This window comes from Viscerimonas tarda (assembly GCF_054601255.1).
In genome coordinates this window covers 1-55,215 of the sequence record NZ_BAAHWV010000025.1, presented here as the reverse complement: position 1 = coordinate 55,215, position 55,215 = coordinate 1, and the positions used below count along the sequence as shown (strand labels likewise).

The following is a 55,215-nucleotide window of genomic DNA, read 5'->3' as shown; positions in this document are numbered from 1 at the left end:
TTCCGGTAAATACATAATGCAACCTATTTAGGTAGCACAAAACTACAACAAAAAAGTGGAATATCCAAATGTTTATGCCACTTTTTTGCTAAAACTACCTAAATTTTTGCGGAGTTAGGGTTTAATGAAATAAAGTCAATGATAACAGAAATAGCTATAAATAAGAAGAATGAAATCATTCTTTATCAACCAGATAGCTCGGTTCAACTGGAAGTGCGTATGGAAGATGAAACGGTATGGCTTAATCGTAATCAACTTGCATTACTTTTCGACCGCGATGTAAAAACAATAGGCAAACACATAAACAATGCTTTGAAAGAAGAATTGGCTGAATTTCCAACTGTCGCAAATTTTGCGACAGTTCAGATAGAAGGGAATAGAGAGGTTTTGCGAAACATTGAATACTACAATCTTGATATGATTTTGTCGGTTGGTTACAGAGTAAAGTCCAATCGCGGTATTCAGTTTCGTGCATGGGCAAATCGTATTTTGAAAGAATATATTCTAAAAGGATATGCTCTTAATCAGCGGTTTGAGCATATTGACAATAAATTGTTATGGAAATATCAGCAGCAGAATTATTGAAAAATATTTGATAAATCAAAGTTCAGACGCTGTCTTGAAAGTCAATAATCATTCTACAAAGGCAACGGATTTCGTCTGTTCCCAATCCAATATTTAAAAAATGGGTCATCGAACTTGAACGCGTTGTCTTTAATCAAGTAACCATTGGCTATCAAGCGTTTTATTCCACTATAAATGGTACTTGTGGGCAATTGTAACCTGTCGAAATTTTCGTTGACAGCCAATGCAATCAGCACTTTTTTGTCAGTTTTGCTAATGGTGTTCCAAAGTCGCTCATAGTCGGTGTCGTGTACATTCAGAATATTGATAATCACTTTATTAAATAGTTCACTTTCGTACTCGTTCTTTTCAAGAAAAGCCCAGCAATAATAGGCAAGTTGCTGTGTGTAATATGGATGGCAATCGGTAAATTGCAGTATTTCGGACGATAAGGATTCGCTTTGAGAAGTAACAGTCGCCAGTCGTTTTGTCAGATATTCGTGAAAATCATTGTACGGAATTTTTTGAAGTTGCATAAGGTAGCCAAAATGATAAAACGGCGATTTTTTTGTTTCAAAAATGGCTTTCATCATTGACTCTAAACTGCCCAAAAATACGTAATTCACATTTTTATGATGCTGAATAACAGAGCGTAACTGCTTTGGTAGATTTTTATTCAGCGAAACAATTTCTTGAAATTCGTCCAAAACCACAATCGGGCGTTTGCCTTTCTCGCCTGTTTTTTCAATCAGATTAAAGACGTCCTCAAGTGTTGTAAAACTTTCTTTTACAGATGGATGAAACGAAATTTCGAGGTTGTTAGTTAAGGGATTAAGTTCTATGGTTGGCACAATGCGGAAAGCGGCGATGAGTCGCTTCACTTTTTCCAAGGTATTGATGTTAAGCGCTCGTTTCAGCAACTGCGCCGCAAAGTCGGTAATACCGGTAACCAGTTGCAAATCGAGCGAAATCACAGGGCGTTCCATCTCGGCGGTAACTTTTTCAATCAAACTCGTTTTGCCAAAACGGCGAGGGCTAATCAGTATCAGATGGTTGCTGCTGTTCAGCGCCTGCCGGACTTCCTGTTGCTCATTTATTCTGTCGGTAAAATGTTTATTATCAACGATAGATCCAAATTTAAAGGGATTTTCCATCACGTTCCTATTCTAAGATTTACGCAACAAAGTTACAAAAAAAAAAATCATTACGAAAAACTTCGTTACGAAATTTTTCGTAATGAGAAAATGGCGATTCATTTTTTGATAGAATAAATATCAAAAAAGGAGGATTTCCATTACGTTTCCATAATAAACATTTTTGTAACCAAAATGCAGGTACAGTGTAATACTGTTGCAGTATTTTTGCATCGTCAATAATTTCAAAGTAGTAATTTTAAAAAATGATGTATGAAAAAATGTATTGCAACGCTATTTTGCTGCCTGTCGGTAATGACAACAGCTTTTGCACAACTCGAAGAGCCGGAACTGACGCCGGTGGAAAAACTGGAACAAAAGACCCAAACACTCGAAGATGCCGTTAAGAAACTCCAAAAATTCAAGGTATCGGGCTATGTTCAAGCACAGTATCTGTGGGGAGAACAGGATGCCTCGTTGAAATCGGGCACAGCCAACGAAAATCCGGAGGAATCGTTTAACCGGTTCGGCGTTCGTCGCGGACGCATCAAGTTTGTGTATGAAGAAGGCCTTGTTTCTGCAACCTTTCAACCCGATTTTACCGAAAAAGGGATTGCGTTCAAAGATGTTTTCCTGGCCGTAAAAGACCCTTGGTTGGGCACAAGCGTGCTGAAAGCTGGTATTTTCGACCGTCCGTTTGGCGACGAAATCAGCTTTTCGTCTTCCCGGCGCGAATCGCCCGAACGTTCGACCATCTTCCAAACGCTGTTTCCCGAAGAGCGGGACTTGGGCGCTTCTCTTACCTTGCAGGCCGACAAAACTTCGCCCTGGAATATCCTCAAACTCGAAGCCGGACTGTTTGCCGGTAACGGTATCAAGCAGGAAACCGACAGTCGCCTGGACTTTATCGGGCACCTGTCTGCTGCTAAAATTGTTGGTAGCGATTTGAAAATCGGTGGCGGTGTGTCGTACTATAATGGCGGCCTCTTTCAGGGAACGGACAAGGTTTATTCGATTGACGGCAAGGAGTTTGTGCTGAACGACGATGCCGCTAACAAAGGCAGATTTGCCAAACGGGAATACATGGGCTTGGATGCGCAGTTGAGCTTTGCCGGCGCTTTTGGTATGACACAATTGCGAGGAGAATACCTCTTTGGTGAGCAACCTGCCGCGAAAGGCAACAGCAAAAGCCCTAACGCCTCCGCTTTGCCGGCTATTGATACCTATAACCGCAGTTTTTCCGGTGGCTACGTTGTTTTTGTGCAAGATATTGCACAACTACCTTTTTCTGCCGTACTGAAATACGACTGGTATGACCCAAACACGAAACTTTCGGGCGATGAGGCTAAAACTGAAGGCGACATTGCCGTCAATACCTTTGGCCTCGGGCTTTTATGGAGAGCAAGCGCCAACGTGAAATTGACGGCTTTCTACGAGCTGAACAAAAACGAAACAAGCCAGGCGATTGATAAATACAAGAACGACCGCAAAGACAATGTGCTCACCTTGCGCCTGCAATATAAATTCTAACGGAAAATTGTAACAGAAATGTAGCAGGATTGTGCCTGCTATGTATCATTATAAGCCCAATTTTGTAGTGTAAAAACAGAACAAATAATCAATTTAAAATAAATGGAAATGAAACAGTTAATTTTAACAAGCATCCTATTGTTGAGTATATCATTCGGCATACAGGCTCAAAAAATCAAAGGTTCGGACACCATGTTGCCTTTGTCGCAAAAAGAAGCCGAAAGTTTTATGAAAAAGAATCCTTCGCAAACGCTTACTGTAACCGGCGGCGGAAGTGGCGTAGGCATCTCGGCCTTGCTTGAGGGCACTACCGACATTGCCCAATCTTCGCGAAAAATAAAATTTGACGAAAAGCAGAAGATGCAAGAAGGCGGAAAAACAGTGAAAGAGGTAATTGCCTCCTACGATGCCTTGGCCATTGTGGTGAACCCCGGCAACAAGGTAAGTAACCTCACCCGCGAACAATTGGAGGGTATTTTCACCGGAAAAATAAAGAACTGGAAAGAGTTGGGTGGAGCCGATTTGAAAATCATCCCCTATTCGCGCGAAACCTCATCGGGTACCTACGAGTTTTTTAAGGAGAGCGTACTCAAAAACAAGAACTACCTGAACGGCATCATGAGCTTACCTGCTACGGGCGCTATTATTCAGTCGGTTAGTCAGACGAATGGAGCTATTGGTTATGTGGGACTGGCGTATCTGAACAAGGCGGTGAAAGCCATTCATGTTTCCTACGACCAGGGAAAAACCTTTGTAGAGCCGTCGATAGCCAATGCCAAAAACAAAACCTACCCGATTGTCCGCCCATTGTTTTACTACTATGAGCTGAAATCGGAAAAGAAAGTGAAACCCTTTATCGACTATGTATTATCGGACGAAGGACAAAAAATCAATACAGAAGTTGGCTTTATTACCATAAGATGAGAAAATTAAGACGAATCGCAGAACGCGTTGTGGAGGTGATGCTTACCCTGAGTGGAGGCATCACCACCCTTGCTATTTTACTGATTATCATTTTTCTATTCAAAGAAGGATTGGGTTTATTCAACAATCCGGCAGTAGAGAAAGGCTATGCGCTTTGCGTTCATCCAACAAACACCGTAGAGAAACTTAACCCGCAGCAAATCAAACGCATCTTCGATTCCGAAATAACAAATTGGAAAGAGGTCGGCGGTCGGGACGAGGAAATCATGATTTTCCGCTTCGAGGAAATCTTCAATAGCTATTCCGATGAGGAATTGGGTGAAGATTATGCTTTGCTTCCGCAAAAATTAGGCGAGGTCATTAACGAAAATCCCACTATAATAGCGTTTCTTCCCGAAAAATACCTGCCCAAAGAAAATTCTCCATTCTCAACTCTCCATTCTCCATTAATAAAGGTCTTGCTTTCGGAAACGATTCAGGTCGCCGATTTTTTCGGTGGACAAGAGTGGCAACCCACCGCCACGCCTGCTCCTCAATACGGGGCGCTTCCCTTGGTTTTGGGAACGTTGTGGGTCAGCCTTTTTGCCATATTGATAGCTTTACCCCTGGGATTAGGGGTAGCTGTTTACCTTTCGGAGTTGGCAGACGAGCATACACGCAAAATACTGAAACCCACCATTGAACTACTGGCAGGTATTCCATCGGTGGTATATGGCTTTTTCGGATTGGTGGTGCTGGTTCCATTTATTCAAAAAACGCTTCAGCTGCCTGTTGGCGAAACGGCTTTCGCGGGCAGTGTAATATTGGCCATCATGGCGTTGCCAACCATTATTACCGTAGCCGAAGATGCCATGCGCAATACGCCGCGAACCATGCGGGAAGCAAGCCTGGCTTTGGGCGCCACGCCCTGGCAAACCATTTACAGGGTTGTACTCCCCTGCTCTTCTTCGGGCATTGTAGCTGCTGTGGTGCTGGGCATTGGCCGGGCTATCGGCGAAACGATGGCGGTGCTCATGGTTACGGGCAATGCAGCTGTTATGCCTCACACTCTCTTCGAGTCGGTACGGACTATTCCGGCGACTATTGCGGCAGAACTGGGCGAAACGCCTTCGGGAGGGACACATTATCAGGCATTATTTCTGTTGGGCATTATCCTTTTCGCCATGACTATGATAATCAGCCTGTCAGCAGAATTTATTTCAAAACGGCAACAAGGGAAAGGAATGTAATTATGAACAAAAGAACATCACAAAAAATAGCCTTCATCACCTTTCGGGCGCTGGGATTATTGGTAGTAGCCATTCTCCTGGGAATATTGGGATTCATTATTTACAACGGCATCGGCGTTATCAGTTGGGAATTTCTGACCACTGCTCCTACCGAGGGGATGACCTCCGGCGGCATCTTTCCGGCTATTGTCGGTACGCTTTGTCTGGTTATCGGCAGCATGGCGCTTGCATTCCCGTTTGGGGTGATGTCGGCGATTTACATGAACGAATATGCGGGCAATGGCTGGATAGTGAAATTCATCCGTGTGATGACCAACAACTTGGGGGGCATTCCGTCTATTGTGTTCGGGTTGTTCGGCATGGCGTTATTTGTCAATACCTTGGGCTTTGGCGATTCTATTCTCGCCGGCTCGTTAACCTTGGGCCTGCTCATCTTGCCCCTGATTATCCGCACGACCGAAGAAGCCCTCAAAGCCGTTCCCGATTCCTATCGCACAGGCAGCTTGGCGCTGGGAGCAAGCAAATTACAAACCATCTGGCGGGTGGTGCTGCCAATGGCATACCCCAATATCATCACCGGACTGATACTTTCTATCGGCAGGGTTTCGGGCGAAACAGCCCCCATTCTGTTTACCGTTGCCGCCTATTTTTTACCCAAACTACCCACCGGCATTTTCGACCAGGTGATGGCGCTTCCCTACCATTTGTACGTTATTGTAACAAGCGGAACCGACATCGAATCCTCGCGTCCAATCGCATACGGAACGGCTTTGGCGCTGGTTGCCATAGTGCTTGTGCTGAATATTTTAGCATCATTATTACGCAAGAAGTTTACGAGGAAAGTAGCTTGATACAGAAACATTGTTTTTCGGGATTTATGGCATTAACCATTTTCTATAAATCTACTTATGACACAGCCTCCTGACGGATATGCTAAATATGCCTGGGCAAATGCATGAAAAATTTTACGGCTTATGCCTTTCGGTAAAGTTGCTGATATGAGCAGGAGATTCCTCCCTTTGGTCGGAATGACTGTCTCCTTTTTGGAGAGATGAGATGAGGAAGCGGCGGCAAAGCCGCCGCTTCCTCATCTCTTAAACCGCCAATAGGTGAGTCATTCCGACCAAAGGGAGGAATCTCATCCGTAATAGTAGTACTAAAAATTTTCAAGGTTTGTCCTGTAAATATGCCTTTGCCTTGAGAGGTATATAGAATTTCTTCCTATTCTACACAATAAATATGCGCCTTCGACCGTTTTCTACCAGTTATATAAAACAGCTGAAAATTAGCAAAAATAATCAATACAACCGGAATATTTTCCGCTAAGCTTCGCCATTTTAACACATTTAACGCAAAAAAGATAAATATAGAGCGAACAAACACCGTATTCTGTTTGTTTTATTTCTATCAGGAAAATTAGAAAGTTATATATCAGATAAATCTATCTGTACGATTTTAATAAATGTTATGTTTAGTAGTAAGATTAAAAAATATTTAATGAACCCTTGCTTGGGGTTATTCCCTTTTGCACTATACCTCCTGTTGTGCACCTCGACAACTATACAAATTTCGTTAATATATTCACTGCTATTTGCTGCTGTTGCCGAAATAATCGTAAAGCTATTCCTCAAGACATCAACAACCAGCATTATGTTTATTGTCTCTTTCATTGCGCTCACATTATCGCTCATTGTGTGGATGTTGTCGAATGAGTGGTTTCTTTCTGATAACATATACATGATTGTACCCGAAATATTTGCTGTTTGCATACTGATGATAATAAAGATATACAAGCCGCATATCAGGCATTACATGTACAAGAATAGTACCGGCGGAAAAATCTTTTTCAACGATTTTCTCGAACTGGCCACCTTTACACAATACTTCTTTACGTTGCACATATTCGTCGCCTCGGTTTATGAATTTCTGAACGACAGGCTGCTTCCCCAATCGGATGATGTTTACATTTTTATTGGGGTTCCTGTAACAGGGATAGTGGCTATTATGCTGTACGAACATATAAAAATTAAGGCCATTGCCACCAAACTCAAGAAGGAAGACTGGATACCAATTGTAAATGAGCGGGGGGAAGTTACCGGAAAAATTGCCAAATCGGTAACTGTTCAGATGAAAAACAAATTTCTTCATCCAATTGTCAGGGTAGCGCTTGTTTGCAATGGCAAAATATATTTGCAAGACAGGGAAGCAAACGATATACTCGACCCGGGTGCGCTTGACCATCCCTTTGAAAAGTATATGCTGTTTAAGCACGAAATTAATCTGGCCGTAAAAAACAGCATCGTCCGCTCTTTGGGCAAGGAATTACCATTCAGGTTCTTGTTGAAATATACGTTTGAGAATGAGAACACTAAACGCTTGATATTTTTATTCGCTTCAATTATCGAAGACGAAAGTGAAATAGAAAAGCTGGATTCGTTGCATGGCCGGTTATGGACGACAAAACAAATAGAAAACGACTTGGGAGACGATTCAAAATTCGCCGAATGTTTTCAACTGGAATATGAGTACCTGAAAAATACGGTTTTAGCCGCCAGCGCGATTAGAAAAGAAGCCGTTTCGACTCAACCTGTTTCCATTCCTTCGGCATGTTTAAGCCCCGTTTGATAAGTTGGTTGGAACTAGTTCAAGGTTCAAAGTTCAAAGTTTCGAGTTATAGGGTCGTGGCGTGCCACGACCATTGGCAAAAAAAAGTCCGAAAGACTTTTTTCATGCGTTTGCCACCTGCAATTTTGTAAATTTATTTGGCTATTTTCCAAACATTTCTTACCTTTGCGGCATAGGTTAACAATTAGTAATATGACAGTTTATCCTGAAAATATACCCGCTGTTATGCACTCTTATAATGCTCTGATTCAGAGTGTTATAATCCTTGCGGGGGGGGGTAAACGCCTATATTTCAATGAGTTAGAGGGTGGTAAAACTTATATGCACAAGCCGTGCCGGATTCGTTCCGGCACGGCTTTCGTGTTGTTATACGCCGAAGAAACACAAAAACTCAATGTTTAAATTTCTTGTTTCATAGCGATAAAATTAAACGAACATTTTATTTCATCTTCCTGTAAAATTTGACGAATAAATTTTAAACAGTTTCTAAATTTAAACAATGTAAACATGAATTGGATGAACAAAAAATCAACAACACGGCTACAGAGCGGTTATAACCCGTACAAATTGTCGTACAGATGCGCAAATTGCGGGGCGGTTACTGTCTTCGCCTTTCTTTTCTTTCTCTTTCTGCCTGCAACGGCGCACGCGCAAGGCGGTCTTGGCCCTAACGACAACTTCGCCATCAGCAACAGCCCGACTATATACGCAACGCTGGAAGAAGCAGTTGAAAACCTGGAAGACACCGGCGGCACAATAACGATGCTGCAGGACGTAAACCTACTAGGGCAAAGCGCTTCCCTACTCTATAGTAAAACCTATACGATAGATTTCGGCGGTAAGACCCTCGACAATGGCGAAATTACAATATACGCCGGAAAGGTTACGTTTAAAAACGGCGCCACCACTGGTGTCAACATTAACGTGTATTTCAGCGAGCTAATCGTCGAAAGCGGCTCCTACACCGGCCAAGACAACGCAATAACGTCTTCGAGCGGCGGCAAGGTAACGATTATCGTCGGCGCCTTCTCCTGCACCAATGATGTATCCGGCGACGGCTGTCTGGTTACAGACAGCGACGGGGAAATCGTTATGGCGGACGGCTCGACGGCAAATCCTGCGAATTGGGCAACAGTGAAAGCAACGACGGTAACGGTAACCCGGACAAGCACCGGTATAGGCAACATTGCCGGCGCCAAAGCCATCGTTTCCGAAAGCTATTACGACCTGACCGGAAAACCGGCTTCGGCAACGGCAAAAGGCTTTGTCATCAGGCGCACGGTTTATGATGACGGCAGCGTTATAAACAGCAAGGCGCTGGTTAAGTAGCAAGTAGCTAAACAATTATAAGGCAAGCCGCCGCATGGTGTAGAAACTGTGCGGCGGCTTTTAAAATATTTCCAAAATCCCATCATTGAGCCTCGTTTGGTCTCCCAAAAGTCAAAGCCCTTGCAAGTTGTTTACTTACAAGGGCTTTAGATACATAAGTTGTGGTCCCACTTGGGCTTGAACCAAGGACCCCCTGATTATGAGTCAGATGCTCTGACCAACTGAGCTATAGGACCTAATTTGAGAGTCAATCTCAAAACCGGATGCAATATTACTGCTTTTTATTCAATTACACAAGTCCGAAAAAGAAAATATTACTATTTATTGGCATGGAGCTGCTATTTCCTGAATCGGGCATAAACACTCAAAGGCAGGCATTTTCCCGATTTTTCGGGGATTAGCAGTTCGCCATATTCGGGATTTTTTACTTCGGGGAAGTAATTTTTTAGCAGGTTTTCGGCTATGATGGACGAAAATCCCATCGAATAGAGGTTGATTATCAGAAAACTGTCTTTGTTGTGCAGTAAATCGCGACAGAGGCGCATCAGATCGGCAATGTTTTCTTCCAGTATCCATCTTTCGCCACCGGGGCCGCGCCCGTAAGCCGGAGGATCGAGGATTATGCCGTTGTATTTTTTCTGGCGTTTTACTTCGCGGCGGCAGAATTTTAATGCGTCTTCTACAATCCAGCGGATATTATCCAGGCCCGATGCTTCCATGTTTTCCCTCGACCAGGTAATCACTTGCCGGACAGAATCGACGTGGGTAACGTCTGCTCCGGCGCTCTTGGCTGCCAACGAAGCGCCTCCCGTATAGGCAAACAGGTTCAGGACCTTTGGCTCATCAACGGTGTTGAACGATTTTATGGTGTCGTATATATAGTTCCAGTTTTCCGATTGTTCGGGGAAAAGGCCAACATGCTTGAAAGCCGTGAGCCCAAGTCGGAACTTGAGTTTCATCTCTTTGTAGCGGTAGTTGATGAACCACTGGTCGGGCATTTTCTCTTTTTGTGTCCAATTACCCCGTTCACTTTCATCCTGAGCCGATTTGCCTTTTTCCCGTTTAAAAGCGGCATCTGCCAGCTTCGTCCATTCGCTATCGGGTTTTGTCTTTTCCCAAACAGCCTGAGGTTCGGGGCGGCATACAATGTATTTTCCAAACCGTTCGAGTTTTTCGAAATCTCCCGAGTCAATTAATTCATAATCTTCCCAATTTTGGGGTTCAAGCAATTGCATTTCAAAACAAGTTTAAAAATATTTTCGTAAAGATACGATTTTGTTTGATTTGATTTCCCTGTTATATAAATAACCGCTATATTTGTCACTATTACAGATAGGGAAATTGAAAAATATTTAATTGCAACAAAAAATAAACAACAAATGAAACAGATCACTTTTCTCAGCCTGATAGCAGGCATTATTTTCGCAACAGCAAGTTGTGATTCGAAAAAGAACGCCGGCGAAGCTTCCGGCCAGGATTCAACAAGAACGGTATCTGCCGGTAAATACTGTAACGAAATCAACGGATTTTGCATTAGCTATCCGAGCGAATCGCTCTTCCCCGATGAAGTATTGGATAACGGAAACGGACAAGTATTCAAATCGGAAAACGGAATGGCCGACTTGCGCGTATATCTGGATACACGTGTTACTCCGGTTGAAGGTGAAGCGCTCAATTTGCAGCCGCTATTTGACGAAGATACAGCCTACAAAAGCGGTTACGAAATATCGTATAAAACGTTCGGAACCACCAACTACACCCTCGCCGGAATAAGATCAGGACAAATTATTTTCTACCAAAAGACTATCATCTCCAACGGGAAAGTGGTTACCGCCGTGCTGAGATACAGCGCAGACGAAAAACCAACTTACGATGCAATGATAGAACCAATATTCAAGTCATTCAAATAAACCTGAGATAATAAACAGAAAAGCTGCCCCAAATAATTTCGGGCAGCTTTTTTGGTTTATTCGGCTCACGGCTCACCAGCAAAACCCTGTGTTTAACCCTCGAAATCTAGTCCGTAGGGCTTACATATCAATAGAAAACAGTTTAATCCTCCACAATATTGTCCGTAGGACATTCATCGTTTCCGTGTATCCCCTACGGGGAAAATGGCGAATTGGAATGCTATTTTCCTATTGATATGGATGTCCTGCGGACAATTGTCGTAAAAATAACTGTCGCCACCTGCGTGGCTTGGCAGGGAAAATTGACCGTCAATCCCTAAGTCATGTTTCCCTTGTTCCGTTAGGAACATAATGTTGGTAGAAAAGCTATTCCCCGCCGTAGTAGCGTGCCGTTAGGCACGCCATGTTGCATCTCGTACCTACGGCACGAAAATTTAGTGTAAAATAAATGGGGTAATGAGGTCGGGTTATTTATTATAACATACTGATGCTGAGGTTGTTTTGTGTCTATAATTAGGTGAAAATGAGGTTTTATTGTCCATTTTACCCGTAGGGGCGTATGGCATACGCTCGCTGCCGCGAATGGGCATTTAGCGCCGTCCTCTGCGAGACTAAAACACAGAACCAACCTACTCCGTCATCCGTTTAATGATATTATAAGCGTTCAGTATTCCAAGCTCTCCGGCTTTCCGCAGGTCGGACAGGCCTTTGTCTTTTTCGCCCAGTTGCAGGCGGTCCAGGCCTCTGTTGAAATAGACATCGGGGAAGTTGGGTTCTCTTCTTATTACTTCGTTATAGTCGAGTACTGCGGCGCGGAAGTCTCTTTGCATGGAGCGTATCTCGGCCCGGTTGTAGTAGGCATATACAAAGTCGGGATTCAACTCCAGCGCTTTGTTGTAGTTATTGACAATCAGTTCGTATTCGTACAATTTCTTATCGGGATTCAGTTTGGAAGATAAGGCCGTGGAGGGTTGCGCCGGGTTGCCGCCATTTTTTTGTTTATCCAGTTTCAGTACCGGATTTATGGTTTCGTATTCGGGCATGTACTCTTTCATTTCCAGTTGTTTGGTATATACAATCGCCAGATTGAAATACGCTAAAATAAACCGGGGGTCAATTCTAATGGCCTCATTCAGGTCTTCGATGGCATTGCTGAAGTTCTGAACCAGCATATAATCGAGCGCCCTGCCAAAATGGAAATCCGCATTATCGGGATGCTCATCTATCAGTTTAGAAAATTCGTTGATTGATGCAAAATGAACCTCTATTTGCTCTTCGGTCAACGGTATTTCGCTGTTTGTCAGAACCAGCTTCCGGCTCAGGATGTTCTTCCTGTTCATATTTTCGAGGGCGGGACTAAAATGGACAAAGCCTTTTATATTGTCGGGTTTCTCGTAGTAAGAAACAACAAACTTAGGCTCCAGTTCCACCTTCACCTGACGGTCTTGTATTCGTCCCCTCGCCTCGCTTTTATACTTATTCTTCTGTTGTTCGTCGGTATCGGCAACCACCAGTAAATTAAACTTCTCGATGGCCTTATCCGATTTTTCCCTTGTCTTGACGTCCTCATCCTTATCGGCGTCCTCCTTGCTGTTGGGTTTAGCATCCCCTTTCAGGGTTTGCTTTTTTATTTTGTTCTCCTCGTTCAGTGCATATAAATAATCCCGTTCAGCGCCCTTCAAATCGTTCTGGCGGCGTTTCATCTCCGACCTCATATAAAATCCCTGATAAAAATCGGGGTATTCGGCCAGTACAATGTTCAGGTCTGACAAGGCGCCCTTGTGGTCGGCAATATTTTGTTTCAGCAAGGCGCGGTTAAGGTAGGCAATGTAGTTGTCGGGTTCGTGCTGAATGACCAAATCAAAGTCTTCTATGGCGCGGTTATCGTCTCCCACCTGCGACCTCAACAGGGCCCGGTTGAAGCGTGCAATAATATTGTTGGGCTCTTTGTCTATCACATTGTCATAGTCCTCCATTGCGCCCCTGAAATCTTTTTTGGCATACTTAATCAATCCGCGGTTTATGTAATTGCCCACGGGAACCGGATCGAGCCGGATGGCCTCGTTCAAATCGGCCAGCGCTTCGGCGTATTTCTTTTGTCCATAATACAGCAGCCCGCGCATCGAATAAGACGGATAGAAATATTTATTGGTTTCTATGGCCCTGTTGTAGTCCTCTAGGGCTTTAATTGTGTCTCCTTTTTCGGCAAACATGGATGCCCGCACCAAAATTCCTTCGGTATAATTGGGGTATGCCCGCACGAGTTCGTTCAGTTCTTTTTCGGCCAGCTCATATTCTTTTTTGTGGATGTTGGCCACACCGGTATTGATGAGGGCAAATTTATTATCGGGCGAGTATTCCAGGGCTTTTTGGTAGTCCTGGATGGCGCCGTCATAATCTTCCAGATTCAGGCGCGCGTCTCCGCGTAATTGATAGGCGTTCGTAAAAAACGGATTACGGTCGAGCGATAGCGTACAGTCTTCTTCCGCTCCTTTTATGTCTTCGAGATAAAACTTGGCAATTGCCCTGTAAAAGTAAGGTTCGGACAAGTAGGGCTTCGCCTTGATTACTTGGTTGAAGTATTGTATCGACAGAACGTAATCTTCATAATACAAGGCATTTCGCCCAATAATCATCACCCTGTCGGTATTGATCTGGCTAAACAAAGAGAGACTGATAACCAGCAAAATATATAGCGAGAATAACTGTTTCTTCATCATGGATTTATCGAATAATGGGCAAATATATGAATTCCCGGCATAGAACAAAAAAGAGAGGCTATTCAAGTCTCTCTTTTTATGTTTTTTTATTTTTCGAAATAATCGTCGTGATAATAAGAATTTCGCTTCAGGTAATAAGATTTGTCTCCGTAATAACGCGATGTTCCGTAATAGCCCTCTCGTCCTTTAACATCGTTGAAGACAAGGGCAAAACGGTCGAGCCCGTCATCTTTTACCTGCGAAACAACACTCTTCAGGAAGGATTTATTTGTTTTTCCTCTACGAACAACGAATAATACCGTATCAACAAAGCGCGATAAAATGTAGGCATCCGAAACCAAGCCAATCGGGCTACAGTCGATAATCACAAAATCGTAATTTGACTTGAGGTACGTTATCAATTCTTTCGTCCTTTTTGTCTTTATCAACTCGCTGGGATTAGGAGGCAGCGTTCCGGCTGCGATTATATCAAAACCAAACTCGGGATGTGTAATAACAATATCGTCCAGCGATACCTGTCCTATCAGGTAATTAGAGACCCCTTTCTTGGAGTGTACGCCAAGGTTTTTAGCAACCGAAGGGCGTCGAAGGTCGAAGTCGATAAGTATCACTTTCTTTCCTGTCAACTGATAAACCGATGCCATATTTGCAGCGACAAAAGTTTTTCCGTCAGCAGGCTCAGCCGATGTAACCAGCAGCGAAATAGATTGTTCTTTTTGTGCCAGGTATTCTATCCTGATTCGCATATTCCGGAACGACTCGGCAAAACTCGATTTGGGAAAATTCTTAACCAAAACAGCCGTGTTCGACATCTTCTTCGAGATATTTTCTATCGTACCAATTACCGGCAGTCCCGATATTTTTTCGCATTCTTCTTTGGTTGATATAGAAAAGTTGAACAATTCTTCCTTACAAATGATAAAGCCTAAAGGAAGCGCTAAGCCTACCAGAAAATATAGCAGAAAGGTGTTCTCCTTTTCTTTTTCGTTTGTGGGAGCATTATTCGGGCGGGGAGCTTCCAAAACATAATTGTCGGGAACATTCGATGCCTTCTGAAGCGATGCTTCATACTTTTTATTAATCAGATAGGTACTATACGCATCATTCACCGTATAATCCCGCTGGTACTGCAAAAATTCCCTTTCCTGTGCCGGTAATACGGCCAGGTAAGTCCCCAATTGTGCCGAGTCGGCTCTCAATGTTTCTTTTTCGGCTTGCATTTTACCTTGAAGGGTTTTTAATCCTTCGAGAATTTTTATCCTCATACCATTCAATTTATCTGCATAACTGTAGTATGATGGATGCACTTCGGGCATACCCCGCATTTTCGCAAGTTGAATATTGTACTCCGTTACAAGTGTCGATAAATTGGTTTTCCCCACTTCCTGGTCTAAACCAAGCGAAGCCGGATCAACAAGTTCTTCATCCTTGCGTATTGTATTATTTATGATTTCTGTTAACAGGAGAATTGAATTCTCCCTGGCTTTCATTTCGCCCAAACGCGTCAGGGTCTCATTCATTTTTTGCCTGTCTTCCCCCGATTCAACTTTATAGATTCCGGTTCTTTCCTGAAAATCGTGGAGAGTAGTTTCTGCTACTTGCAACGAATCGTTTATGATCTTTAATTGCCTGTCGATAAACCTTATCGTATTGTCTGCCGCCTCATTTTTCAAAGACAAGTTATATTCTTGAAACTCTTTGAACAATGTGCTCAAAAATTCGGCATCCTGATTCGAGTTATCTCCTACAACCTTAACCGACAGCGCCGAAGACCCTTCCGCCATTTCGTAGGTATATACCCTTCCCTGATACCTGTTCATCAATTCTCCTTCGGGTACAAACCGGAAATAGAAAGGCTGAAAATTGGAAGTGAATCTGTTCGTTTTCTTTATTTTAATAAAAAACCTCGATTCCTGAACAAACTGCCCGTACGGGATGTCCATCGAAAATGGCGGGACAGTTTCGGTTGCTTCATACGATATTCTACATTTCTCGGAATCAATAGGTTCTATTTTGTAATCACTTATATCGTATGCGCTGGGAGCGACAAAATTGTATTCTATTTCGACAGGTGTATAGCCATACAAATTCTCCGTCCTGAACTTTGTCTTTGTAAAATAATTTATCCGCAATTGCGGCAATTTTGCAACAGTCCGGGCAATCATGTCGTGCGAGGTAAGCATCATCTTCTGGTTAACAGAGTTACGAACAATACTTCCAAAGTTAACCGCATTATTATTCAGACCAATATTGCTCCCTCTCGACTCAATCATCAATACGGCTGAAGTAATATACGAGGGCTTCCACGATTTATTCTTTATATAGGCATATCCCAAAAATACGATTAACGAGATGACGAACAGATACCAATATTTGAGGATACGGTAAAACCACAATATAAAATCGAATGAGAACCTCGTGTTTGCCTGAACCTCTTCCAAATAAGGGTCGTTAAGTTCATTTGTCCTTGTATTTTGTTCCATATATTTTACTCTTTCTTCTTTTTATTTAAAATCAAATGCAAGCATCGTTATTAAAAATGTTACCGGTGTAAGAATTGTAGCGAACAATGCGGTAAAAGATCTTACTTTAAAGAATGAACTGCCGCTTGTTGTATAATAGATTAAATCATTGGGCTTGATATAATAAAATTCGGATTCGATAACCGATTCGGTTCTTAAATTAAATGTTTTGACAGTGCTGGATGCACCATCCTCATTTAACCTGATAATCTTAATTTTACTCAAATCTATTTCATCGGAAATGTTTCCCGATATGGCCAAGGCCTGATAAATGGTCATATTATCTTTATATATCGGATACATACCATTTTTGCCCCCCGAAACAACGTAGAAAGAATTGTTTCTTAACCTGACTCTCACCTCTGCATCGGGGTAAGATTTTTTCATTTCTTTTTGGATGGCAGTTTCTGCTTCGGAAACGGTGAGTCCTTCTACTTTTATACTGCCAAAAAGTGGGATGGAAATGTATCCGCTGCTCGACACAATGTACGATGTTTGCTGAGAACCCCCTCCGCTGGTAGTGGTTATAATGCTCGAATATGCTTGTTGATATTCTTCCATAAAGTCGGTATTGTCGGTCAGAATAGTACAATATATTTCGTCATAGACCTGTATCTTGTAATCTTCATAAGGTTTTACCGAGTAATATGGCTTTTCATCCGGCTGTAAAAGATTTGTTTCTTTCGGAGAGATACACGATGAAATCAGTCCAACTATTCCTGCCAGTAAAAATAGTTTATTCAGGTATTTTTTATACATTAATGTTGTCATTTTGTCAATTTTACAATCAAAGTTATCATTCCTGCCAGCCCTGTAATAAATCCAAAAATGGAAGTGAAAGAGGTTATACTTCCCCAAAATCTGCGTTGCATTTGTTGAACATAGATTACATCATTCGGTTGTATGTAATAATACTCCGAATCAACAATATCTTTCGACCTCAAATCAAAGGTTTTAACTTCTGTTCCCGAGGCCGTTTGCCTTATTATTTTAACATTTGCTCTGTTCCCATAAGGAGTAATCGTTCCCGATAGAGCCAAGGCCTGATAAATGGTCATTCGCATACTTGTCATTTGTATCGAGCTTGATCCGGCTTCTCCCAAAACAAAGAAAGACCGGTTTCGCAACGCTATATCTACCGATACATCGGGATAAAAGACTCTAAATTGATCTTCTATTGCCTTTTTTGCTTCAAACACAGTCATATTTTGCACTTCAATACGCCCGATGTAGGGAATATTAATTGTTCCGTTCGAATATACATTCAAAACGTTGTTGGGCAAGTCAGCTACTCCGCCCCCGCTCCCTACTGCAGTTACTCCTATATTTCCGCTATTCAATGAACTGATATTTGCCGAGTATATGGCGAACAAGCTTCGTGTACTTTCTTTCAGTGTGTAAACGGACAGTAATAATTGATCACCCGGTATTATTTTATAATCGGCAGGGGCAACATCCTCTTTCGGATAACCCTTTTTTATATCTTGCAAATAATTCGTATCTTTTGGGGTTACGCAAGATCCGAAAAAAGTAGCAAATAATACCAAAAATAAGCATATTCTATTCTTCATAGTTTTTTAATAAATATTATTTCGATAATGCTTTTACTCTATATGAACATTTTACTTTGCCTTTGATAAAATTATTCAGTTTCGATTTAATTAATTGTTTTCTGATACCCGATACTTTATCTGTAAAAACAGTTCCTTCTATGTGGTCGTATTCGTGTTGAATACAACGGGCGAAGAAATCGGCGTAAACTTCGGTATGCTCAACAAAATTTTCGTCAAAATAATTTATCTTAATTTTTTTTGGTCTTATAACCAATTCGTTTATGCCCGGAAGGCTCAAACACCCTTCTTCCAGCGATTCTGTTTCGTCCGAAAATTCGAGTATGCGGGCATTAATAAATACCTTTTTAAAATTGGCAAACCGGTTATCATCTTCAGCTAAAGGTTCCAGGTCAATGACAAACAACCGGATGTCCAAGCCTACCTGAGGGGCGGCAAGTCCTATACCATTTGCGTTGTACATCGTCTCGAACATATTGTCTATAAGCTCTTTCAGTTTGGGGTAATCCGGTGTTATCTTGTGTGCAGGATTCCGCAAAACAGGCTGTCCATATATATATACAGGTAAAATCATGTTACAGTTTTGAGTTTGAGCTATTCATATACAATGAACTCTCCATATAGCCTTGTAATATTATAACGGCGCTTATTTCGTCAACCAGAGCCTTGTTTTGCCGGTCTGTTTTCTTAAGTCCTCCTTCCAGCATCACCCGGTGGGCCATGACCGATGTAAATCGTTCATCATAATAGGCCACAGGCACAGAAGGAATTTCTTTTTTCAGTTTTCGCACAAAAGCTTCAACATGTTTCATATTGTCCGAAGGCTCGTTATTCATTTGCTTGGGGGCCCCAACAATAATAAGTTCGACCTGTTCTTTGTTCAAATACTGTTTCAAGAACGCAAGTAACTCATTCGACGGTAGGGTTGTTAAGCCTGTTGCTATAATTTTTAGCGTGTCGGATACCGCTATACCCGTACGTTTTGTGCCATAATCAATTGCTAACAAGCGCGCCATAAAGTTGCAAAGATAATTATTTTTTTTATACTATTGCTTTATGTGGCTAAAAGTTCTCTTCTTCAGCTCAAAATCCTTACCCAAGTATTTCTCGCGGACTATCTCATTTTCAGCCAATTGCTCTGCTGTTCCCTGAAAAAGCACTCGTCCTTCAAACAATAAGTAGGCTCTGTCGGTAATGCTTAATGTTTCGTCCACATTGTGGTCGGTAATCAGGATACCTATATTTTTATACTTGAGTTGAGCAACAATCTCCTGTATATCCTGAACGGCAATCGGATCTACTCCGGCAAAGGGCTCGTCCAGCATGATAAATTTGGGATTTATGGCCAGGCAGCGGGCAATTTCGGCCCTGCGCCGTTCTCCTCCCGACAGCCTGTCTCCCAGATTTTTACGAACTTTACTCAAGCCAAATTCGGCGATAAGGTTTTCGAGTTTTTCTTTTTGATATTCTTTTGAGGTGTTTGTCATTTCGAGCACAGCACGAATATTGTCCTCAACCGATAGCTTCCTGAAAATGGAGGCTTCCTGGGCAAGATAGCCGATGCCGTTTTGTGCGCGCTTGTAAACAGGATACTTGGTTATCTCCTTGTCATCCAGAAAGATTTTCCCCTCGTTGGGCATTACCAAACCTACGGTCATGTAAAACGTGGTTGTTTTTCCGGCTCCGTTAGGGCCTAGCAAACCGACTATTTCGCCCTGCTTAACTTCTATCGAAACATGATCGACAACCGTCCTCGACTTGTATTTTTTCACCAGGTCTTCGGTTCGGAGAATCATTTGATTTTGTTCTGAACTCATCAAAAAGATATAATAAGTAAATAGGTCAAAAAAAACACTTAGTCCAATACTGTTACCCATCCGTACGGATCCGGTTCGTCTCCATACTGTATAGCGCGCAACTTGTTGTACAGTTTTGTGCATACAGGACCTGCGTTGCCGTCTTTCGCGAATACAAAGCTTTTGTTTTCTTCCAGGTCATCCACCCGTTCGATGGGTGTGATAACGGCTGCTGTTCCACATTCTCCCGCTTCTTCAAAGCTGGAGAGTTCTTCTTCCAGAATCTGACGGCGTTCTACTTTCATTCCCATGTCTTCGGCCAATTGCATCAAGCTTTTGTTGGTGATGGAGGGCAATATGGAGGAGGATTGTGGCGTGATGTAGGTATTATTCTTTATTCCGAAGAAATTGGCCGGGCCGCATTCGTCGATGTATTTCTTTTCTTTTGCATCCAGATACAATACGGCCGAGTAACCGAGTTCGTGCGCTTTTTCGCCCGGTACAAGGCTGGCGGCATAGTTCCCGCCTACTTTGTAGATGCCTGTCCCCAGCGGAGCGGCTCTGTCGTAGCTTCTCAAAATAACAATGGGCGTGGGCTTGAAACCTTCTTTAAAGTAAGGGCCAACAGGTGTTACAAATATCAGGAACAGGTATTCGGTGGCCGGTTTCACACCCACCTGAGCGCTGGTGCCGATGAGTAATGGGCGGATATACAACGAGGAGCCGCTTTCGTAAGGCGGAACAAAGCGTTCGTTCAGTTTAATGGCTTTTATAACAGCCTCTTCAAACTTTTCAACAGGAAATTCCTGCATCAAAATGCCCCTGCTGGACGATTGCATACGCAAAGCGTTGTCCTTCATTCTGAAAACACGGATTTTTCCGTCTTTCCCTCTAAATGCTTTTAATCCTTCAAAAATTTCCTGTCCGTAATGAAGGCAGGTTGCAGCCATGTGAAGGCTGATTTGGTCGGAATCGGTTGCTTCCAGAGGCCCCCATTTTCCGCCTTTAAAATATGACCTGACATTATAGTCGGTTTTCATGTAACCGAATGACAAATTCTTCCAATCTATCGCATCCATACTCATTTGCTTATATCTTATTTTTCCGTTAACTGATTTGACGCCACAAAAATACAATTTTACTACGATAATCCAATCTCGAATCAGCAGATTGTCAAATAAAAAAAAGCAGCTTACTCATTTTTTTTGAGCAACCTGCTTTAAACAGCTCTTCTTTGTGTCAGATACTTCCCGAAAATGGGAGCGATTTGATATAATTTTCCATAAATAACCAATCGGGCTGACCTGCGACGGTGGTTGGGAGTTTGATTAAATGTTGTTTAAAGTTTTTTTGACGATATTGCCTTCCATACGCATATTTGTAATTGTCTCTGTGTAGAATTGCAGCAATAAAAATTCCAATATATTTTGTAATGATTGGCTGTTTTTGTTTTAATACTAATATATTATCATCGCAACAAAAGGCGTAATCTCTAAAAAAACTATTCCCAAACATATCTATTGTGATATGATTTTGATATTGTGTCATTTCATCATTTCCTATGAATTGGTTAACTCCTTCATTCTCCAATCCAGCGGTAATCAAAGGAATCTCCCCATCTTCTCGGTATTCTTTCGTCAGCCTTGTTCCTCGCTCTACATCAAATAAATCGGTCAGCCTAAACCATTGCCATTTACTTGTATTGAGGGCTATTTTTTCATCCAAAAGAGGTTTCTCAGAAAAAGGGCTTTGAATATCAATCGCATTAACGTACTCGGGCAATTCATCAAGAGAAGGTACTCTTATATTTTTTAGCGTTTTATTTGCTTGTCTTCCATAATTATAACGGTACCTGTTTTGCTCAATCGCATAAGCATAAAACAACATTTGCGATTTTGTTAGTGGTTGCTTCGGCTTGGCGATATAAACATCCCTACCACTATAATATTCGTAATCGTGGAAGAATGTAGCCAAAACACTTCCACTGCCTGCAATGCTTAACGAATTGGCAGGATTCGGTATAATATCAATGGGTTCTACATAACCGACAATACCATTGTTTACTGACTGCCGCGAAACAAAAGGCGCTCCATTTTCTTTTTGTACGCAATTAATCAATTCCAAATTAACCCCATACCAAATGTCGAATATTTCGTCCAGTCGTTTCATTATTCCATCCCATTTAAAAACTTAAACGCAGCAAATTCTTTCACTTTTTTCTCAAAGTCCATTTGGTTTAGTGTCGAATAATCCGTTTCCAAATAGGCCTCGGCACACCATTCGTCCAAATGAGTAACCTCTTGTTTTACAGATAACCCTGATATTTCGTCGAAATTATGATAGGCTGTTATCCATCTCTTTTTTATAGCTTTCCATTTCCCTCGGGCATCAATACGTCCTCTGTGCTTGCGCTTCTCAAAACCATCTTCTTTAAAATACCCGAACCATGTTTTGCGACCTTCATTTTTTTCGCTTGCCTTAAAAACCATTATACAGGTTACTACGCTAGCATTCGGATTAAATAGTTCATCAGGCATAGACAGTACGGCTTTCAACTGATGTTTGTCTAATATCCGTTTTTTTATGGACATCAACTCTTTTTCGTTTTTTATGGCACAACTCATTTGCACAATCGCAACTACTGTTCCATTTTGTGGCGCTACCATATTTAGTGCATGTTCAATAAAAAGCATCTGTCCGGCTGTTCCTACATCGTAAGGTGGATTCAAAAAAGCGACAGTTGGTTTATGGTTATCTTTTATCATACCTGCCAAAGCAAAGCAATCTCCACAAAAGATATTCGATTTTCCATCGCCACGCATCATCATATTGGAACAAGCATAAGTAAACATGGAAGGGCGTAATTCCACTCCCACTAATTGATATTTTTTTATCTGCTGTTTCTTTGTGTCATCATTGCCTGCCAATTCAAGCATGCGTTTCATCCCCGCAATCAAAAACCCGCCTGTTCCACAACACGGGTCATAGATAATGTCATTGGATGTTAAATTAGCTAAATCACAAAAGAGGTCGGTAATATGCGCAGGCGTAAGTACCAACCCTTGGCTTTGTTCGCTCCCCGCATAACGTATAAATTCCGTATAGAATCGACCCAATACATCAAACCCGCTTTGTTCCATATCAATGAGGGGATATACATTGTTGTGCAAGTATTCCACCATTTGTTTAGCAACTTCTACTGATGACTCATGGTTCTTTTTATTTTTATGTTTGATAACGTCTTGCTTAAAAATCGGCTCATTCAAGATTTTACTGTACTCTCCAATCATGGACGTTTGATTGAGCGTATTATTCTGAGTCAATACATTATCAATGGCCGACAACATGGCTTTACCCAAACTTTCGGAGGTGGAATAAGTTTTATAGCTTATGCGAAATGGTTCGTGAAGAAGTGATAAAAGAATAGCGCTAACCATTGTACAGCGGGTCATTTCTGTAATAGAATAGGCTTGGTAATCTTCATTCAGCGTTATCGCTTTCTGTATAATATCAACATTACGCAGATTATCCGCAAATTGTTCGTTATTAAATAATTTAAGATAACTGTTGATCGGAAGAAGCCTTTTGTCTTCCTTGTTTTCTGTCGCGGTCTGTTCTCCCTTTTTCCATATAAAGTGCGAAACCATTAATTCTTGCTTCGTCTGTCCACTCACGGCAATAGCTATCACATCAAACTCGGGAGACAAGGCTTTTGCATAATGCAATACACCATCCACGGCATAGTCTTTTGGCACATCCCGCTTTATACTTTGGTGATTAGCACATGATGCTTTACATTCAATAACAATCAGATAATCCATATTTCCCGCAGGAAAAGACAGGATAAATTCGGGCTTACCAACTCCTTTTCCACTTTTTGAAGCAGACTGTAACAAATCAACAACCCGTTTATTATACGACTTCTGTTCTTCAAATTTTATGCTTTTGAATAAAGGGTCATTTTTAAAATGGTCGCGTACTATGTCTTCTGTTATCCGTTCGTTTGCCATATTAGTGTAAAATTACATTTTCCCTGTAAAAATACAATTTTACTACGATAATCCAATCCCGAATCAGCAGATTGTCAAATAAAAAAAGCAGCTTACTCATTTTTTTTGAGCAACCTGCTTTTTTTATTCGGATTTTGTAAGCCTCCGGTTAGTTATTTTCGGGACGCAATTTTCTTACAACTGCTCCGGCACGCCACATTTCACTTTCGCGAAGGGCTTTCAGTTCTTCTTCCAGTTTTTCGCGGTAGTCGGGTTTTGAGTTGGTGTCGATTGAGCGTTGTGCTTCGTTGCCTATGGCTACTTCGTTATACAGTTTCTGGAACACCGGTTTTGTAGCATCGTGGAAAGGTCCCATCCAGTCCAAAGCGCCTCTTTGCGCTGTTGTCGAACAGTTGGCATACATCCAGTCCATACCGTTTTCGGCAAACAAAGGCATCAGCGATTGAGTCAATTCTTCTACTGTTTCATTGAATGCTTCCGATGGTGAGTGTCCGTTTTCGCGTAGAACTTCGTATTGTGCTAAAAGTAATCCCTGGATGGCGCCCATCAATGTACCGCGTTCGCCTGTCAGGTCGGAATATACTTCGCGTTTGAAGTCTGTTTCAAACAGATAACCCGAACCAACGCCAATACCCAAGGCAATGACACGTTCTTTGGCGCGACCTGTTGCATCCTGAAAAATAGCGTAGCTTGAATTCAAACCGCGACCTTCGAGGAACATCCGGCGAAGGCTGGTGCCCGAACCTTTAGGAGCCACAAGAATAACGTCAACATCTGCCGGAGGAATAATTCCTGTCCGTTCTTTGTAGGTGATGCCAAAGCCGTGAGAAAAATACAAGGCTTTGCCTGCTGTTAAATAGGGTTTGATTCGTGGCCACACTTCAATTTGAGCGGCATCCGACAAAAGGTACTGAATAATTGTGCCTTTTTTTACGGCTTCTTCTATGTCGAAAAGAGTTTCGCCCGGTACCCATCCGTCTGCAACTGCCTTTTCCCATGTTTTACCACCCTTGCGTTGTCCAACGATAACGTTGAATCCATTGTCGCGAAGATTTAATGCCTGACCGGGGCCTTGTACGCCATAGCCAATTACTGCGATTGTTTCGTTTTTCAAAACTTCTCTTGCTTTTTCCAAAGGAAACTCATCACGGGTTGCTACTTTTTCTACAACCCCTCCAAAATTCATTTCTGCCATTTGTTTTTAAATTTTATTATAGTGTATAAATTAAATTTGATTTATATCCCATGTTATGTCCGACTTAACCACTTTTGCCGGATTTCCGGCTGCTATTGAGTTTGCAGGCACATCTTTTGTTACAAGAGATTGGGCTCCAATAACGCTATCATCGCCTATTTTTACCCCTTTAAGCAGCATGGTTTTTACGCCTACCCACACATGGTTGCCAATTTCGATGCTTTCGCCCCGGTTGATTCGCTCCTTAGAGGCTAAGTCTATTATACTGTGCGAATCGCTTGTCCTGACTTCAATTCCGTAAGAAAACAGACAGCTATCGCCGACAGTTATCGCCAGGTTATCTTCCGTAACGGTAAAGGAGGCATTGATAACGGTTACGCGATTGCCAATGGTGATATGGCAATTACTCCCTTCAATCCACAACGTTCCGTTTATGTTGGTCGATTTGCCTATTGTTATCCGGTTGTTATTCCCTCTAATCATGATGTTTACATCCGACAGGGCCGATAATTCATCTACCTCCACATAGTTGTTATCGCCAAAGATTTTTTTATTTACCTTATAGAAACGACCCCGGTTCACAATTTTGTTATTGCTACCCTTTATGGCATTTTTCCTTGTTCTTTTTTTACTTTTAAAGTAAAATGCCAGATTGCGGACAAATTCGCTTCTACTGAGTATTTCCCTTAATCCCATTGGCTTCTTAATTCTGTTCAATTTCGTCCCAGGTTACTCTTGCAGCGCTCACTATTGATTCTCCGTCTTTCATTTCGAGAGTGAAAATAGCTTCCTGTTCTTCTTTTTTCAGCAAACAGATGGTCGAACCATAATGCGCTTCGGCAATATAATTAATTTCAAATCGCCTGATTTCTTTTGTCCTGAACATCTCCAAATCGAACAGGTCGATGAAATGCTCAATGTATTTCATGCTGTTGAGATGCTTATTTATGTCCACATCGCTGTATTTCACCACAAAATTGCCAACCGGATCAACATCCTTAATCGGCGGAATTTTCCTCATCCCTTCGATAGGGCAAGGCTCATCTTTATTGACGTAGTCAATCAGGCCGTAATGTTCCAGCACGTTTGTTGGGCGACGGGTTTCCAAATCTATTGATGCCCATACGGAGCGGGCATAGCCGATGTTTTTCCCCTCAGCGTTTCGGAATGCAAAGCAACGTTCGGTGAAGAGTTTGTTTACATCTTTCACCCAGGTATAAATCGTTATTTCGGTATCGTTTTTAGGATATTCAAAAATTTCGATAGCCATCCGCGATAGCACCCAGGCACGTTTTTGCTCCGTCATGGACGAGAAGCCAAACCCACGCTCCTCGGCATGTTTTGTTGCTGCCTGAAGCATGAATCCGCCAAGCATCGACAAGGTTGCTTGGCCTCCAAAATCGGTTAGATAGGCATCTATCGAGAATATATATTTTCCTACAATTGACTTCATTTATTCTTGCGCTTTTTTCTTTTCTTCCAGTCCGGCAAGCATATCGCTCAACCGTTCGATTTTCGATTTGTTGATGGCTACCCGTCCCGAACGGATAAATTGCAATACCTTTATCGTTTCACTCAGTTCTTGAAACAGAGACTGGGTTTCCTCGTGATGCCCTGTTTTTTCGATGACCACGCAAACTTCGTTGATTTCGAGAATGCGGGCATTGTATTTACGGATAAGCGCCTCAACCGAACCAATTTTCAGAAAATCGGGGGTGGATAGCTTATAAAGTGCAATTTCTTGATAAACAAGCTCTTCGTCGGTATTGAAGTAGGCTTTCAGCACATCAACACGTTTGTCTATTTGCTTGACTACCTTCACAATGTCCTCAGGATTGCTCCATACGGTGATGGTAAATTTATGTATCCCTTCCAATGCCGAAGGCGAAACCGACAGGGTCTCAATATTCAACTGACGACGGGTGAACACTGCCGTTACCTGACTGAGTAAACCAACCGTATTTTCCGAAAATATAGTTACAGTGTATAATATTTTATCGTCTATCATGCTCTCTTTATTTATTAATTTTTTGTTCTTTCAGTTCATACAATTCCAACGGTAAACCATCAGGATCGCCAAAAAAAGTAAACCGGCAACCGGTAAGTTCATCCTTTCGGATGGGTTCAACGGCTATTCCCCTGGCTTTTAGTCCGGCTACCTCCTGTTCTAAATCATCAGTAGCAAAAGCCAGGTGCCTCAAGCCCCGCGCTTCGGGATAACTGGGCCTTTCGGGCGGATTATCGAATGAAAACAATTCCACCTGCCCATTACCCCCGACCGACAAATCCAGCTTGTACGAATTCCTTTCGGCGCGAAAAGTTTCGCAAATTACTGAAAATCCCAGTTTATTTACATAAAAATCTTTCGATTTTTTATAATCGGAACAAATAATAGCGATATGGTGTATGCCTTTCAACATCCAAATTGATTCAAATTTTCTATACACATCCTATTTTTCATCTCCCAGAAGAATGTTGGTGATACATGCTCCCGCCGGAACCATCGGATAAACCATGCCTTTTGCTTCTACTTGCACATCAAGCAGATAAGAGCCTTTGTGGTTTATCATCTCGCTGATGGCTGCATCCAGTTCTTCCCGTTTTTCTACTTTCCGACCGGCAATGTTGTATGCTTTGGCAATCATCACAAAATCGGGATTCTTCATCACGGTCTCGGAGTATCTCTCATCCCAGAACAGTTCTTGCCACTGGCGCACCATGCCCAAAAAGTGATTGTTCAGCACAATAATTTTTATATCAATATTGGTTTGAAGAATCGTCCCCAACTCCTGAATGGTCATCTGAAGACCTCCATCGCCCACAAACAGGCATACCGTCCGGTCGGGCGCGCCATATTTTGCGCCGATGGCTGCCGGTAGCCCGAAGCCCATCGTTCCCAATCCACCCGATGTAACCACGCTGCGGGTGTGTTTGTATTTGAAATACCGGACGCCCATCATCTGATTTTGTCCTACATCGGTTACAAGCACGCCATCGTGGCCGGTAGCTTCGGAAACTTTGTTAACCACCTCTCCCATTTTCAAATGGCCGGATGCCGGATAGATTTCTTTTTTGATAACGGCATCAAATTCCTTTTCCTCGTAAGGTTTAAACCCGGCTTTCCATGCCGAGCGGTCGGTTTTATTCAATAGTTTGGTTACTTGGGGCAATGTTTCTTTGGCATCGCCCAAAACTTTCACAGTTGTTTTTACATTCTTGTCTATTTCGGAACGGTCTATATCGAAATGGATGACCTTCGCTTGTTTGGCATAAGTCTCCAAATCGCCCGTAACGCGGTCGTCGAAACGCATACCTATGGCAATCAGCACATCGCATTCGTTTGTCTTCATGTTGGGGCCTATATTTCCGTGCATCCCCAGCATCCCCATATTCAACGGAAAATCGGAGGGCATGGCCGAAAGGCCCAGCACGGTGGAAGCAGCCGGAATATCCGCTTTCAGGAGAAAGTCGGCCAATTCCTTTTCGGCGCTCCCAAGAATCACCCCTTGTCCGATTAGGGCAAACGGTTTCTTGGCATTATTTATCAGCTCGGCCGCCGCCCGAATATCCTCTTTTCTCATATCGGGAACCGGTTGGTAGCTTCGGATAAAGTTTATTTTTTCGTAGCTGAAGTTCAATTTACCAACCTGAGCGTTTTTCGCGAGGTCGAGCACAACAGGCCCCGGACGACCGGTAGAAGCAATGTAAAAAGCCCGGGCAACCGCCCAGGGAATGTCCTCGGTACGTCTTATCTGGTACGACCATTTGGTTATTGGTTGTGTAATACCTATCACATCCGCCTCCTGAAAAGCATCGCTACCCAGCAAGGAAGAAGGAACCTGACCGGTGATAACAACAATGGGCGTACTATCGAGCATGGCATCGGCAATTCCGGTTACGGCATTGGTTGCTCCCGGGCCGGATGTAACGAGGGCTACCCCCACTTTTCCCGATGTTCTGGCAAATCCTTGCGCCGCATGAACCGCCCCCTGTTCGTGGCGAACCAATATATGATTCAATTTGCCTTTGTAATCATACAAACAGTCGAACACAGGCATGATTTGACCACCCGGATAGCCAAAGATGGTATCAACCCCCTCTTGTAATAATGATTGGATCAATGCCTCGCTTCCTGTTATTTGTTTGTTATTTGTCATTATGTTATTTATTCTTTATTATTATTCGAGCAATCAATCAAATTATTTATCCTTTGTACAATTTGTCAACCTCCCAACGTGCAGGATTATTTTCAATGTAATCAACAATTCTTGCATAGTCATTACTACTGTGGATAATGTGTTCGTAATAATTGCGTTGCCAAACGGAATATCCTATTTTTTTCGTTATTCCAATTTTAAATCCGCGCACGATTGCGCCAATTGACCCCGATTCACAATTCGGACGTTCGCGTAGGGGTCGAATATTTTCGACCCTTGTATCCACAATTACATATTTTTCGACCCTTGTATCCACAATTACATCCTTCTCGACCCTTGTATCCACAATTACATCTTTTTCGACCCTTGTATCCACAATTACATCCTTCTCGACCCTTGTATCCACAATTACATCCTTCTCGACCCTTGTATCCGCAATTACATCCTTCTCGGGTCGAAAATATTCGACCCCTACGTTTGATATTATTTCAATAATTCCATGTAAATGGTTTGGCATGACAATAAAATTGTGTAAAATTACACGTTGATAATGTTGTGGAATTTCCAACCAACATTCTTTTACATTTTCCCCAAATTCATTTAATTGCATTTTTTCCTCTACAATTCTCCCAAATATACATTCGTGATTTTGTGCACAAATGGTTATAAAATACAAACCCGCTTGCGAATAATCATATTCTCTCATGCGAATACTGTGGCGATTGTGTATGTCTGGGGTGTAGGTCATTGATATTATTTTATTCCACTATCCTCACTCCCCCCTTATCAGCCGAACTCACCATGCTTGCATAAGCCCTTAATGATTTGGATATAACTCTGTTACGATTTGGCTTGAAGGCGTCTTTTCCTTTTGCCAGCTCTTCCTGTCTGCGGGCATCCAGTTCGGCGTCGCTTAGTTTTACGTTGATGGAGCGGTTGGGAATGTCTATTTCTATTATATCGCCATCGCGAACCAGGCCAATAGCGCCTCCGGCAGCCGCTTCGGGCGATACGTGTCCGATAGACAAGCCCGATGTTCCACCCGAGAAGCGTCCATCGGTAATCAGCGCGCAGGCTTTACCCAAGCGCTTCGATTTAATGTAGGAAGTGGGATACAGCATTTCTTGCATTCCCGGGCCTCCTTTTGGCCCTTCGTAGGTGATAACAACCACATCGCCAGCCTCTACCTTGTTGCCGAGGATGCCATCGCAGGCAGCTTCCTGCGAGTGGAATACCTTGGCTTTTCCGGCAAAGCGGAATATACTTTCGTCAACGCCCGCCGTTTTCACTACGCAACCGCTTTGGGCAATGTTCCCTTTCAGGATGGCGAGGCCTCCGTCTTTGGTATAAGCGTGTGCTATGTTGCGGATGCAGCCACCCTCTCTGTCGGTATCCAGCGAAGGGTAGTAATTTTCCTGTGAACCCAGTACGAGGTTGAACTTGTTACATGGAGCGGACTTATATAAATTTTCGGCGTCTTTGTCAATCGTTTTTCCGGTAATATCGTATTTGCGAATGGCATCGGCAAGCGTCAGTCCATCCACCCGGTGGACAGATGCATCCACCAGTCCGGCTTTTGCCAGTTCGTTCATGATGGAAAGAATGCCGCCTGCGCGGTTCACATCCTGAATATGGTATTTGTCGGTATTGGGCGCCACCTTCGAGAGGCAAGGCGTTTTGCGCGAAAGGGCGTCAATGTCGTCCATCGTGAAATCGACTTCGGCTTCGTTGGCAACGGCCAGCAGGTGAAGAATGGTATTGGTAGAACCTCCCATGGCAATATCCAAGGTCATGGCATTGAGGAAGGCTTGTTTGCTTGCTATTTTGCGTGGAAGAACCGTTTCGTCTCCATCGCGGTAGTATTTACAGGCATTTTCGACTATCAGCGCCGCCGCATCTTTGAATAGTTTTGTCCGGTTGGCATGGGTGGCCAGAATAGTACCGTTGCCGGGTAGCGCCAGACCGATGGCTTCGTTCAGACAATTCATCGAATTGGCCGTAAACATACCCGAACACGAACCGCATGTGGGACAAGCCGACCGCTCAATGGCCTCTATCTCCTTGTCCGAAACCGAATCGTCAGCCGCTTTTATCATGGCATCAATCAAATCGAGGTGTTTGCCGTTCAGGTCGCCAGCTTCCATGGGGCCTCCCGATACAAAAACAGCCGGAATATTCAACCTCATGGCAGCCATAAGCATACCCGGGGTTATTTTGTCGCAATTGCTGATACAAATCATGGCATCGGCTTTATGGGCATTCACCATGTATTCCACACTGTCGGCAATCAGGTCGCGGGACGGAAGCGAGTACAACATGCCGTCGTGTCCCATGGCGATACCATCGTCTATGGCAATGGTGTTGAATTCGGCGGCAAAGCAGCCCAATTTTTCTATTTCGGCTTTTATTTTTTGCCCTATTTCGTGTAAATGAACATGCCCCGGCACAAACTGGGTAAAAGAATTGACGATAGCAATCAATGGTTTTCCTATTTGTTCTTCTTTCATCCCGTTGGCTTTCCAAAGGGCTCTTGCCCCTGCCATCCGGCGTCCCTGCGTGCTTGTTGAGCTGCGTAATTCTATTTTCATTGTAACTGACAGTTTTTTACAAAAAAACCTTTCCCAAAATTGAGAAAGGTTTTATATTATTGATTTGATTCTTTGTCTTATTTCTTGTCAAAGTTTATACATACCCTCCTCATTTATTCTGTCCGACGAGCAGAACATTGACCACAAGGACGACGCGTAAAATACGATTTGTCATAACTCAGTATTATATTTGCCTGTAAATGTACGACTTTTTTTCAAAACACAAGGGCTTTTGGGCTCTTTATCGAACAAATAAACAAGTATTTGCCCTTTCGGGAACCGACATTTGCCCTGGGGTGGAAGACGGGGCTCGAACCCGCGACCTTCGGAACCACAATCCGACGCTCTAACCAACTGAGCTACAACCACCGTATTTTGCGGTGCAAATATACATATTTTTTGGTGATTGCAAATCTATTTTGAGAAAATAGTATCGCGAAAGTTCAAAAATTAGGAGATAAGGCTGATTCGGGTGAGGAAAGGGCGGTACGAAAAACGTGTAGGGGCGTATCGAATACGCCCGTTGGCGCGAATGCAAAATCAAAGGGCAGACACATAGGTCTGCCCCTACAATAGCTCCTTAAATCCAACGGACGTATGCAAAGTCCATGCGATGAGGGATGTCTTTGTTATCGGGATATACACGGTAGGCAAATTTGTGAGAACCGGTAATCATACTCTTATTCTTCAATGAGAAATATAATTTGCTGCCTTCTCTCTTCACCAAGGGTACTTGGGTTACATCCAGCAGGGTCGTTTTATTGTCGTTAATATCCACAATTACCCCTTCTACGCCGAGGTCGCCAATCATGTCTTTTTTATCAATCACAATTTCGACTAGGTGATCTTCTCCCTCGAGCAAGCTTGAGTGGATATTTGTTACTTCTACTCCGTTGATTTTCACCGATTCCACTACAAACGAATCCCATTTCGATGCCACTTCTTCTTTCCATGCGGCTATTTCTTTTGCTTTGGCATAATTATCCGCAACAATTGTTTTCAGACGATTGGCTTGTTTGATATAGAATCGGTTCAAGTAATCGTCAATCATTCTTTTTGTTGTATAATTCGGCGCAATATGGGCTATCGAATTTTTGATATACTGTATCCATTCGGGAGAATAGCCTCTCGAATTGCGGGCATAGTACAGCGGAAGTATCTTGTTCTCGAATATCGAATAGATGGCCGCAGCATCCAATTCGTCCTGATAGGTCTGGTTGTCGTAAGTGCGCTTGTCGGTCAAACACCAGCCGGCTTCCTTGCGGTAGCCTTCGTACCACCATCCGTCCAATACCGAGAAGTTGAGTACGCCGTTCATCTCGGCTTTTTCGCCCGATGTTCCCGAGGCTTCGAGCGGACGGGTAGGGGTGTTTAACCAAATGTCAACGCCCGAGATAAGCCGTTTGGCCAGTCGCATGTCATAATTTTCCAGGAAAATAATTTTTCCCAGAAATTCGGGACGGTGCGATATTTCTATGATTTGTTTGATGAGTCCTTGTCCGGCGCCATCGGCAGGATGGGCTTTCCCCGTAAAGATGAACTGAATAGGGTACTTTTCGTTGTTCACAATGCGCGACAACCGGTCGAGGTCGGTAAACAGCAGATGGGCTCTTTTGTAGGTGGCAAACCGGCGGCCAAACCCTACAAGAAGCGCATCGGGGTTGATTTTGTCGATAACGTTCAGGATGCTCTTCGGGTTGGTTTGATTTTTCACCCAGCCTTCTCTCATTTGTTCCTGAACATAACTTATCAGGCGTTTTTTAAGGGTCAGGCGCAAATCCCAGATTTCTTCGTCGGCCACATTGTATATCGCTTCCCAGATTTTTTCATTCGATTGGTCGCTGTAAAAATTATCGGCAAAATGACGTTCGTACAAGCGCTTGCTTTCTTTAGCCGCCCAGGTGGGGAAGTGTACGCCGTTGGTAACAAAGCCAACATGCAGTTCTTCGGCAAAATAGCCTTTCCACATGGGTTGGAACATTTTTCGCGACACCACGCCGTGCAGGTAACTAACGCCGTTGGCTTCCTGACAGGTATTAAGGGCGAATGCGCTCATCGAGAATTTTTCGCCTGTTCCCGGGTTTTCGCGTCCCATGTCAACAAATTCTTGCCACGATATGCCTAAGCGTTCGGGATATTTACCCATGTATTTACCCAACAAGCTTTCGTCGAAGTAATCGTGTCCGGCAGGAACGGGCGTATGTACCGTATAAAGACCCGATGCCCTGACAACTTCCAAGGCCTGATTAAATGCCAGTCCTTCGGTTTCGACCAGGTCGGTCAAACGTTGCAGGTTGATAAATGCCGCATGACCTTCGTTGCAGTGATAAATATCTTTTTTAATGCCCAGCCGGTTGAGCAGCAAGATGCCGCCTATCCCCAACAGGTATTCTTGTTTCAAGCGGTTTTCCCAGTCCCCGCCATACAACTGGTAGGTTATGGGGCGGTCGAATTCGCTGTTTCTATCTATGTCCGTATCCAGCAGGTACAATGATACACGGCCTACATTCACTTTCCAAACGTATGCATAAACATCGCGGTCGGGATAGGGAACGGCCAATATCATCGGGTTTCCGTCCGACAACAACACTTGTTCTATCGGCAGGTCGCCAAAATTTTGAGCTTCGTAATAGGCTTCTTGTTGTCCGTCGGGCGAAATGCGCTGGGTGAAGTAGCCGTAGCGGTACAAAAATCCAACCCCCGTCAGGTTCACGTTGCTGTCGCTGGCTTCTTTCAGGTAGTCTCCGGCAAGTACGCCCAAGCCTCCCGAATAAATTTTAAGCACATGCGTAAAGCCATACTCCATGCTAAAGTAAGCAATGGCAGGCTTCTTCGGATCCGATTTCTCGGCCAGATATTGTTCAAAGTGTGCACATACCTCTTTGATTCGTTTCATCAAATCGGGGTTTTCCACAATTTCCTGAATCCTTTTGTATGAAAGGTTTTGTAATAGTAAAACCGGATTATGACCTACTTTACTCCAAATTTCGGGTTCCAGCTCCGCAAAAAGTTCGGTAGCTTCAGCATTCCATACCCACCATAAATTATGCGCTAATTTTTTGAGCGGGGTCAAATCTTTTGGAAAGTTCACATAAGTATGAACATCTTTCCATACCGGAGTATTTGAATAACTTGTTTTGATTTTCATAATCAATAATTTTTGTTTGTAGCAATACGCTGCAAAATTAGTATTTTTAGAATTATTAAGCAATAGAAATGCACATATTTATATCAATTTGCAATAAATAAATAAAAATGCGCATCAATTTATCAGTTGTATTTAAGCTCATTTTTCATCGCGAAAACGAAGCTTTGCGGCTTGCAAGGCTTTGCTATACGCCTCTTCGTAATAAACAAAAAAGTGTTTCCAGTCGGCTAAAGAGGCCCGTTGGAAAGCGGCTTTTCGCATTTCTTTTTCTTGCTCTTCGCTTTTTGTTGTCAGTTCAAAAAGCAAATTGCATATTTCTTCCGAAACTTCGAGGAAATTATAATCATCGCGGCGAATGACTCCTGCTCCGTCCTCCATTCCCTGTACGTCTCCCGTTTTTTTCATCCATAGTCCAAAACCGGCCAAGGTGGTGGTAATGGTGGGAACCGAAAACGCAATGCTCTCGTGCGGAGTATATCCCCAGGGTTCGTAGTATGACGGAAACACCGTTGCATCCAGCCCAATAAGCAGGTCGTAGTAAGAGATATCGAAAACGCCGTCCGTGCCATTCAGGTACGAAGGTACGAAGATAACCTTTACTTTGCTTCCGGCTTTGTTGTCCAGGCCCAGGTAGTAGAGCTGACCGAGAACCGAATCGTGATAAATATCGTGCAACCAGTGGGTAAGCACCGGCATACTAAGCGGGGTAACGTAGTTTTTGGGGGTCTTCAATCGTTTGATAAGGTCGGCGCGGGGTTCTCTCACCCAGGCCGGAACCATAACAAAAGCCACAATATCCTTGTTCAACTGATTGATTTTGTTCAACTGCCCCAGCGCATCAATAAATACGTCAATGCCCTTGTTGCGGTATTCGTAGCGTCCGCTGGTAGCTATAAGTATCGCATCGTTATCAATGTTTGTACCTAACAGCTTTTCGGCCACATTAATCAATGCTTTGCGGGCGGCATTCCGCTTTTTTTTGTACTCGCCGCCTTTCGGCACAAATTCTTTTTCAAATCCGTTGGGGGTAATTTCGGGCATTCTTTCGAGCAGGAACTTACATTCGGTTGCGGTGATTTGGCTCACCGTTGTGAAACAATCGACCTGCTGTGCGGCGCATTTTTCTATCGAATGTTTTGAAACAACATTCAGTTCCCGTGCCATCTGATCGCCGTTGTAGGACGACAGGTAATTGTACAAAGGCTTTTTGTTGCCGGCAATCGACCGTCCGATGGTGGTTGCGTGCGTAGTAAAAACGGTCGCTATCTGCGGAAGGCGGTCTTTTATGTACAGCGCGCCCATCCCCAACATCCATTCGTCGAAGTGTGCAATTACATTTTTATTTTCGAGCTGATGGAATTTGTAAAAGCTTTCGATAACAATCCCTGTGGAATAGGCAAACATACACGATTCGTCGTAATCGCCATAAGCAGGCAACGAATCAACTCCGAATTTATTCCACATATCGCCGTAAATAGCATCTTTCTGCGCATAATACTGCCTCGAATCGACCAGTACGGCCAAGGGTTTGCCGGGTACATCCCAGTATCCTGTTCTTATTTTCAGCCCTTCTTTTTTCCGGGCGTACTTCAGCCAATCGGCGTGAAGCGTTTTGTCTTCTATAAACCACGGGCTTTCGTGCTTTTCCCAAATATCGGGGCCAATAAACAGCACATTGCCCTTGTATGCATTGACCATTGTTTTCGCCTTGGACGAAAGAACGGTGTAAATCCCTCCTACCTTGTTACAAACTTCCCAGCTTGTTTCAAATACGAAATCGGGTATTATTTTGTTTTTTTTGTCTGCCATTATTTTTCCAGTTATGCTTCCTCGCCAAATTCCATTAAGTATGCCTTGATGAATTCGTCTATATCGCCATCCATTACTGCCTGCACATTCGATGTTTGGTAGTTGGTGCGGTGGTCTTTTACACGCCTGTCATCAAAAACATAACTGCGAATTTGCGATCCCCATTCAATTTTTTTCTTTCCTGCTTCTATTTTTGTCTGCTCGCGCCGCCTTTTCTCCAGTTCTATTTCGTACAACTGCGATTTCAACAGGCGCATGGCATTGTCTTTATTTCCGAATTGAGACCGGCTTTCGGTATTTTCGATAACGATTTCCTTTTCTTCGCCGGTTTCTTCGTCCTTATACATATAATGAAGGCGCACACCGGTCTCCACCTTGTTCACGTTCTGACCGCCCGCTCCACTCGAGCGGAATGTATCCCAGGTAATGTCGGCCTGATTAATAGCTATTTCGATGGAGTCGTCCACCAAGGGAACAACAAAAACCGAGGCAAAAGATGTCATGCGTTTGCCTTGCGCATTAAACGGCGAAACCCGCACCAAGCGATGCACACCGTTCTCGGATTTCAGGTAACCGTATGCAAATTCGCCTTCGACCTGCAATGTAGCGGTCTTTATACCGGCTTCATCGCCATCGAGCCAGTTGGTGATGGTTACTTTGTAGCCTTTGGAATCAGCCCAACGCTGGTACATTCTCACCAGCATCGACGCCCAGTCCTGGCCTTCGGTGCCTCCGGCGCCACTGTTTATTTTGAGTACGGCCCCCAGCTTGTCTTCTTCGCGGCGGAGCATATTCTTCAGTTCCAGATTTTCGATCAGGGCAAGCGCCCGGTCGTAGGCATCGTCCACCTCTTCTTCCGAGGCCACGCCTTCCTTCTGAAAATCGAATGCCAATTGAAGCTCTTCGCCGGCAGCTTTTACTTCGTTGTAACTGTCAATCCATGTTTTTATGCCCCGGATTTTTTTCATCTGCTCTTCAGCAGTTTTATTATCGTTCCAAAAATCAGGGACTTGGGTTCTCAGTTCTTCTTCTTCGAGTTGAATTATCTTCGCATCGACGTCAAAGGTACCCCCTCAGCGCAGACTCGCGCTCCAACACATTCTTGAGTTGGTCTATCGTTATCATTCAATGGTTATTTTAGATAAATACTTGATTTATTTAATCCCCCCTAATTAAGAAAGAGGCTGCAAAGTTAGTCAAAAATAGTGAAGAAGTGATAAATGAAAAGTGAAAAGTGAGAAATAGGTGGAGAATGCTTAATGAGTAATGGCGACAATACTGGGTAAAATATCTTATATCCCATTGTGATTTGTGAATATTATTATAACTTTGTGTTTGAACAAATAAAGGCTCATGCCAAAAATTTGGAGGGATGACAACTATTCAGCACAGAATACACAAACTATAAGAACGCTAATCACGCAGATTACGCAAATTTTCGCAAATAATACGCTGTGTTTAGTCCCGTATGGGACTGCACTTTATTAACCGTATGCTTCAGCTTGCGGATTGACAGACATACGGTAGCCTAAGCCCCGCATGGGGAGACACTTGATAGCGTGTACAAGTGTCGTCCCATGCGGGACTTGCTTAGATGAGGCGATTCTTTATCCGTAAGCTGAAGCATACGGTTAATAAAGTATCGTCCCTGCGGGACTAAACACATGATTTTGTGTTCTTCCTGTGTTCGACTATTTACCCCCACATTTCCGGTATGTTCCATCAATACTTTCCTGCAAATCATTTTCGACTTCAGGCGCATAAATTACCCGATACTTCACGATTATAATCTGAGATTACGTTCAATATCCCCCCAACTTTTACAGCTCTGGGGATTTTTATTCATTTCCTGTAAGCGGGCCGATACCATTTTTTGCTGCGTAGCCGGAATTTCGATTTCACTTTCATCCGTTTCCTCCCAAATCAAGCTTTCCAATTTCAGTTTATCCCGTGTGGACAACTGTTTCACCAAACTCAGCAACTGATTGAAATTCAACGGAACATTCAATTGTATGGATGGAGCATTCATAAATTTACCGTTCTAATTCAGGACAAATATACAAATAAAATCATCATGGAGTAAATAACAATTCATCAAAAAGCTTACCACCTACACAATAAACAAGAGCCATTTTCCCCAGGGCAAACCATGAAAAATTTTACTGCTTATGCCTTTCGGTAAAGTTGCTGATTGAGCAGGAGATTTCTCGTTACGCTCGAAATGACAGTCTCCTTTTTAGGAGAGGAAGAAGCGGCGGCGAAGCCCCTCCAAACCTCCCCGTAGGGGAGGCTTTTGAAATCCCCCCTACGGGGGGTGGGGGGGCTTGGGGAGGAATCTCATTCGTAACAGTAGTACTAAATTTTTTCATGCCCTGTTTTTCCCCCTTCAATCTGCCCATAATTCCCCAATTATTATGTAAGTTTGTACACTTTTAGCCAATTGTTGAAACAGAAGAATGATGAAGAAATATAAAATCCTGTTTGTCTGCCTCGGAAATATTTGCCGTTCTCCGGCTGGAGAGGGTATTATGAAGAAATTGGTTGAGGCTGAGGGTTTACAAGATAGCATTGAGGTGGATTCGGCGGGTACTTCGGGCTGGCATACGGGTGAATTGCCCGATGCGCGGATGAGGCAACACGGGGCGCGGAGAGGCTACAAGTTCGACAGCCTTTCGCGCAAGTTCGGCCTGAACGATTTCGACCGCTTCGATATTATCCTGGCGATGGACGACAGCAATTACGATTATATCCGCCATTTAAGTCCCGACCTCGAATCCCGCAACAAGGTTCACCGGATGGCGGATTTTCTGCAAAAGTTGCCATACGACCACATCCCCGACCCTTATTACAGTGGCGCATCGGGTTTTGAGTTGGTACTCGACCTGCTGGAGGATGCTTGTACGGGGCTTTTAGCGGAAGTTAAGAAAAATTTGGCTGTGTAGCGTCTATTATTTTTATATCTTTGGCAACTAAAAATCCCGTCTAAAGTCCCCCTCGGGGGATTAGGAGGCTAAATTAACAATATGGAAAACAGAATAACAAGTCTATTTGGTATAAAATATCCCGTGATTTCGGGCGGAATGGTTTGGTGCAGCGGTTGGCGATTGGCTTCTGCCGTAAGTAATGCGGGTGGATTGGGTCTTATCGGCGCCGGGTCGATGCATCCCGAGGTACTTCGCGAACACATCCAAAAATGCAAGGCGGCAACCGGTAAACCTTTCGGGGTGAATGTGCCGTTGATGTATCCACAGATTGAGGAAGTCATGGAGATTATTGTGTCGGAGGGTGTTAAGATTGTGTTTACCTCGGCAGGCAACCCCAAAACATGGACGAAGCAGTTGCAAGAAAAAGGCATTAAAGTGGCTCATGTGGTGTCCAGTTCCAAATTTGCGCTCAAGTGCCAGGAGGCGGGCGTTGATGCCGTGGTTGCCGAAGGTTTTGAAGCCGGAGGGCATAACGGACGCGAGGAAACCACGACTATCGCCCTGATTCCACAAGTAAAAGAAAGTTTATCCATTCCCCTGATTGCTGCCGGAGGTATTGCAACAGGTCGCGCCATGTTAGCCGCCTTTGCACTGGGAGCCGAAGGCGTTCAGCTAGGGACCCGCTTTGCCCTCACGCAGGAAAGTTCGGCATCGGAAGAGTTTAAAAACCTGTGCGCCGGACTGAAGGAGGGCGACACGATGCTGTCGTTGAAAAAATTAAGCCCGACGCGCCTGATTAAAAACGAATTCTACAAACAAGTGCAGGAAGCCGAAGACAGAGGAGCCTCCACCGAAGAAATGAGGGAACTACGGGGACGGGGACGCTCGAAGAAAGGCATTTTTGAAGGCGATTTGACCGAAGGAGAACTCGAAATAGGACAAATAGCCGCATTGATTACCTCCGTTCCACCCGTTGCGGAGGTGATGGATAGCCTTATTACGGAGTTTAACGATGGGCTGAAAAAATTACACGACCTGTCATTTTAAATTCCTGTTGACAAACAAAACGACATGCAATACGGATTATTCCCTGACAAAAAAAAATATAAACTCTTAAGTTTGTCGAGTGGCAGCAACGGAAATTGCTACTACCTCGGTACATCGGAATATGGCATCCTGATTGATGCAGGTATTGCCGTCAGGACAATAAAGAAGTACCTGCGCGAGTACGGCATTGCCATCGAAACCATTATCGGCGTGCTGGTTACGCACGACCATGCCGACCACATCAAGTCGGTCGGCGCTCTGGGGAATAGATTGCACATTCCGGTTTATGCTACCGACCTTGTTCACCGGGGTATTGGCCGGAATAGATTCTGTCCCGAACAGCTAAACGGTACGAAGCGGATTATTGAAAAAGAAGAGTGTTTCGCTATTCGCGAGTTTGAAATAACCGCATTTGAAGTTCCCCACGATAGTTTGGAAAACGTTGGTTACCAGATAAAAACAGGGAATCATACGCTTGTATTGGCTACCGACATTGGCCGGATTACGGAGCCGATAATAAAGTATGCAAGCACAGCCAATCACCTGATAATAGAGGCCAATTACGACGAATGTATGCTAAGGGACGGGCCTTATCCCGACCGCTTGAAAAAACGTATTGCATCGGGTACAGGGCACCTGAGCAATGTCTTGTCGGGTGAATTTCTCTCAGCCATCTTCCACGACAAACTGGAGGAAATATGGTTATGCCACCTCAGCAAAGACAATAATTACCCCGAATTGGCATACAACACGGTGAAGGACAAGCTGAGCGAAAAAGGAATAGTTGTGGATAAAGATGTTGTTCTGAAAACCCTTCAACGGGGAAAGCCCTCGGGGCTGAAGGAGTTTTAGATATTGATAAAATAAAACAGGATGGACTTTTTAAAACGGATTAGAACACGACTCGGGGTTTCTCTGAAAAAGAAATATTATGCGAAAACAGCTCGGGCCAAGTCGGAAAAACCAAAAATTACAGGAGAGAAATTGACGGTGATTTACCGGATTAGCGATGGCGGACGCACAACGAATAAGCCGGATTACATAACAAAGGAAAATTGTCTGAGAAACGCCATTGAACATTTTCCGTTGGAAGCCTGCGATTGGTTTGTTATCGCAGACAACGTAAGCGACGAAACCTGTCGCATGATTCGGAAGTATGTACCTGCGGATGCGATTTGGAAAACATCCCTGGGCAATGCGGGGTCGTTTCGGGCATGTTGCAAAAAAGCCTTGGAGAAAGAAGACGATAGCATTGTCTATCTTTTGGAAGATGACTATGTGCACCGCCCCAATTCGCTCAAGGTATTGATAGAAGGCATTGAATTGGGTGAGGCGGAGTACGTAAGCCTTTACGACCACCCCGATAAATACACTTATGGAACAAGCAAAAACCCATTTATAAAAGGCGGAGAAAAAACGCGCGTCTTTTTAACGGACACTACGCATTGGAAAATTACAAGTAGCACCACCATGACTTTTGCCACACGAGTAGGAACATTGAGAGCCGACTGGCCGATAATCAACCGGTGGACTGTTAAACGCGCCCTGGATTTTTATATGTTTATCGACCTTCGCCGAAAAGGAAGACGCCTGATATCGCCTATCCCATCGTATGCTACCCACGGGCAACACCCTTTTATAGCGCCTTTGGTTGATTGGGAGAAAGAGCTGTGATGTAATTGAAGTTCAAAGGTTCAAACATAGTTGCCCTGGCATTAATCATTATTTTTTTCGCTTCTGGTTTTTTTCGTATTTTTGCAAACCACCCTATAAAAAATCAGCCAAAGGAAAAACGAGGTAAACGATTGGAGGTCAGTAGCAGTTGGCTTTTAATGTCTTTCCATACCGCCAGACACAGTTACGCAACAAGCGTTTGTTTGGCAAACGGGGTGAGCATGGAAAATGTTGCCAAAATGCTCGGACATGCAAGCACGAATGTTACAAAACATTATGCCAAAGTATTGGACAGTTCTATCATGCGGGATATGGCAAATGTGGAAAGTTGCTTTGCAAATGTTTATCAACCTAAAAATCAGGCAATATGAAACGAGGTAAAATAACAATCAATGGCAACGAAGTAAGTATTACCGCCGAAAATGGAATGGTTTGGATGTCCGAATATGAAATTGCCCGATTGTTTGAAGTCTTTGTTGCCAAAGTGAGCAGCAATATCCGGTCGATCCTGAAATCGGATGTTTTGAGAGCCGATGAGGTTTGCTACTGTCATCATTACGCAAACGGTGGTAGCGTGGACTTGTACAATTTAGAAATGATTACAGCTTTGGCTTTTCGGATTCATTCCCGCAATGCGGATAGTTTTCATTAAGCATCTTCTCAATATCACTTTCCCGATATAGGATTTTTCCGCCTAATTGACAGTAAGGAATTTTCCCCTCTGTCCGATAATCCTGCAAAGTCCGGCGACTGACCTTTAATTTCACTGTTTAGAGTTACTCTTGCCATAACGGAAGCTTTCCCGTTACTTTTTACTGCGTTCTTTTTGAGGTAAAAAAGAATCTTAAATGTACTTCGTCGCATGATGCTTCATTTTTTAAGTTACAAAATTAGTTTTCTGTTTCCTCAAATGCTGCATTTCTGCTACGCCAAATAGCTACAAATCAACGCCTTATTGCGACAATCGTTACCTGTTTTGATTTTTAGAAAACAGGTAATGATTTGGTAACAAAACTATGCTTTTGGATTATTCCTCTCTGAATCAACCGCTTGACTTGGTTGTAATTCAGAATAGGTAACGGATAAGTAACGAGATAACTTCATCAATTTGCCCCGCTTTGAGCAGGTTGATTAGCTTAGGGCAAAGGTAACACAATTTTCCATATTACATATCATTTGCTCCTACATCATTATTATTTTCGGAGCTTATTATAGTATCGGTTTCGTTGTTTGAACATCTTATCGAAATAATCAATCTTGGAATCTCGATAGTCGAAGATCACCGGAGGCTTTCCTGAACGTTGAACTCTTCCGATATATTGCACCAACTTACCTTCGAAAGTAAATGGGTAAACGATAAACAAACATTCCAAGGCACTTATATCAATCCCTTCTCCGAAGTATTGTCCTGTGGAAATAATAATTTGAAAATGTCCCTGCTCAATCTGTTCCAACTTACTTTTCCGACTTCTTTCCGAATCATCCCCCGAAATAGCAATCGTCTCGTATTTTTCTTTCAAATAGAGGTTTAGGATATTCACATGAGATTTTCTTTCAGTCAGTATCAGGATGGATTTGAACCGAGAGATATTCTCGTCAATATCTTTTAAAATCAAGCCATTTCGAGCAGTGTCATATATAAGAACCTGCGAAACCGTTTCGTAGCTATCGGTTTTGTAGTCGAAAGGAACAAACAGTTCTGTTTCCTTTATATTGATTTCTGCCTTGCTGTTTTGTTGTTCCAAAAGCTCCTTTTGGGTCATTTCATAGATGATGTTGCCAATATATACATAGATCAACTTCTCATCGTTGTTTTTTCGCTTTGGAGTAGCTGTCAGTCCGTACAGGTAATAGCAATTTAGTTGAGTTATGACCTCCCGAAACGACTTCGCCGGTATATGATGGCATTCATCAACAATCACCATTCCGAATCGGTTTTTCAGTTCAGATAAATCGCCTCTGGTTAAAGACTGTATCATGGCAATCGTCACTTCTTTTCCAATTTTATCTTTCTGATTTCCGATTTGTCCAATTTGCTTTTTGGGTATAGACAAGAAGTTTTGTATTCGGTCTATCCATTGGTCGAATAATTGTTTGCGATGAACGAGAATTAGAGTTGGCTGTTTTTTCTGGAAAATCAACTCCAACCCTATAATTGTCTTGCCCGAACCGGGAGGAGAAACAATTACTCCAAAATCTTTCGTTTCTGTTCGCTCCAATACTTCCTGTTGATGCGGGAGCAAGTCTATTTTAGAGTTTACGATAATCTCTTCCTGCCTACATCGTTCATCTATAATTTTGATAGGAATGTTTTCTGAATTGCAAAATTTCACCAGAGAAGAAGCGAATCCACGAGGAATAATGATTCCCTCAGGAGTTTCTTCTATCAGCTTGAAATATTTTTCAATGTTGTATGCGGTTTTTCCCAACCGCTTCTTAACGATATAATCTGAGTTCAGAAAGTTTAGATTATCCCGTAGAAAATCAATCAGTTTCTGATTTAGTTGTATTCTTTTGAGGTATATCTCGCTGTTTATGAGTATTTCTAATTCAAAGGTGGACTTTGAATCAATATATTTTGAAGTGAAAATTTCTTTTGTTTTTCCTGATAGCAGTAAATGCAAAGAATCTATCTTTTGTTTAGGTATTTTCTTGATGGTTTCTAAAAAAATCCACTGGCTTTCAATGGGGGTGAGTGTATCCGGCTCTATAAAACAAGAGTTTCCTTGTGCCAATGAATTGCCTTGCAGAGGAAGAGCGATCAAATTGCCGATACCTTTTCCAGAGTGAATATCCTGATTAGGGAAGAGTCTATCAAAGCTTGGCTCTTTTTCGAATTTGGATATAATACCGGATTGCAGCAACAATTCGAACATTATTTTCCGGCTTTGGAAAGCAGGGATATTCTCTTCAAAGAATAACCATAAGTGTCCGCCGTTCCCGGAGCGAGAACGTTCTATATATGCAGGCAATTCGACTTCCTGACATATTTTATATAGTTTAAGTATGGATTCTTGCCAATTTTCTTCATCGAAATCGGCGGCAATGAAAAACGAAGTATTATCCTGTAAGAGAGGGTAAATTCCAACTGTCGTTTTTCCCGAGAAGTGTTCTCTTAATGCTACATCGTTAAATGGAAGATATTCTTTTTTCGTATAATTGGCAAATGTTCCTCCTGAGGCTTTGTGTTTATTATAATCATCCCAATCCACTTTGTAGGCAGGCATATATCCGCCTCGTCCATCCTTCTCCCAACGAACCGCATAAACATCATCCCTTCCTCGAAAAAGAGATTTGTAGGTATCTATGTGGGATTGGAGTATTTGCATTAGACGGACTTTTATGGTTAATGTTTCATATTCCTACGATTTCTTGTTATTCTTTTTATCAAGTAATTTTAGTTTTTCCTCAGCTTGTTCAATGCTTGCTATAAATTGTTTTTCAACCTCTGAAAGTTCAGCATTACTTTTTTGTTTATATGCGTCATACTCAGCCAAAGCTTTTCTTTGTGCTAATTCAGCTGATATTTTACCGACATGAGTTAAAACATCTTGTCGGCTCATTGAAATAAAACCGTCCAGCACCTCAATCCATTCTTTCATATACATAGGTTTCTGCTGTATGGCATTTATTTCTGCAATATCTAAATAAGCGGAAACAAGGCGATTTAAAAGAGCTAGCTCCTCTTCTGTCAGATAGTTCTTTGCGACAGTAATTTCTTGTTTGGTCGGTTTCTTTCCTTTGAAAGCGGTCAAACCCATAAAAGGAAGTTCGGCATTGGCTCTTTGGAAAATCACTTCTGCTGCCGTATGTCCATGTGCCGCCCAATGCAGTTTATTTTGCACAGTCTGAAAAAACTTTTGCGTAATATCAGTTCGAGGGTCATAGTCAATGCTTGTCGCATAGATTTCGAGAACCTTGCGGTAGAAAAGTTTTTCGGAAGAACGTATATCGCGAATCCGATCGAGTAATTCTTCAAAATATCCTCCTCCTTGTTTCAATAGCTCGTCATTCATCGTGAATCCTTTTATCAGGTATTCACGCAACCGTTCGGTAGCCCATATCCGGAATTGAGTACCTCTCAGCGACTTTACTCTATAACCAACGGAGATTATGACATCCAGATTGTAGTGTTCAATTTCACGCTCTACCTGCCGACTGCCTTCTAATCGAACTGTTCGGAATTTCCGAACAGTTGAATCGGGCATTAGCTCTCCTTCTTCGAAAATATGCTTTATATGCTCGCTTATATTAGATTTTGACGATTGAAACAATTCGACCATGTCAGCTTGTGTCAGCCAAACGGTATTATCGTCCAAGCGTACTTGTATCTTGATTTTCCCGTCTTCGGATTGATATAACAATATTTCGCTATTTGATTTTTGGGGCAGCATATGTGATTCCATTTAGTTTTTATTCTTCTTAAAATTCTCAGCTTGCTCGAAAATCTCTGTATAAACCTCGTCGCGTTCTACCGGTGGATAGCCGTGTTCGTCGAGTAAGAGGATTAAGCCAACTTTCAACGCAGATTTTATATCATCTCGTTTGTCCCAATCGGGATATTTGGCTTGTGTATCCACCAATGTTTTAACATTTTTGGCAAGCTCAATCATTTTGTCGTCAGGGTAAGTGAAGTCGTACTTTATGCAAAGCGATTTAAGAATATCGTAAAATGCTTTTTCTTCAAAGTCGATACCAATCGCATCGCCTGCTGAGAATTCTTTATGTACCTCCCAAATCAGATTGGTTAATTGCTCCGCCATTTCTTCATAGACTTCGCTTCGCAAAATATCATTGGCATCACGGTTGTTGTAATGTTCTACTAGACGTTCCATCTTTTTACTGAAGTCGATTCCTTTTATTCGGTTTACCTTTTTCAGTTCGCCGATTACTTTCGCCAGCAGCTTTTGGAGAAGCTTTATTTTTGTATTGGGAAGTTTAATCTTATCAATCTTTGCCAAATAATCTTCATCAAAAATATCTTGTTCGGTTTCATCTTCCGAACCCATTTTGAAGATTTCTTCCACGCCATCACTTATCAGAGCGTCTTTTATCATTTCTTGCACCTTGGCGTTCATCTGAGCCGTATCAGGAGCATCGCCCTTGGTAAGTTTGAAAACAATGGAACGAACAGCCAAATAGAAATGCGTATAATCCCGCTCTTCCTGTATCAGTTGTTCGCTGCCGGTACAAATATCATAAGCTGCTTTCAGGCGTTTTACCAAATCCATAAAGCGGGTTTCAAATTCTTTGGTGCATTGTGCGTACTCAGCGGCTCTGTTTAGGCAATTCAGTTGCTCCAATGTGCTACCAGAAAAATAAGCCGAACTGTCGAATTTATGAAACAGTTTTGCCAACAAATCCAAATGGTCTTTTACCACCACAAGCGATTGGGCAATATCCTCGAAATTATCTTTATCGCCTTTGTTGTAATGAGCCAAAGCAAGGTTCATCTGCTTTTTAATTCCGATATAATCGACTACCAAACCTTTATTTTTGCCTTCAAACTTGCGATTTACACGTGAAATGGTTTGTATCAGATTGTGTTGCTGTATCGGCTTATCAATATAAATGGTGTCTAGAAACGGCACATCAAATCCTGTGAGCCACATATCGACTACAATGGCAATTTTGAAATTAGATTTTTCGTTTTTAAATTGTCGGTCGAGTTCTTTGCGGTATTCTTTTGTGCCAAGCAAATCGTACAACTCTTTATCGTCGTCTTTACTTCGAGTCATTACGAGTTTGATACGTTCCATCGGTTTTAACTCGCGTTTATCTTTGTCGGAAAGTTCAACGCCATCGTCTGCAAATCTGATTTCTCCCCATTCGGGACGAAGAGCCAGCACGTTTTTATAAAACTCGTAAGCAATGGTGCGATTGCTGCACACAAACATCGCTTTGCCTTTTACGGACGAACCTTCGGAAATTCGGTTTTCATAATGCGTTACAAAATCTTCCGCTAAGGCTTTTAATCGGTCAGGGTCGCCAAGAATGGCATTCAAGCGAGCCGATTCTTGTTTACTCTTTTCTATCTGATATTCGTTTGCCCCTTCTTCGGCAACATCGTTGTAGTATTGTTCTATTTTCTGCAATTCGCTGTTGTTTAGAACCACTTTTGCGGCTCGTCCTTCATATACAATGCGAACCGTAATTTCGTCGCGAACCGACTCGGTCATGGTATAAGCATCTACCACTTTACCGAAAACATCGAGTGTCGCATCTATTGGTGTACCTGTAAAGCCGACATAAACCGCATTTGGCAACGAATCATGTAGGTACTTGGCAAAACCAAATGTTTTGGAAACGCCTTTTTCGGTTACTTTTATCTTTTGGTCGAGATTAGTTTGGCTGCGGTGGGCTTCGTCCGAAATGCAAATTACGTTTTGTCGGTCGGTCAGCAGTTTGGTGTCTTCTGTAAATTTATGGATGGTAGTCAAAAAAACACCGCCGCTTTCACGTCCTTGTAGCAATTCTCGTAAATCATTGCGACTTTCCACACTAATGACATTGTTATCGCCGATATATTGTTTGGCATTGGTAAACTGTCCTGCCAGTTGGTCGTCTAAATCAGTTCGATCGGTAATAAGCACAATGGTTGGACTGCCGAAATATTCGCTTTTCATTAGCAAACGAGTAAGGAAAAGCATGGTATAACTTTTTCCGCAACCTGTCGCTCCGAAATACGTTCCGCCTTTGCCATTTCCATACGGTTTTTGTGCTTGCTTTATATTATCGTACAAGGCACGAGCTGCGTAATATTGCGGATAACGACAAACGATTTTCTCATTCTTTTTCGACGAATCGGGAATATAAACAAAGTTTCGCAGTATATCCCGTAGCCTGTTTTTCTGAAACATGCCTTGAATCAATGTGTACATAGAATCTATGCCATCTACATCTTTATTCATTCCTGCAATGCGTCGCCATGCATAGAAAAAATCGTAAGGAGCGAAAAATGAACCCGCTTTGTTATTTATGCCATCGCTGATAACGCAGAAAGCATTGTATTTGAACAATTCGGGGATATCGCGTTCGTAGCGGACGGTTAGTTGCGTGTAAGCATCGTGAATGGTGGCATCTTCGCGAATAGCGCTTTTGAACTCAAATACCACCAAAGGCAAACCATTAATATATAATGTACCATCAGGAATGCGTTTTTCCGAACCTTGAATTTCGAGTTGAGTTACAAAACGGTAGATATTCGCATCAGTTTTGTATTCGGCTTGCGGTTCAGCCACAATGGAAATTAAATCTTCGCGCACAAAAGTCTGGTTTTCCAGCCCCGAATAGTCAATCAACTGAATATAAATATCTTTTTTGTTATGATCTTCACGTTTGAGAATAAATCCGTCGGATAGCATTTTCATAAAACGCTTGTTGCTCTCGTACAAATCGGAAGCGGGAAGCGATTTCAACTCCAATAGAATAGATTTGATTTCCGCATCGGTAATACCTTGATTGGCGTAACGCTTTTTCAAAAAATTGTGCAAATCGTCTTCTATCAGCACTTCATCGGGTTGACGTGTGAGTGTATTGCCCAAGCAATGCGGATAACCCTCTTGTGCCAAGAGTTCGGCAAATGCGTGTTCGAGTTTGGATTCGGTGAATTTCATGTATCTGTTTTTATTCCAGTAATTTTTTAACTCTTGCTTTGATATTTTCAAATGTCGTATTTAGACTTTGTTTTGCTATCGCTGTAAGAATTGCAGTATGAGCCATTGCATCTCTTACTGGCTTGTAAACAATAGCATCTCTTGATAACGCGGTTACTTTATGTTCTTTATGCATATCCGCAAGATTAGCCAAATAATCCATTGAAAGATAATGTAAGTCATTTGCATTATCTCTTATTTCAAAACTTATATTAGCCCTATTTTTACCTTCGCTTTCTTTCTCCTTCCATTTTTCAAACTCTCTTTGGGCTTCAGGTGAGATAGCCACACCTTTTTCTTTGATATATTTTCTTAATAGATTTTCCGAGACAAAACATTCCGCATATGAAGATAGATTGAATTGTGCATCATTCTTTAGAGCCTTAATCCATTCATCAACAAGGTTTCTTTGCGAAGAAGTTTTCGGTGGAACGTATTCATCAACAACGGTGTCATATAATTCTTTTGATTTTCGTTCTTTTTTAGTCATTCGAGTATTTTCGGAGTCTCCTTCTTTACCTTCTTCAACTCTCCAAACATCCCAATCTTCAATTATTGTTTTAATAATATCATCTTTCAGCTCATTTAATAATTGCTGAAAAATAGGATCATCTGATATTACCCCTTCTCTACTGCTTGTAAATCTATCAATATCATTATCTAATTCGTTGAAATGAATCTGTCCATAAAGATAACTCTCTACAATTCTTGAAGAAGGAATGTGTTTGAGTAAATCTTTTTCTCTTAATCGACCATTAACAAATAAATCTATTGAAACTTTTTCATTAGTTCCTCTAATTTTCAAATTTGAGGGTTTTTCAACAGAAGCAATAAAGCCATTAATTGATAGACGAGAAGATAGTTTTTTATATTGCTTAATATGTTCTTGTGTTGCAGATATTTTGTCTTTCAAATATGGGTCTTCAAGTGAGTTTATTTGCCACACAAATTGAGTACTTTGAGATAAATCATTTAATTCATTGAGTGTAATTTGTTCATCATTCAATATTATTTTAAAAGAAGTGTCAAATAATGAAAATCTAAAAAATAGTGCAATTAGTTTTCTTATATATTCAATCCTATTCTTTATTCCATCATTAATATCTTCAAAATATATAATGGTTCCACTTTGTAAACCCCTTTTCAGATTATCAAAAATCGTTGAGTTAATAGTTTCTAATTGATATTGTTGTGGAGTTAAATCATCAACTATTGCTTTGTCCAATCCACTATTATCAATAATGCCGCCTACAAATTCAGCATCTTTGGTTTTAGTTATAATATGAATTCGCCTTGCACAGGAAAGTAATGCTAGTTTTCCTATTCCTTTACGACCAATAAAAGGTCTTCCTGATTTAGTTTTTGTGTCTCCGCCTTTTCTCTTGGAGTATCCTATTTTCAAAAACTTATTTTGAAAATCTTCGTCTTCCATTCCTTGACCATCATCTTTGATTATCAAAGAATTCTTATCTCTGTCAATGTAAATCCAAATGTTTTCCGCATCTGCATCCCATGAGTTAGAAATGGCTTCTCCAAGTACCGTAATAAAATTGCGGTATAAATTGCGACCTAAATGGTTTAATACACTTAGTGAGATATTGAAAGTAAATGGTGTATTCATGAGGAGTATTTTTTAAAATGTTCTTTTATGCTTTTTCCTATTATATAACCCAGTTCGACAGGGACTGCATTCCCTATATGAGTCCCTAATTTTGTCATGTACATGCAGTCCTTATTCTCAACAAACTTGTAATTTTTGGGGAAAGTCTGTAAAATTGAAGCTTCTCTTACCGATAAAGCTCTGTCTTGTTCAGGGTGCCCGAACCTTCCTGTTCCGTAATTATAAAATTGTGTTGTAATAGTAGGAGAAGGTTCATTCCAAGACATTCTTCCATAAACAGCTTTATATGTTTTTCCCGTATTTTTTTTATGACATTCTAATCGTAAGCTTTCATCCCAATCTTCCCAATTGCCATTTGGAACGGACGATTTCATACGTTTAAGATTTAGTTCGGACAATTTTGAAGAAAAATGCAAAAAATCCGAATTGTCCCTTTCTCCATCTACAATAGCTGGCAAATCCCCAATCACATCTTTAACTGTTCTATATGTTTCTTTATTGTGGGTAGGAGGTAATAATGAAATTTCCCCGTATTTAGACGCAAGAAGTACTAATCTTCTACGTTTTTGAGGAATTCCATAATCAGGACAAAACACATTTTTGTAAGAAACATTATAGCCCAATTCTTTAAGGCGACAAACGAACTGAAAAAATATTTCCTTATTTGCCAAGTTTGGGACATTTTCCATGGATAGAATACTCGGTTTTGTTTCTTCAACCAATCTTAGGTATTCATTTAGAAGATTCCATTTATCGCCACTCTCTTTATCCTTTACTTTATTGGAGTGAGTGGAAAATGGTTGGCATGGTGCACAACCAACTAAAACAGGAATTTTCGAATTTCCCCAAATTTCTTTCAGTTCAGTTCCTTTAATTTTAGCGATATCTTCCCCTATGAATTTAGCATTATTATTTACTTCATAAGCATATTTACAGCTTTTGTCAAAATCAATCCCTGCTTTCACATCAATTCCTGCTTTCTTTAATCCATGAGTCAATCCGCCAATTCCGCAGAATAAATCAATCACAGATATTTCTTGATAAATATTTGATATATTTTTCATACTTAGTTCACTTTTCTATTGTTGCTAATTTTGAAAGAAATAATGCACTCAACTCAGATAGATTTTTGTTTTCTATCTTTTTCAAGAAAACATTGTTTATTACTTTATGTAAATTTTCTTGCAAGCTATATAAATTAGACAGAGAGGTTTCAAAATAATAATCCTCTATTGCATCTTTTGTTATCATTCCTACAGTTGTTCCTTTTGTATGAAGTTTTATGTGTTCTTGGTAGTTTTTACTTCTTAATATCTGGTATATTATCTCATTGCTCAAATTGGAGTTGTTAACAACTCTATATAGATTCGATGCTACTATTAGTTTTTTGCTCTCCATGTTTGGAGGAATCATTGCAGGACATCCCAAAATCGGCATATTTTCTGACTGTTGACGGGTTGCAATGACAATTTCATTTGGTTTGACTAAATGTTGTTCAGGAGCATCATCTGAGTATAATCTCATTCCTTCTTCAAGAAATCTGTTAGTAAATGAAATACAGCCCATACCCAAGAGATAAGTATTACCCATTCCTAAGCTATCAGCGTTATATGAAAATCCACCTTTTATTTCGATCAAATCTCCGAGTCTAATTCGGGTCTTACTTTCTCCTTCGTCTAAGGTATGGTTAAATACTTCTTGTGCTGTTTCTTCGAGTTTTTGTATCAGTTGGTTGTTTAGGTTTATGCGGTTTTGCACGGCATTGTATTCGGCTACTATTTCGCGTTGCTTTTCGGGAGAGGGAATGGGGAGTTGCATATCCAAAAAAGTATTCCAATTCAATCCGCCACGCACATCGGCATCGGTATAAAACCATGTGTTTCTGTCAAATTCCTTGCGAGAAAACCACATCATTAAATATTGGGGCTGCAACTCATTTCTATCCTTAATTTCAAAAACATCATACGCTGGCGAAACAATAAATTTATCTTCTTTTGTAGATAAAGCAACGGGCAATCGTTTGTCTCGTCCAACGTGCATTCTATTACAAGCAAACTGACCTTTTTCAACAATTTTATATCGCGACAAATCAGTTCCCACAACATTGGCAACAGAAGGCATATAGTATTTATCAATATTAATGCCTAACAAGTTGGTTATGCTGTCATCTTCGTTCCGCACATCCACTTCACGAATAAAATTACCCAATCGTTTATAGTTCATAGCCTAAACTTTTAAATACGTTGAGCAATTCTTTTTTCGACTCCTCTTCGGCTTGCAATAACTCTTTAAATTCAGCTTGCAAAGTTTTCATCCTTTCGTCGAAGTCGATATTCTCATCCCGATTCTTAAAAGCAATGTATTTGCTCGGCACTAACGAAAAATCTTTTGTTTCTACTTCTTCTCGCGAGGCTGAATAACAATACTCCGCTTGGTTAAATGATTCGGCAATATTCTCTAATTTAGAGATTTGCCAATCGTGATAGGTGGCGGCAACTTGCTGAATGTCATCTATAGAAAACTGCGTGAATTTCTTCTCGAACGGTTCGCCCATTTGTCGTAAATCCATAAAAAGGATTTCGCCTTTGCGGTGGCGATAGTTACGATTTTCGTTACCAACTTGTGCGGTTCGTGCTGTTTTACTTCTGTTCAATATCCAAAGAGTAACGCTGATATTGGTTGTGTAGAACATATTTTGCGGTAAAACCAAAATTGCTTCAACCAAATCGTTTTCAATCAGCTTTCGGCGAATTTTGTATTCTTCGCCACCACCGCTTAACGCACCGTTGGCAAGAATAAAACCCGCTACTCCGTTTTCGGAAAGTTTGCTTGCCATATTGAGAATCCAACCGTAATTGGCATTGCTTTTGGGCGGCACATCGTAGCCACGCCAACGCGGATCGTCAATCAGTTCGTCTTCGGCTCGCCAGTCTTTTTGGTTGAATGGCGGATTTGCCATAATATAGTCGGCTTTTAGGTCTTTGTGCTGGTCGTCGGAGAAAGTGTTGGCGGCTTTTGCTCCCAAGTTGGCGGAAATACCCCGAATGGCAAGGTTCATTTTCGCCAGTTTGTAAGTGGTATTGGTATATTCCTGTCCATAAATGGAAACCTCGCGTTTGTTGCCGTGGTGGCTCTCGATAAACTTAATAGACTGCACAAACATTCCACCCGAACCGCAAGCGGGGTCATAAATGATTCCTTTGTAAGGTTCAATCATTTCGGCAATCAGGTTTACAATGCTTTTGGGTGTGTAAAATTCGCCCTTCCCTTTACCTTCCGCCAATGCGAATTTCGAAAGGAAGTATTCATATACACGTCCTACAATATCTTGTTCTTTATCTTTCAGGGTATTTATCTCGCTTATTTCGTCAATCAACGAAGCCAGTTTCGACGATTCCAAACCTTATAGGTATATCATTATGTGTAGGAGAGTCTTATAAACCAGCACTTTACGCTTTCATTTTTTCGTATGGGGTACGATTTAGAGCGTTTGCAGAGGTCTTTTTTGACTACGCTTGTCCTGCCCATGTCTGC

General features: G+C 42.1%; 46 protein-coding genes, 2 tRNA genes and 3 pseudogenes. 15 read left to right on the top strand and 36 right to left on the bottom strand.

Features of this window, described 5'->3' with window-relative positions:
• The first annotated feature begins 138 nt into the window (after nucleotides 1-138).
• Entirely contained in the window at nucleotides 139-585 is a 447-nt protein-coding gene (locus tag ACYPWY_RS11370; protein ID WP_459685646.1) for a virulence RhuM family protein, read from the top strand.
• 53 nt (nucleotides 586-638) lie between these two features.
• On the opposite strand, the gene ACYPWY_RS11365 is transcribed toward ACYPWY_RS11370, so the two are convergent.
• Nucleotides 639-1,718 (bottom strand): AAA family ATPase, encoded by a 1,080-nt coding sequence (locus ACYPWY_RS11365; protein WP_459685645.1) that lies wholly within the window; start codon nucleotides 1,716-1,718, stop codon nucleotides 639-641.
• A gap of 252 nt (nucleotides 1,719-1,970) precedes the next feature.
• Here ACYPWY_RS11365 and ACYPWY_RS11360 point away from each other — a divergent pair, with 252 nt between their 5' ends.
• From ACYPWY_RS11360 to pstA, 4 genes are all read left to right on the top strand, one after another.
• Nucleotides 1,971-3,227 carry a hypothetical protein gene (locus ACYPWY_RS11360; protein ID WP_459685644.1) on the top strand — a complete coding sequence of 419 codons (1,257 nt, stop codon included), beginning with the start codon at nucleotides 1,971-1,973 and terminating at the stop codon, nucleotides 3,225-3,227.
• A gap of 108 nt (nucleotides 3,228-3,335) precedes the next feature.
• A complete protein-coding gene (locus ACYPWY_RS11355) occupies nucleotides 3,336-4,151 on the top strand; it encodes a PstS family phosphate ABC transporter substrate-binding protein (RefSeq protein WP_459685643.1) in 816 nt (271 codons plus the stop codon).
• Complete coding sequence (gene pstC, locus ACYPWY_RS11350) at nucleotides 4,148-5,380, top strand: phosphate ABC transporter permease subunit PstC (protein ID WP_459685642.1); 1,233 nt, start codon at nucleotides 4,148-4,150, stop codon at nucleotides 5,378-5,380. Before ACYPWY_RS11355 ends, pstC begins: the two co-directional genes overlap by 4 nt.
• 2 nt (nucleotides 5,381-5,382) lie before the next feature.
• Nucleotides 5,383-6,231 carry a phosphate ABC transporter permease PstA gene (pstA, locus tag ACYPWY_RS11345; RefSeq protein WP_459685641.1) on the top strand — a complete coding sequence of 283 codons (849 nt, stop codon included), beginning with the start codon at nucleotides 5,383-5,385 and terminating at the stop codon, nucleotides 6,229-6,231.
• Nucleotides 6,232-6,345: 114 nt separating this feature from the next.
• On the opposite strand, the gene ACYPWY_RS11340 is transcribed toward pstA, so the two are convergent.
• Nucleotides 6,346-6,471, bottom strand: coding sequence for a hypothetical protein (locus ACYPWY_RS11340; protein WP_459685640.1), 126 nt, complete (start codon nucleotides 6,469-6,471; stop codon nucleotides 6,346-6,348).
• Between the two features lie 559 nt (nucleotides 6,472-7,030).
• On the opposite strand from ACYPWY_RS11340, the gene ACYPWY_RS11335 reads away from it, so the two are divergent.
• Together ACYPWY_RS11335 and ACYPWY_RS11330 are read left to right on the top strand one after the other, a co-directional pair.
• Nucleotides 7,031-8,005: an NUDIX hydrolase gene (locus ACYPWY_RS11335; RefSeq protein ID WP_459685639.1), complete on the top strand. Its 975-nt coding sequence runs from the start codon at nucleotides 7,031-7,033 to the stop codon at nucleotides 8,003-8,005.
• A gap of 507 nt (nucleotides 8,006-8,512) precedes the next feature.
• Nucleotides 8,513-9,334 carry a hypothetical protein gene (locus tag ACYPWY_RS11330; protein WP_459685638.1) on the top strand — a complete coding sequence of 274 codons (822 nt, stop codon included), beginning with the start codon at nucleotides 8,513-8,515 and terminating at the stop codon, nucleotides 9,332-9,334.
• A gap of 162 nt (nucleotides 9,335-9,496) precedes the next feature.
• Here the strand turns inward: ACYPWY_RS11330 and ACYPWY_RS11325 are convergent.
• Nucleotides 9,497-9,570, bottom strand: a tRNA-Ile gene (locus ACYPWY_RS11325).
• Nucleotides 9,571-9,672: 102 nt separating this feature from the next.
• A complete protein-coding gene (locus ACYPWY_RS11320; protein ID WP_459685637.1) occupies nucleotides 9,673-10,569 on the bottom strand; it encodes a class I SAM-dependent methyltransferase in 897 nt (298 codons plus the stop codon).
• Nucleotides 10,570-10,713: 144 nt separating this feature from the next.
• On the opposite strand from ACYPWY_RS11320, the gene ACYPWY_RS11315 reads away from it, so the two are divergent.
• Both ACYPWY_RS11315 and ACYPWY_RS11310 read left to right on the top strand, forming a co-directional pair.
• Entirely contained in the window at nucleotides 10,714-11,244 is a 531-nt protein-coding gene (locus ACYPWY_RS11315; protein WP_459685636.1) for a hypothetical protein, read from the top strand.
• Between the two features lie 158 nt (nucleotides 11,245-11,402).
• Nucleotides 11,403-11,564: a hypothetical protein gene (locus tag ACYPWY_RS11310; protein ID WP_459685635.1), complete on the top strand. Its 162-nt coding sequence runs from the start codon at nucleotides 11,403-11,405 to the stop codon at nucleotides 11,562-11,564.
• Nucleotides 11,565-11,873: 309 nt separating this feature from the next.
• On the opposite strand, the gene ACYPWY_RS11305 is transcribed toward ACYPWY_RS11310, so the two are convergent.
• From ACYPWY_RS11305 to ACYPWY_RS11195, 23 genes are all read right to left on the bottom strand, one after another.
• A complete protein-coding gene (locus ACYPWY_RS11305; protein WP_459685648.1) occupies nucleotides 11,874-13,961 on the bottom strand; it encodes a tetratricopeptide repeat protein in 2,088 nt (695 codons plus the stop codon).
• Between the two features lie 89 nt (nucleotides 13,962-14,050).
• Complete coding sequence (locus ACYPWY_RS11300) at nucleotides 14,051-16,447, bottom strand: exopolysaccharide transport family protein (protein ID WP_459685634.1); 2,397 nt, start codon at nucleotides 16,445-16,447, stop codon at nucleotides 14,051-14,053.
• A 21-nt stretch (nucleotides 16,448-16,468) separates the two neighbouring features.
• Nucleotides 16,469-17,257, bottom strand: coding sequence for a polysaccharide biosynthesis/export family protein (locus tag ACYPWY_RS11295; RefSeq protein ID WP_459685633.1), 789 nt, complete (start codon nucleotides 17,255-17,257; stop codon nucleotides 16,469-16,471).
• Nucleotides 17,254-18,057 carry a polysaccharide biosynthesis/export family protein gene (locus tag ACYPWY_RS11290; RefSeq protein ID WP_459685632.1) on the bottom strand — a complete coding sequence of 268 codons (804 nt, stop codon included), beginning with the start codon at nucleotides 18,055-18,057 and terminating at the stop codon, nucleotides 17,254-17,256. The genes ACYPWY_RS11295 and ACYPWY_RS11290 overlap by 4 nt, the downstream gene beginning before the upstream one ends.
• 16 nt (nucleotides 18,058-18,073) lie before the next feature.
• The gene (gene def, locus ACYPWY_RS11285; protein WP_459685631.1) at nucleotides 18,074-18,631 is read right to left on the bottom strand and encodes a peptide deformylase; all 558 of its coding nucleotides are present in this window, start codon (nucleotides 18,629-18,631) and stop codon (nucleotides 18,074-18,076) included.
• Between the two features lies 1 nt (nucleotide 18,632).
• The gene (ruvX, locus tag ACYPWY_RS11280; protein ID WP_459685630.1) at nucleotides 18,633-19,073 is read right to left on the bottom strand and encodes a Holliday junction resolvase RuvX; all 441 of its coding nucleotides are present in this window, start codon (nucleotides 19,071-19,073) and stop codon (nucleotides 18,633-18,635) included.
• A 30-nt stretch (nucleotides 19,074-19,103) separates the two neighbouring features.
• Complete coding sequence (gene lptB, locus ACYPWY_RS11275; protein WP_459685629.1) at nucleotides 19,104-19,874, bottom strand: LPS export ABC transporter ATP-binding protein; 771 nt, start codon at nucleotides 19,872-19,874, stop codon at nucleotides 19,104-19,106.
• Between the two features lie 38 nt (nucleotides 19,875-19,912).
• Nucleotides 19,913-20,938 carry a branched-chain amino acid aminotransferase gene (locus ACYPWY_RS11270; RefSeq protein ID WP_459685628.1) on the bottom strand — a complete coding sequence of 342 codons (1,026 nt, stop codon included), beginning with the start codon at nucleotides 20,936-20,938 and terminating at the stop codon, nucleotides 19,913-19,915.
• Between the two features lie 154 nt (nucleotides 20,939-21,092).
• Nucleotides 21,093-22,022, bottom strand: coding sequence for a restriction endonuclease subunit S (locus ACYPWY_RS11265; RefSeq protein WP_459685627.1), 930 nt, complete (start codon nucleotides 22,020-22,022; stop codon nucleotides 21,093-21,095).
• Entirely contained in the window at nucleotides 22,022-23,863 is a 1,842-nt protein-coding gene (locus tag ACYPWY_RS11260; protein WP_459685626.1) for an HsdM family class I SAM-dependent methyltransferase, read from the bottom strand. Before ACYPWY_RS11260 ends, ACYPWY_RS11265 begins: the two co-directional genes overlap by 1 nt.
• A gap of 148 nt (nucleotides 23,864-24,011) precedes the next feature.
• Nucleotides 24,012-25,058, bottom strand: a complete 1,047-nt coding sequence (gene ilvC / locus ACYPWY_RS11255) for a ketol-acid reductoisomerase (protein WP_459685625.1) — start codon at nucleotides 25,056-25,058, stop codon at nucleotides 24,012-24,014.
• Nucleotides 25,059-25,088: 30 nt separating this feature from the next.
• Nucleotides 25,089-25,775, bottom strand: coding sequence for an acyltransferase (locus tag ACYPWY_RS11250; RefSeq protein WP_459685624.1), 687 nt, complete (start codon nucleotides 25,773-25,775; stop codon nucleotides 25,089-25,091).
• Nucleotides 25,762-26,511, bottom strand: a complete 750-nt coding sequence (locus ACYPWY_RS11245; RefSeq protein ID WP_459685623.1) for an acyl-[acyl-carrier-protein] thioesterase — start codon at nucleotides 26,509-26,511, stop codon at nucleotides 25,762-25,764. Before ACYPWY_RS11245 ends, ACYPWY_RS11250 begins: the two co-directional genes overlap by 14 nt.
• Nucleotides 26,512-27,066 (bottom strand): acetolactate synthase small subunit, encoded by a 555-nt coding sequence (gene ilvN, locus ACYPWY_RS11240; RefSeq protein ID WP_459685622.1) that lies wholly within the window; start codon nucleotides 27,064-27,066, stop codon nucleotides 26,512-26,514.
• 7 nt (nucleotides 27,067-27,073) lie between these two features.
• On the bottom strand, nucleotides 27,074-27,478 hold the full coding sequence (gene gloA2, locus ACYPWY_RS11235; protein ID WP_459685621.1) for an SMU1112c/YaeR family gloxylase I-like metalloprotein: 405 nt from the start codon (nucleotides 27,476-27,478) through the stop codon (nucleotides 27,074-27,076).
• 30 nt (nucleotides 27,479-27,508) lie between these two features.
• Nucleotides 27,509-29,215, bottom strand: coding sequence for a biosynthetic-type acetolactate synthase large subunit (gene ilvB, locus ACYPWY_RS11230; RefSeq protein WP_459685620.1), 1,707 nt, complete (start codon nucleotides 29,213-29,215; stop codon nucleotides 27,509-27,511).
• Nucleotides 29,216-29,261: 46 nt separating this feature from the next.
• Nucleotides 29,262-29,732 carry a transposase gene (locus ACYPWY_RS11225; protein ID WP_459685619.1) on the bottom strand — a complete coding sequence of 157 codons (471 nt, stop codon included), beginning with the start codon at nucleotides 29,730-29,732 and terminating at the stop codon, nucleotides 29,262-29,264.
• A gap of 241 nt (nucleotides 29,733-29,973) precedes the next feature.
• Nucleotides 29,974-31,803, bottom strand: a complete 1,830-nt coding sequence (gene ilvD / locus ACYPWY_RS11220; RefSeq protein WP_459685618.1) for a dihydroxy-acid dehydratase — start codon at nucleotides 31,801-31,803, stop codon at nucleotides 29,974-29,976.
• Between the two features lie 292 nt (nucleotides 31,804-32,095).
• A tRNA-His gene (locus tag ACYPWY_RS11215) sits at nucleotides 32,096-32,172 on the bottom strand.
• 211 nt (nucleotides 32,173-32,383) lie between these two features.
• The gene (glgP, locus tag ACYPWY_RS11210; protein WP_459685617.1) at nucleotides 32,384-34,951 is read right to left on the bottom strand and encodes an alpha-glucan family phosphorylase; all 2,568 of its coding nucleotides are present in this window, start codon (nucleotides 34,949-34,951) and stop codon (nucleotides 32,384-32,386) included.
• 138 nt (nucleotides 34,952-35,089) lie between these two features.
• On the bottom strand, nucleotides 35,090-36,760 hold the full coding sequence (locus ACYPWY_RS11205) for a glycosyltransferase family protein (RefSeq protein WP_459685616.1): 1,671 nt from the start codon (nucleotides 36,758-36,760) through the stop codon (nucleotides 35,090-35,092).
• A gap of 11 nt (nucleotides 36,761-36,771) precedes the next feature.
• A protein-coding gene (gene prfB / locus ACYPWY_RS11200) for a peptide chain release factor 2 (RefSeq protein ID WP_459685615.1) occupies nucleotides 36,772-37,885 on the bottom strand; the annotation gives its coding sequence in 2 pieces (ribosomal slippage) (nucleotides 36,772-37,821 and nucleotides 37,823-37,885; 1,113 coding nt in all).
• A 658-nt stretch (nucleotides 37,886-38,543) separates the two neighbouring features.
• Nucleotides 38,544-38,789, bottom strand: coding sequence for an addiction module protein (locus ACYPWY_RS11195; RefSeq protein ID WP_459685614.1), 246 nt, complete (start codon nucleotides 38,787-38,789; stop codon nucleotides 38,544-38,546).
• 430 nt (nucleotides 38,790-39,219) lie between these two features.
• Between ACYPWY_RS11195 and ACYPWY_RS11190 the strand changes: the two genes are divergently transcribed.
• The 6 genes and pseudogenes from ACYPWY_RS11190 to ACYPWY_RS11165 all read left to right on the top strand — a co-directional run bounded on the left by ACYPWY_RS11190 (nucleotide 39,220) and on the right by ACYPWY_RS11165 (nucleotide 43,057).
• Entirely contained in the window at nucleotides 39,220-39,702 is a 483-nt protein-coding gene (locus tag ACYPWY_RS11190; RefSeq protein ID WP_459685647.1) for a low molecular weight protein-tyrosine-phosphatase, read from the top strand.
• An 81-nt stretch (nucleotides 39,703-39,783) separates the two neighbouring features.
• Nucleotides 39,784-40,731, top strand: coding sequence for an NAD(P)H-dependent flavin oxidoreductase (locus ACYPWY_RS11185; protein ID WP_459685613.1), 948 nt, complete (start codon nucleotides 39,784-39,786; stop codon nucleotides 40,729-40,731).
• Nucleotides 40,732-40,755: 24 nt separating this feature from the next.
• A complete protein-coding gene (locus ACYPWY_RS11180) occupies nucleotides 40,756-41,583 on the top strand; it encodes an MBL fold metallo-hydrolase (protein ID WP_459685612.1) in 828 nt (275 codons plus the stop codon).
• 21 nt (nucleotides 41,584-41,604) lie between these two features.
• The gene (locus ACYPWY_RS11175; protein ID WP_459685611.1) at nucleotides 41,605-42,405 is read left to right on the top strand and encodes a hypothetical protein; all 801 of its coding nucleotides are present in this window, start codon (nucleotides 41,605-41,607) and stop codon (nucleotides 42,403-42,405) included.
• A gap of 80 nt (nucleotides 42,406-42,485) precedes the next feature.
• Nucleotides 42,486-42,776: pseudogene (locus ACYPWY_RS11170) on the top strand (tyrosine-type recombinase/integrase); the annotation flags it as partial.
• Complete coding sequence (locus ACYPWY_RS11165; RefSeq protein WP_459685610.1) at nucleotides 42,773-43,057, top strand: protein-tyrosine kinase; 285 nt, start codon at nucleotides 42,773-42,775, stop codon at nucleotides 43,055-43,057. The pseudogene ACYPWY_RS11170 and the gene ACYPWY_RS11165, both read left to right, overlap by 4 nt.
• Here the strand turns inward: ACYPWY_RS11165 and ACYPWY_RS11160 are convergent.
• From ACYPWY_RS11160 to ACYPWY_RS11120, 9 genes and pseudogenes are all read right to left on the bottom strand, one after another.
• Nucleotides 43,005-43,175: pseudogene (locus tag ACYPWY_RS11160) on the bottom strand (helix-turn-helix domain-containing protein); the annotation flags it as partial. The gene ACYPWY_RS11165 and the pseudogene ACYPWY_RS11160 sit on opposite strands and share 53 nt — an antisense overlap.
• Nucleotides 43,165-43,269 (bottom strand): annotated as a pseudogene (locus tag ACYPWY_RS11155) (site-specific integrase); the annotation flags it as partial. The pseudogenes ACYPWY_RS11160 and ACYPWY_RS11155, both read right to left, overlap by 11 nt.
• A 329-nt stretch (nucleotides 43,270-43,598) precedes the next feature.
• Complete coding sequence (locus ACYPWY_RS11150; RefSeq protein WP_459685609.1) at nucleotides 43,599-45,734, bottom strand: TOTE conflict system archaeo-eukaryotic primase domain-containing protein; 2,136 nt, start codon at nucleotides 45,732-45,734, stop codon at nucleotides 43,599-43,601.
• 33 nt (nucleotides 45,735-45,767) lie between these two features.
• Entirely contained in the window at nucleotides 45,768-46,811 is a 1,044-nt protein-coding gene (locus ACYPWY_RS11145) for a virulence RhuM family protein (RefSeq protein ID WP_459685608.1), read from the bottom strand.
• The gene (locus ACYPWY_RS11140) at nucleotides 46,812-50,021 is read right to left on the bottom strand and encodes a type I restriction endonuclease subunit R (protein WP_459685607.1); all 3,210 of its coding nucleotides are present in this window, start codon (nucleotides 50,019-50,021) and stop codon (nucleotides 46,812-46,814) included.
• Nucleotides 50,022-50,031: 10 nt separating this feature from the next.
• A complete protein-coding gene (locus ACYPWY_RS11135; RefSeq protein WP_459685606.1) occupies nucleotides 50,032-51,681 on the bottom strand; it encodes an ATP-binding protein in 1,650 nt (549 codons plus the stop codon).
• The gene (locus ACYPWY_RS11130) at nucleotides 51,678-52,745 is read right to left on the bottom strand and encodes a DNA cytosine methyltransferase (protein ID WP_459685605.1); all 1,068 of its coding nucleotides are present in this window, start codon (nucleotides 52,743-52,745) and stop codon (nucleotides 51,678-51,680) included. Before ACYPWY_RS11130 ends, ACYPWY_RS11135 begins: the two co-directional genes overlap by 4 nt.
• Before the next feature lie 7 nt (nucleotides 52,746-52,752).
• Complete coding sequence (locus ACYPWY_RS11125; RefSeq protein WP_459685604.1) at nucleotides 52,753-53,904, bottom strand: restriction endonuclease subunit S; 1,152 nt, start codon at nucleotides 53,902-53,904, stop codon at nucleotides 52,753-52,755.
• On the bottom strand, nucleotides 53,894-55,081 hold the full coding sequence (locus ACYPWY_RS11120) for an N-6 DNA methylase (RefSeq protein ID WP_459685603.1): 1,188 nt from the start codon (nucleotides 55,079-55,081) through the stop codon (nucleotides 53,894-53,896). The genes ACYPWY_RS11125 and ACYPWY_RS11120 overlap by 11 nt, the downstream gene beginning before the upstream one ends.
• Nucleotides 55,082-55,215: the final 134 nt, after the last annotated feature.

Excerpts from the sequence above, each read along its gene's own strand:
- ruvX (WP_459685630.1), bottom strand. The coding sequence starts at position 19,073 with ATGGCGCGCTTGTTAGCAATTGATTATGGCACAAAACGTACGGGTATA.
- pstC (WP_459685642.1), top strand. The coding sequence starts at position 4,148 with ATGAGAAAATTAAGACGAATCGCAGAACGCGTTGTGGAGGTGATGCTT.
- ACYPWY_RS11295 (WP_459685633.1), bottom strand. The coding sequence starts at position 17,257 with ATGACAACATTAATGTATAAAAAATACCTGAATAAACTATTTTTACTG.
- ACYPWY_RS11360 (WP_459685644.1), top strand. The coding sequence starts at position 1,971 with ATGAAAAAATGTATTGCAACGCTATTTTGCTGCCTGTCGGTAATGACA.
- ACYPWY_RS11150 (WP_459685609.1), bottom strand. The coding sequence starts at position 45,734 with ATGCAAATACTCCAATCCCACATAGATACCTACAAATCTCTTTTTCGA.
- ACYPWY_RS11305 (WP_459685648.1), bottom strand. The coding sequence starts at position 13,961 with ATGAAGAAACAGTTATTCTCGCTATATATTTTGCTGGTTATCAGTCTC.
- ACYPWY_RS11185 (WP_459685613.1), top strand. The coding sequence starts at position 39,784 with ATGGAAAACAGAATAACAAGTCTATTTGGTATAAAATATCCCGTGATT.
- ACYPWY_RS11245 (WP_459685623.1), bottom strand. The coding sequence starts at position 26,511 with ATGAAGTCAATTGTAGGAAAATATATATTCTCGATAGATGCCTATCTA.
- ilvN (WP_459685622.1), bottom strand. The coding sequence starts at position 27,066 with ATGATAGACGATAAAATATTATACACTGTAACTATATTTTCGGAAAAT.
- ACYPWY_RS11315 (WP_459685636.1), top strand. The coding sequence starts at position 10,714 with ATGAAACAGATCACTTTTCTCAGCCTGATAGCAGGCATTATTTTCGCA.
- ACYPWY_RS11335 (WP_459685639.1), top strand. The coding sequence starts at position 7,031 with ATGTTTATTGTCTCTTTCATTGCGCTCACATTATCGCTCATTGTGTGG.
- ACYPWY_RS11135 (WP_459685606.1), bottom strand. The coding sequence starts at position 51,681 with ATGAATACACCATTTACTTTCAATATCTCACTAAGTGTATTAAACCAT.
- ilvD (WP_459685618.1), bottom strand. The coding sequence starts at position 31,803 with ATGAAAATAGAATTACGCAGCTCAACAAGCACGCAGGGACGCCGGATG.
- ACYPWY_RS11330 (WP_459685638.1), top strand. The coding sequence starts at position 8,513 with ATGAATTGGATGAACAAAAAATCAACAACACGGCTACAGAGCGGTTAT.
- lptB (WP_459685629.1), bottom strand. The coding sequence starts at position 19,874 with ATGAGTTCAGAACAAAATCAAATGATTCTCCGAACCGAAGACCTGGTG.
- ACYPWY_RS11195 (WP_459685614.1), bottom strand. The coding sequence starts at position 38,789 with ATGAATGCTCCATCCATACAATTGAATGTTCCGTTGAATTTCAATCAG.
- ACYPWY_RS11180 (WP_459685612.1), top strand. The coding sequence starts at position 40,756 with ATGCAATACGGATTATTCCCTGACAAAAAAAAATATAAACTCTTAAGT.
- ACYPWY_RS11130 (WP_459685605.1), bottom strand. The coding sequence starts at position 52,745 with ATGAAAAATATATCAAATATTTATCAAGAAATATCTGTGATTGATTTA.
- def (WP_459685631.1), bottom strand. The coding sequence starts at position 18,631 with ATGATTTTACCTGTATATATATATGGACAGCCTGTTTTGCGGAATCCT.
- ACYPWY_RS11320 (WP_459685637.1), bottom strand. The coding sequence starts at position 10,569 with ATGCAATTGCTTGAACCCCAAAATTGGGAAGATTATGAATTAATTGAC.
- ACYPWY_RS11190 (WP_459685647.1), top strand. The coding sequence starts at position 39,220 with ATGAAGAAATATAAAATCCTGTTTGTCTGCCTCGGAAATATTTGCCGT.
- gloA2 (WP_459685621.1), bottom strand. The coding sequence starts at position 27,478 with ATGTTGAAAGGCATACACCATATCGCTATTATTTGTTCCGATTATAAA.
- ACYPWY_RS11125 (WP_459685604.1), bottom strand. The coding sequence starts at position 53,904 with ATGAACTATAAACGATTGGGTAATTTTATTCGTGAAGTGGATGTGCGG.
- pstA (WP_459685641.1), top strand. The coding sequence starts at position 5,383 with ATGAACAAAAGAACATCACAAAAAATAGCCTTCATCACCTTTCGGGCG.
- ilvC (WP_459685625.1), bottom strand. The coding sequence starts at position 25,058 with ATGGCAGAAATGAATTTTGGAGGGGTTGTAGAAAAAGTAGCAACCCGT.
- ACYPWY_RS11205 (WP_459685616.1), bottom strand. The coding sequence starts at position 36,760 with ATGGCAGACAAAAAAAACAAAATAATACCCGATTTCGTATTTGAAACA.
- ACYPWY_RS11355 (WP_459685643.1), top strand. The coding sequence starts at position 3,336 with ATGAAACAGTTAATTTTAACAAGCATCCTATTGTTGAGTATATCATTC.
- ACYPWY_RS11225 (WP_459685619.1), bottom strand. The coding sequence starts at position 29,732 with ATGCCAAACCATTTACATGGAATTATTGAAATAATATCAAACGTAGGG.
- glgP (WP_459685617.1), bottom strand. The coding sequence starts at position 34,951 with ATGAAAATCAAAACAAGTTATTCAAATACTCCGGTATGGAAAGATGTT.
- ACYPWY_RS11370 (WP_459685646.1), top strand. The coding sequence starts at position 139 with ATGATAACAGAAATAGCTATAAATAAGAAGAATGAAATCATTCTTTAT.
- ACYPWY_RS11290 (WP_459685632.1), bottom strand. The coding sequence starts at position 18,057 with ATGAAGAATAGAATATGCTTATTTTTGGTATTATTTGCTACTTTTTTC.
- ACYPWY_RS11260 (WP_459685626.1), bottom strand. The coding sequence starts at position 23,863 with ATGGCAAACGAACGGATAACAGAAGACATAGTACGCGACCATTTTAAA.
- ACYPWY_RS11145 (WP_459685608.1), bottom strand. The coding sequence starts at position 46,811 with ATGGAATCACATATGCTGCCCCAAAAATCAAATAGCGAAATATTGTTA.
- ACYPWY_RS11270 (WP_459685628.1), bottom strand. The coding sequence starts at position 20,938 with ATGAGTATGGATGCGATAGATTGGAAGAATTTGTCATTCGGTTACATG.
- ACYPWY_RS11340 (WP_459685640.1), bottom strand. The coding sequence starts at position 6,471 with ATGAGGAAGCGGCGGCTTTGCCGCCGCTTCCTCATCTCATCTCTCCAA.
- ACYPWY_RS11165 (WP_459685610.1), top strand. The coding sequence starts at position 42,773 with ATGAAACGAGGTAAAATAACAATCAATGGCAACGAAGTAAGTATTACC.
- ACYPWY_RS11365 (WP_459685645.1), bottom strand. The coding sequence starts at position 1,718 with ATGGAAAATCCCTTTAAATTTGGATCTATCGTTGATAATAAACATTTT.
- ACYPWY_RS11265 (WP_459685627.1), bottom strand. The coding sequence starts at position 22,022 with ATGAAACGACTGGACGAAATATTCGACATTTGGTATGGGGTTAATTTG.
- ACYPWY_RS11140 (WP_459685607.1), bottom strand. The coding sequence starts at position 50,021 with ATGAAATTCACCGAATCCAAACTCGAACACGCATTTGCCGAACTCTTG.
- ACYPWY_RS11300 (WP_459685634.1), bottom strand. The coding sequence starts at position 16,447 with ATGGAACAAAATACAAGGACAAATGAACTTAACGACCCTTATTTGGAA.
- ilvB (WP_459685620.1), bottom strand. The coding sequence starts at position 29,215 with ATGACAAATAACAAACAAATAACAGGAAGCGAGGCATTGATCCAATCA.
- ACYPWY_RS11175 (WP_459685611.1), top strand. The coding sequence starts at position 41,605 with ATGGACTTTTTAAAACGGATTAGAACACGACTCGGGGTTTCTCTGAAA.